A 56,196-nucleotide genomic window follows, 5' to 3' on the forward strand; every position below is an offset into this window, starting at 1 on the left:
CTCCTGGTCGGACGCCTACTACGTCGACTTCACGTTCTCCGGCGGGGACCGCCCGATCGTCCTGTCCTACTCCTCCTCCCCGGCCGCGACCCCCACCGAGGACGGCACGGGCTCGACCACGGCGGCGCTGCTCGACACCTGCGTCCGGCAGGTGGAGTACGCGGGCGTCGTGGCGGACGCGAGCAACCCCGAGGGTGCGCGCGCGGTGATCGACTGGTTGCTGTCCGCGGACGTCCAGGCCGCCATGCCCGAGTCGATGTACATGTACCCCGTCGACGACGAGGCCCCGCTGCCCGAGGCGTGGTCCGAGTTCGCACCGCCCGCCGAGGAGCCGATCGAGATGCCGGCCGGCGAGATCGACGCGAACCGCGAGGAGTGGCTGCGCACCTGGGACGAGGTGGTCGGCGGTTGACGGCCCGCCGCCTCGCGCGCGCTCTCGCGGTCGGGGTGCCGGTCGCGTTCCTCGCGATCTTCTTCGTCGCGCCCGTCGCGGCGCTGGTGGTCCACGGGCTGCTGCCGGGGGAGCGGATCCCCGGGATCCCCGCCGGCGACCCCGTGCTGGAGATCCTCGCGCGCAGGTCCACGCTCGACGCGCTCTGGCGCACCCTCGCGCAGGCGCTCGCCGCGACCGTCTGCGCGCTCGCGCTCGGGGTCCCGGGCGCGTACGTCCTGTACCGGACGTCGTTCCCCGGTCGCCGGATCCTGCGCGCGGTCGTCGCGGTGCCGTTCGTGCTGCCCACCGTGGTCGTCGGCGTCGCGTTCCGGGCGGTCCTCGCCCCGTCGGGCGTCCTGGGGTTCCTCGGGCTCGACCGGTCCCCGTGGGCGCTGCTCGCGGCGCTCGTGTTCTTCAACTACTCGGTCGTCGTCCGGGTGGTCGGGCCGGCGTGGGCCGCGCTGGACCCGCGGCCGGAGCAGGCGGCGCGCACGCTCGGCGCCTCCCCGTGGCGGGCGCTGCGCACGGTCACGCTGCCCGCCCTGACCCCGGCGATCACCTCCGCCGGTGCGCTCGTCGCCCTGTTCTGCGCGACCTCCTACGGGATCGTCCGCAGCCTCGGCCCGCTCGGCTGGTCGACCCTCGAGACCGAGATCTGGCGGCTGGGCACCCGCAACCTCGACCTGCGCGGGGCCGCGGTGCTCTCGATCGTGCAGATCGCCGTCGTCGTGGCGGCCACCCTGCTCGTCGCGCGGTCCCGGCGCCCGGCCGGCCGGGTGCGTCCCGTCGCGACCCCGCCGCTCGACCTCCGCTCGCCCGGCACCCTGGGCGCCGCCGCGCTGACGGCCGCCGTCGTCGCCGGTCTGCTGATCGCGCCGATGCTCGGCCTCGTCGAGCGCTCGCTGCGCGCGGCCGACGGCTCGTGGACGCTCGACCACTACCGCGCGCTCGCGGGCGACGGCGGCGGGGCGCTCCCGCGCTCCGTGCTCGACGCCGCGGAGCTCTCCCTGCGGTCGGCCGTCGACGCGACCCTTCTCGCGCTCGTGGTGGGCCTGCTCGCCGCCGTCGTCATCGCCGGCCGGCCTGGTGCGGGGGAGCTCGTGGCGCGCGGCGGGGCCGGGCCGGGCGCGCATGGGGCGGCCGCGGCGCGGGCCGGTGGTGCGGACCGGGGCCGGGGCGCAGGGCGTAGGCCCGCCGGAGCCGGTCGTGGCCGCGCCCTGCTCGACACCCTCGTGATGCTGCCGATCGGCGTGTCCGCGGTGACGGTGGGCTTCGGTCTCGTGCTCCTGTCGGGGTGGTTGCCGGTCGACCTGCGTGGCTCGCCGCTCGCCGTCCCGATCGCACAGGCCGTCGTGGCGGTGCCGCTCGTGGTCCGCACCGTGGTGCCGGTGCTCAGGTCGGTTCCCGCCCGGCAGCGGGAGGTCGCCGCGACGCTCGGGGCGTCCCCGCGGCGGGTGCTGCTCACCGTCGACGGTCCTGCGCTCCTGCGCGCCGGCGGGGTGGCGACCGGCTTCGCGTTCGCGGTGTCGATGGGAGAGTTCGGGGCGACGAGCTTCCTCGCGCGCTCCACCGACCCGACACTGCCGGTGGCGGTCGTGCGCCTGCTCGGGCGGCCCGGCATCGACAGCCAGGGCACGGCGATGGCGGCCGCCGTGCTGCTGGCCGCGCTCACGGCCACGGTCATGGCGCTCGCCGAGCGCGCACGTGCGGAAGGGGATGCGGGATGGTGAACGACAGGCACGCGACGGTCACGGCGGACGCCGCCGGTGGCCTCGTCGTCGACGGGGTCTCGGTCGTCTACCCGGACGGGCACCGAGCCGTCGACGCGGTGTCGCTCAGCCTCGCGCCGGGTGAGGTCCTCGCGGTCGTCGGCGCCTCCGGGTCGGGCAAGTCCTCGCTGCTGCGTGCCGTCGCCGGGCTCGAGCCCCTCGCGTCCGGGGCGGTGCGTCTCGACGGTGCCGACCTCGCCGGGGTGCCCGTGCACCGGCGCGGGGTGGGGCTGCTCTTCCAGGACGGGCAGCTGTTCGACCACCTCGACGTCGCGGGGAACGTCGCGTACGGGCTGCGCTCCTTCGCCCGGGCCGAGCGGCCCACCCGGGCCGAGCGCGAGCAGCGGGTGGCCGAGCTGCTCGAGCTCGTCGGCCTCGCGGACCTGGCCGGCCGCGCCGTGACCACGCTGTCGGGCGGGCAGGCGCAGCGCGTGGCGCTCGCCCGCGCCCTCGCCCCGCGACCGCGGGCGGTCCTGCTCGACGAGCCGCTCTCGGCACTCGACCGCGCGCTGCGGGAACGGCTCGCCGTCGACCTCTCGGCGATCCTGCGCGCGGCCGGCGCCACCGCGCTGCACGTCACGCACGACCTGGACGAGGCGGCCACCGTCGCCGACCGGATCGCGGTGCTGTCAGCCGGTCGGCTGCGCCAGGTGGCGACCCCGCGGCAGCTGTGGTCGGCCCCCGCCGACCGGGAGGTCGCCGAGCTGCTGGGACACGGGCCGGTGCTGCCGGCGTCCGCGCTCGGCCGCGGCGCGGACGGCGGGGACGGCGCGCACCGCGTCGTGGACGGCCCCGGCCGGGGCGAGGTCGCGCTGGCGCCCGGGGCTCTCGTCGTGCGTCCGGTCGGGAACGGGCCGGGCGGCCCGTCCGACGACGTCGCGGCCGTGCTGCCGGCCCGTGCCACGGGGGTGCGGCACGTGCGGGGCAGGACCTGGGTCGACGTCGTGCTCGACGTGGACGGCGGCGTGCGGGCGCGGGCCCTCGTCCGCGGGGAGCCGGGCCGGACCGCCGACGAGGACGCTCCCGACCTGTCCGACGTGCGCGAGGTCGCGGTGCTCTCGGCGGGGATCGTCCGGATCGGCGACCCCGAGTCGTCGGCGCGCTGGTGAGGCGCGTCAGGCCGCGCGAGTGAACCGCGTCCGGAGGGTCTGAACGCCGGGGCCCTCGAGCCGGTCGAGGAACTCGGGTCGGCCGGCCATCGCCATGACGAGCTCGAGGGTGCGGCCGGAGACCCTCGGCCCCTCCCCGTACCGGAAGACGCCGTCGGTGGCGACGAGCTCGAGATCCTCGACCGCCGAGCTGGAGTTGACCGCCCAGTCCTTGGCGGCATAGCTCAGCGCCACCTGCTCGACCGCGTCGTGGTCCGGTTCCGAGGAGATGCCGAGAGGTACGCGGACGTCCATGCCGTGCACCACCACCTCGCCGAGCCAGGCCCACGTGGTGCGGGTGGGCTCGATGCGGCTGGGGATCGTCGTGCGGAAGCGCCGCAGCGTCTCGGCGGGGGAGTCGCCCATGTGCTGGGCGAGGAGCCGGGCGTTGTGGACGTCGGTGCGGAAGCGCGAGCCGACCATGCTCCGCAGCCAGGCGATCTTCCCCGTGCTGCCGGCGGCGGTGAGATGGGCGAGCGTCTCCTCGACGGTCCAGGCGCTGCTCAGGGAGGTGGTGCGCCACTGCTCGTCGGTGAGTCCCTCGAGGTCCTCGGCCAGGCGCGTGCGCTCCGTCTTGATCGCCTGCCACAACCGGTCCCGGTCCCAGGTGTCCACGGCATCCTCCGCGTGTCGGGAAGGTCAGGTTCTCACAGCCCGTCCACGGGCGGGAGGGGCCAGGTCACACAGGTGGTCCGCAGGGACCGTAGGCGGGGCCGGACCCGGACGGCGGCCGCGGTACGCGGCCCTGGTCGCGCTGTGGGGCCTGGGCCGCGGTGCGCGGGCCGGGTCGCGGTGCGGTCAGGGCCCCGCGGGGGCCCGGCCGACCGAGGCGAAGCTCCCCACGAGGGTCTCGGCGTCGTCGGCGATGATCCCGTCGACCCCCTGGTCGAGCAGGCGACGCACGTCGTCCGGCGCGTCCACCGTCCAGGCGACCACCCGGAGCCGGAGGTCGTGCGCCATGCCGACCAGCCGGTCGGCGACCCGTGGGTTCGCCATGAGGGCGAGCCGGCCCAGGCGCCAGGCGGCGTGCGCGAAGTCGCCGTCGGCAGCGATCTCCCGCGGCGGGCGCACCCCGGACATCGCGCACAGGTAGAGCCGGAGCAGGGCCCGCCAGCCGAGCGCCGAGGCGACCCCCGTGCGGTCACGGATCTCGGCGAGCCAGCCGTCGAACCCGCCCGCGACGCAGACCCGGTCGGCCGCCCGGGTGCGGCGGACCGCGTCGACGAGCGGGCCGATGGCGGCCGCCTCCTTGACGTCGACGATGAAGCGCGAGTCCGGGAAGCGGGCGAGGAGGTCGTCGATGCGGGTGATCGGCTCGGCGCCGAGGACCCGGGCGGTCGCCAGCTCGACCCACGTGCGCGCCCCGACGGGTCCGACGAGGTCGGTGACGCGGTCGAGCGTGGCGTCGTGGAAGGCGACGGGCACCCCGTCCGCGGTCACGCGCACGTCGGTCTCGAGGTAGGTCAGTCCGGCGTCCGTGGCCCGGGCGAACGCGGCGACCGTGTTCTCCGGGGCGTTCGCCAGGCCGCCTCGGTGCGCGATCGCCCAGGGGCCGGTGCGCTGCCCGTACGGCACCGCGACGCGCGGGTACGGGGCGGGCAGTGGCTCGATGTCGAACATCGACCAGGCCGGGGACGGCGCGGAGGGGTGACCGGTCGTCGTGGCTCCCGGCAGGGGCGGGGCGCCCAGGTGTGCGGGCGACGTCGCCACGGGTACGGGTGCGGCGAGGTCGCTCGGCGGGAGGGTGGTGAACGACGTCCCGGGGTCCACGAGGATGGCCACGGCCCCATCCTGGGGCGGCCGGCGGCGCGATCCCCGCGACCTGGCTCACGATCACGAAGTGTTCACCGAGCCGCCGCCCGGGTGTCGTCGGGGGGTTGCCGCGACGTCGCTCGACCGGCCGGGCGCCGGGGTCCGGCCCCGCCGTCGTCAGGCGTGACCGAGCAGCGCGACGAGGAAGTCGGAGGACGGTCGCAGCGCGCGCAGGTCCCACGTCCCGAGCAGGAGGTCGGGCGTGAGGCCGGCGGACCGTGCGTCGGCGAGGAAGTCGTCGACCGGGTAGCCGCGGTCCGGCCCGAAGCCGACGGCGACGCGGCCGTCGGCGGCGAGGTGCCGGGCGAAGCCCGCCAGGGTGGGGCGCCTCTCGGCGTGGGAGAGGAAGGTGAGGACGTTCCCGGCGCAGACGACGGCGTCGAACGGCTCGTCTGTGCCCGTACGGGCGTCGAGCGCGCGATCGAGGTCGGCGATGTCGCCGACGAGCCACTGGGGACCGGGGTGGACGGCGCGGGCCTCCTCGACCAGCTCGGGGTCGAGGTCGACGCCGACGACGACGTGGCCCGCCGCCGCCAGCCGGCCCCCCACGCGGCCGGTGCCGGCACCGGCGTCGAGGATCCGTGCGCCGCGGGGGACCATCGCGTCGACGAGGCGGGCCTCGCCGCCGAGGTCCACCTCGTTGTCCGCCATGCGCCGGAACCGGTCGATGTACCAGCGCGAGTGGCCGGGATTCTCTGCGAGCATCGCGGTCCAGCCGTTGACGTCGTCCACGTCCCGACAGTAGCCGCGGGGTGCGCACCGGTGGCAACGGTGCGCGCGGGGAAGGGGTCACCCGTGGGCGACAATGGCCCGGACATGACGACTCCACCTGGCTCCGGCCCCGTCCCGGCTCCCGACTCCGAGCCGATGCCGCGGGAGATCTGGTTCCTCGTCGTCGCCTCGTTCATCGTGGCGATGGGCTACGGGCTGGTCGCGCCCGTGCTGCCGACGTACGCGCGGTCGTTCGGCGTGGGCGTGACGGCGGCGACCGTCGTCGTGTCCGCGTTCGCCTTCATGCGACTGGTGTTCGCCCCCGTCGGCGGGAGCCTCGTGGGTCGCCTCGGACCACGGGTCGTCTACGTGACGGGGCTCGTCGTCGTGGCGCTGTCGACCGGAGCGAGCGCGTTCGCCGGCGACTACTGGCAGCTCCTCACCTTCCGCGGGCTGGGTGGCATCGGCTCGACGATGTTCACCATCTCGGCGGCCTCCCTGGTCATCGCGCTCGCGCCGGTGGCGAAGCGGGGGCGGGCCTCGGCGCTGTTCGGCTCGGGCTTCCTGCTGGGCAACGTCCTCGGCCCCGTGCTGGGCGCCGCGTTGTCCGGGCTGGGCCTGCGGGCGCCGTTCATCATCTACGGGGTCGGGCTGCTCGTCGCCGCCGCCCTCGTCGCCGTGTTCGTCCGCCCCTCCCGGGCCGCGCGCGAGGCGGCGAAGGCGCGCGTGGACGCCCCGCCGACCCAGCCGCCGATGCGGGTGGCCGAGGCCATGCGGGACCCGGCCTACCGGGCGTCGCTCGTCTCCGGGTTCACGCACGGCTGGGCGAACATGGGCGTGCGGATGGCGATCATCCCGCTGTTCGTGGTCACCGTCGCCGGTGCGGGCGACTGGTCCCCGGGGGTTGCGCTGGCGAGCTACGCGATCGGCACGCTCGTCACCCTCAGGTGGAGCGGGCGGGCGATCGACCGCGTCGGACGCCGACCGCTGCTCATGGGAGGGCTGGCCTTCTCCGCCCTCACCGCCCTGCTGCTCGGACTCTCCTTCCACGTGGTGATGGTCCTCGTGCTGTGCGTGCTCGGCGGTGTGGCTGCGGCGGCCATCCAGCCGGCCCAGCAGGCGGTGCTCGCCGACGTGGTGGGACGCGAACGGAGCGGCGGCCCGGTGGTCGCGCGCAGCCAGATGGCGATGGACACCGGCACGATCCTCGGCCCGATCGTCTCTGGCGTGCTCGTGGACTCGGTCGGGTACGGCTGGGCGTTCGGCGTGGCCGGCGTGATCCTGCTGGTCGGACTCCTGCCGTGGCGGACCGCGCCGGAGACCCTGGAGCGCACGCGGCCCGACGCCCCCTGACGACGAGCGAGCGCGGTTCTGCCTGGCCTGGGCTGCTCAGCCCCACGAGTGAGCGGGGTTCTGCTCGACGAGTGAGCGCGGTTCGGTCCGGCCGGCCGCGTCCGCCCTGGCACGATGGCGATCGACCTGACCGAACGAGCCCGGGAGCAACGGTGACCGAGATCCAGCTGGGGGACGTCCGTGCGCACTGGTGGGGCGCCGATCCCGCCGATGCCCGGGTGGGCATCCTCGCGGTCCACGGCCGCGGACAGACCACCGACTACATGACGGCGGTGCTCGACCGCCTCCCGAGCGGGCTCCCACCCGTCGCGGCCCTCCTGCCGCAGGCGGCGGACAGCTCGTGGTACCCCGAGCGGTTCGTCGCACCGATCGAGCAGAACCAGCCCTGGCTCGACGACGCGCTGGCCACCGTGTCACGCGGGCTCGACGCGCTGTCCGGGGCGGGGCTGCCGCGGGAGCGTGTCGTGGTCCTGGGGTTCTCGCAGGGATCGTGCCTGCTGTCGACGTTCCTCCTGCAGGAGGCGGCCGCCGGTCTTGCGGGTGCGGCACTGTTCGCGGGCGGGTACGTGGGGCCGAGGGGGATGCCCGCGCCGACCGGCAACGCCTCGCTCGAGGGACTGCCCGTGCGGATGGCGCTCGCCGAGGCGGACGAGCTGGCACCGCTGTTCCGCACCGAGGAGACCGTGCAGGCACTCCGGGAGCGCGGCGCCGAGGTACGTCTGGACGTGCTCGACGGCGAGGAGCACGTCGTCGCCGACTCCCAGGTCGAGTCGCTCGCGGAGCTCGTGCGCAGCGCCGACGCGGGGTGATGCGCGGCGCCGGGCGCCGGGTTCGTCGCCGTCGGCTTGACCCGATCCGCCACGGTGGCCCGGGCGCCGAGCGGCGCGCGCAGAGCCCGACCTAGCGTCGACGTCGAGCGGCGCGGGTCCCGCCCCGGCGCCGTACGTCCCAGGCCGACGAGGAGCGAAGGAGCTTCCCATGCCGCACATCAATGGTTCCCATCACGTGACGTTGTCCGTCGGTGACGCGCAGGAGGACGTGGACTTCCACGTGAAGGTCCTCGGGATGCGTTTCATCAAGAAGACGGTCCTGTTCGACGGTGGCCTGCCGATCTATCACCTGTACTACTCCAACGCCGCGGGCGACCCGTCGGCGGTCATCACCACGTTCCCGTGGAAGCAGGCCGGCCTGGAGGGTCGGCGCGGGACGAACCAGGCGCGGGAGAACCAGCTGGCGGTGCCGGCGGGGTCGCTCAACTACTGGACCGACCGGCTGGGCTCGTTCGGTATCGAGACCCATGACCTCGAGGCGCTGGGTACGCGTCGCCTCGCCTTCAACCACCCGAGCGGCATCAACTACCAGCTCGTCGAGGTGGAGCACGACCCGCGGGTCGGGTACACCAAGGGCGGTGTCGGGGGTGAGCACGCGATCCACGGCATCTACGGCGTGGGGATCCACGTGCAGAACCCGGAGAACATGGTCGAGTTCCTCGACCAGTCCTTCTACAGCCGCGACGTGAAGGAGGAGGGTGACCGGTTCCAGCTCGCCGTCGGCAGTCCCGAGCACGGCAACAACGTCGAGCTGGTGGTCAACCGGACCGAGGAGCCGGGGACCTGGCGGTACGGGTCGGGTACGTTCCACCACTTCGCCTGGAACATGGACAACCTGGAGAACCAGGCCGAGGTGAAGTTCGACCTCGAGGGGATCGGCTACACGGACGTCTCCGACCTCAAGGACCGGACCTACTTCAAGTCCAACTACATGCGTACCCCGGGTGGTGCGCTGTTCGAGCTGGCCGTGACCCACGACGAGGGTGGCTGGACCTGTGACGAGTCGCCCGAGGAGCTGGGCAGCAAGTTCATGCTGCCCCCGCACTGGGAGGACAAGCGCGACGAGATCATGCAGAAGCTCGACCCGGTGACGATCCCGACGAACCCCACCGACGCGACCCGGCCGACCACGCTCTGAGTCGCTCGTCATGTGGCCCGCGCCGTCCGGTGTCGGCATCCGCGCCGGCACGGGGGCCGGCGGGTCAGCCCGCTGGTCCCCGTCCGGTCAGGGTCCGCGGCAGCGCGTACCCTCCGGACCGCGGCCGGTCCTCCCGCGGGGAGATGCCGAACCGGTCCTTGTAGACCCGGGACAGGTGGGCGGGTGAGCCGAGGCCCCAGCGGCGTCCGAGGTCGGCCGCCGAGACGTCGGCGAGTGCGGGGTCCTGCAGGTCCCGGCGGGCGCGGGCGAGGCGACGGTCGGTGACGAATCGCGGCGCGCTCGTGCCCTCGGAGGCGAGCACCCGGGACAGGTGCCGCTCGGAGATCCCGATGCCGGCGGCGACGCTGACCGCGCCGAGGTCCGGCTCGGCCAGGCTCCGGTCAACGAGGTGGCGGGCGAGCAGGAAGTAGCTGCGCAAGGAGGGCGCGGCCCCCGGTACGCACAGGCGCAGGGCTTCGAGCACGTCGGCCGGCCGCCACTCCCCGCCGGGGAGGAGCTCGGCGGGCGCGTCGTGCCAATGCGCGCCGCGCAGCATCGTCGAGGTCAGCGTGGCCACCCGCGGGTCGGCGACACCGCCCGGGCGGGGCTCGAGCACCCGGGAGACCGCCGTCGTGGCGGTGACGGCGGTGAGGAAGTCCTCGCGCGGGACCAGCCACATGAGCAGGTGCATGCCGCGGTCATACGCGCGCTGGAACGGGACGTCCGCGTCGAAGACCATGACCTCACCGGTGGCGACCGACCGGTGGGGACCCAGACCGTCGCCGTGCGCGGCCGGGCCCAGCTGCGCGGCGATCGCCACGGCACCGGTCGGCCAGTGCTCGACGTCGCCGGTCGACCGTCCGACCACGTGGCTGCGTGCCTGCACCTCCGCGACGACGGAGTCCTCGGCCCGGGTGGAGCGGATGCGCGCGTCGATCGGGCGGCGACCGGGCGTGCGCACGGAGATCTTGTGGAGGAGGTGGGCGCTCGCGGCCTCCCAGGACTCGTTGCGCACAGCCGGCGCGACGAGCGTGGTCGAGAACTCCCGGACCTCGGTCATGACGCGCTCCTTCGGGCGGTGCAGCGGTGCGGCGCCCTCGATGAGGATGCATGGGCGATCGGGGGGCGTCAAGGACGCGCGGTCCGTGTGCGCCGCCGATCGGGAGCCTGCCGCGTCCGTACCTCCGGCCGTCTTGTCTGGATCGGCCACGTCGGTCCGTTGGACGGACTTCCACGTGGTTCCGGCCTCACGTCGGGACGAGGATGAGGACCGGTCGGGGCCGCCGGGCCTCTCGGCGACCCGACGGGTCGGCGACGGCCCATGTCGACCGGTCGAGACCGTCGTCCACACGGAGGTGGAACAGATGACCAGCACGTCCAGCGTGTACGTCGCGCACGCCCAGCGCGTCGTCTCCGGCCCCGGTGCCGCGCGTACCGCGCTTGCCGGCGAGATCGAGGCGGTCGGGGGCGGGCCGGTGCTGCTCGTGGTCTCCGAGCGGGAGCTGGGCATCGCCGAGGCGCCGCTCGCCGCGCTCTCGGCGGCGGGCGTCGACGTCGCCGCGACGTTCCCCGACGTGCGCCCGCACGTCCCGGCCGACGCCGCGGAGGCCGCCCGCGCCGTCGCGCGCGACCACGGGGTTCGCACGGTCGTCGCCCTGGGCGGGGGCTCGACGACGGGGCTCGCCAAGGCGATCGCGCTGACCGACGACGTGCGGATCGTCGCGATCCCGACGACGTACGCGGGCTCCGAGGCGACGGTCGTCTGGGGGGTCACGGAGAACCAGCGCAAGACGAACGGGTCCGATCCGCGGGTCCTGCCGGCGTCGATCGTGTACGACCCGGAGCTGACCGTCACCCTTCCGGAGTCACTGTCGGTGACCTCCGGCCTCAACGCCATGGCTCACTGCGTCGACTCGCTCTGGGCGCCGTCGGAGTCCGCGGTCTCCACCGCCTACGCGACCGAGGGGATACGCGCCCTCGGACAGGGGCTCGCCCCCGTCGTGGCCGACGGCGCCGACCTCGCCGCGCGCGGTCGCCTCCAGGACGCCACCTACCTGGCCGCCGCTGCCTTCTCCGCGGCCGGCTCAGGGATGCACCACAAGATCTGCCACGTGCTCGGCGGCCGGTTCGACCTCGAGCACGCGGCCCTCCACACGGTGGTGCTGCCGCACGTGCTGGCATTCAACGCGCAGGCCGCACCTGACGCCGCGGCAAGGGTCGCGACCTCGCTCGCGGTCGCGGGGTACGGCGACGGGACCGACGCCGTCGGTGCGCTGCTGCACCTGTACGACGCGCTCGGCGCGCCGCGCGCCCTGGCCGACCTGGGGCTCCGGACGGAGGACCTCGACGAGGCCGCTGAGCTCGCACTGGAGAAGGTCCCCGCGTCCAACCCCCGCCAGGTCGGGACCGAGGATCTTCGCGCGCTCCTCGGACGCGCCCAGGCGGGCGAGGCCCCCCGCGGATGACCGCCGACGAGAGGTGCGCCCGACGCCGGGCCGGGGTCTCCGACCTGGCAGTGGCCCGACGCGGCCGCACCAGCACGGCGCCGGCGAGACGCGGTGCGACGGATCTGAACGATCAGCAGCCAGAGACACGGAGGTCATGACATGGCGAAGGTGGTCCCGGCCCCGGAGCCGGGTTCCGAGCAGGAGCACCGCGAGGCCCAGGTCCTCGAGGAGGTGCTCGCCAGCTTCGCGGGCACGCCCGACGCCCGCCTCCGCGAGGTGATGGAGAAGCTCGTCACGCACCTGCACGCGTTCATCCGCGACACACGCCTGACTCAGGACGAGTGGGACACCGCCATCGCGTTCCTGCGTGCGGCGGGCGACATCACCTCGGACGTGCGCCAGGAGTTCATCCTGCTCTCCGACGTGCTCGGCGCCTCGATGCTCACCGTGGCGGTCAACGAGCCGGCCCGTGGCGACGCGACGGAGGCCACGGTCTTCGGCCCGTTCTTCGTCGAGGACGCCCCGCACGTGGAGCTCGGCGGCGACATCGCCCAGGGTGCCGCGGGTACGCCCGCCTGGGTCTCGGGCACCGTGAAGGACGTCGACGGGAACCCGATCGCAGGCGCTCGCCTCGAGGTCTGGGAGGCCGACGACGACGGCTTCTACGACGTCCAGTACGAGGACGGACGCACCGAGGGCCGCGCCTACCTCATCTCCGGCGACGACGGCGACTTCCGGTTCTGGGGCGTACAGCCGACGCCCTACCCGATCCCGCACGACGGGCCGGTCGGCCAGCTCCTCGAGGCCACGCACCGCTCCCCGATGCGCGCCTCGCACCTGCACTTCATGGTCACCGCGCCCGGGTACCGGCGACTCGTCACGCACATCTTCGTGCGCGGGGACGAGCTGCTGACGTCCGACGCCGTGTTCGGCGTCAAGGAGTCGCTCATCAAGGACTGGATCCACCACGAACCCGGCAGCCCGACGCCGGACGGCCGTGAGATCGAAGGCCCGTGGACCTCCGCCGAGTTCGACATCGTCCTTGCGCACGCCGAGGACGGGGACGCGCAGGATCCGTCGGGCGCGGCCCCCAGCTCGTCGGCCCAGATGACGGGCCGGACCTGACCGGTCCGAGGTACGGCTGCGCGGTGCGGCAGAGAACGTGCCTACGGTCGGCCCATGGGTGCGGACGCGATCGCTGAGACGGGACGCGCCACCGAGGTGGTCGTCGTCGGTGCCGGGGCGGCGGGTTGTGCCGTCGCGGCGCGTCTCGCCGACGAGGGCCTGCGCGTGCTCCTGCTCGAGGCCGGCGCGCTCGGCGTGGACCCCATGATCAGCGTGCCGATGGGCTTCGTCCGCACGATGACCAGGCCGCCCCTGTCCTACCGGTACGACGTCGAGCCGGGGCCCGACGCACCGTCCGACGACGACCACTGCTCCGACATCACCTCCACCACCGACGACGACGGCACCAACGCGCACGGCTCCGCCGAGACCTGGTTGCGTGGTCGCGGTCCCGGCGGCTCGACGCTGATCAACGGCACGATGTATCTCCGCGGCGAGTCCCATCTCTACGAGGCGCTCGCGGCCGAGCTCGGACCGGCCTGGGCATGGCCCGAGTTCGAGGCGGCGTTCGCGCACGTCGAGCGCAGGCTTCCGGCGCCGGTGCCCGCCGCCGACCCCGGCGAGTCACCCGTCCTGCGTGCCCTCGCCGGCGGACTCGCGGCGACCGGTGCACCTTTCGTGCCGGACGTGCGCGTCGGGGGTGGCCCGCGTGCCGGCCGGACACCGGGCACGATCCGGTGGGGACGCCGCGTCACTGCCCTCGCGCTCCTGCGGCGTCACCTGCTCACCGGGCGCGTCCGGCTCGTCACCCGACGCCGCGCGGTCCGGGTCCTTCTGGAGGCGGGCCGTGCCGTCGGCGTCGTCGTGCGCACCCCGGACGGGCGGCATCTCGTGCACCGGGCCCGGGAGGTCGTCCTCGCGGCCGGCGCGCTCGAGTCGCCGCAGATCCTCGAGCGCTCCGGCATCGGAGACCCCGACCGACTGGCGAGCCTCGGCATCGCGCCGCGCGTGACCTCGCGCGCGGTCGGGGAGGGGCTGCGCGAGCAGCGCGGCGCCACGGTCAAGCTGCGCATACGCGACGGCCTCGGCATGAACGAGCGCCTGCGCGGACCCGGCCTGCGCGGCACGATCCTCCGGTACCTGCTCACCGGGACGGGACGCCTGGCAGTTGGCCCGTACGACCTCGTCGCATCCGTGGATTCGCGCGGTGGTCGGACGCCTGACCTGCAGCTTCTCCTCACCGAGGTCTCGACCGGTGACGACGGGCTGACGCCCGCCGAGCACGCCGGGCTCATGATCCAGGCTTTCCCGCTCGTGCCGCGCGCGACCGGTGCCGTACACGCCACCGGACCCGACCCGGACGCCCGACCCGACCTCAGGGGACCGCTCCTCGGCGACGTCCGTGACCGCGTCATGGCTGAACGCGCCCTCGCGGCGGCGCGAGCGGTGGCGGCGACGGACGAGGTCTCGCGCATCGCGATCGACGAGCTGGCCCCCGCGGACCTCGCGCCCGCGGGTGACGTCGCCGCGGCCGCGCGCTACGTGCGGGACACGGGCGGCGCGATCTTCCACTCCGTGGGCACTGCCGCTGCCGGCGGACCGGACGCGGTGCTCGACGAGCGGCTGCGCGTCCGTGGCGTCCCCGGTCTACGGGTCGCCGACCTCTCGGCGCTCCCGTTCCACACCTCGGGCGGGACCCAGGCCGTCGCCATGGCGCTCGGGCACCTCGCGGGGGGTTGGATCGCGAACGACGTCCGCCGTGGCCGCGCGCGCCCGGAGTGATCGGAACCCCGCGACGAATCCTGCGCCATCGGCGGCGCGACCTGGAGTGACTCCTGATCGGACCGGAACGCGCACGGCACTCCGCTACGCGACGCTCCGCGCGACGTCGTCGTAGGCGTCCAGCGCCAGCTCGACCAGGGCCGCGAGCATCTCGGTGCCGTGCTCGGCGGTGGCGTCCGCGGGATCCCCGAGGACACCGTTCGGGCTGAGCGCGCGCACCCCGCGGGCCCGCATCTCCTCGATGATCTCGCGGATCGGGGTCGTGTTCCCGGCCTCGGCCAGCTCCGTGCGCACGCGTTGGGGCGTCAGGTGCAGCAGCAGCGACGTCTCGGACCGTCCGGCGTGGGCATCCATGCCGGCCAGGCCGAGGTGGTGCCGGGCGAGCATGCGTCCCTCGGAGGCGCAGGTCTCGATCGCCGCACGGATCCCGGCCGCGTTCCCGCCGTGCCCGTTGATCGCGAGTACGGCGTCGAAGGTCGTTGCCGAGCCGCGGACGATCGCCACCAGCACGTCGCGCAGCGCCTCCGTACCGATCGAGATGGTGCCGGGGAAGTCGGCGTGCTCGTCGCTCGCCCCGTACGGCAGCGTCGGGGCGAGGACGGCGCCGGGCCGGGCCGCCACCACACCCTCGGCGACCGCCGTCGCCGTCGTGGCGTCGGTGTCCAACGGGAGGTGTGGCCCGTGCTGCTCGAGAGCGCCCACCGGGAGCACGAGGACGGTGGGCGTCCCGGACGTCCTGCCCTCGACCTCGGGCCACGTGGCGTCGGCGAGCCTCATCGGGGCCCCGAACCCGCGGCGCCCTGGTCCGTGGCTGCGGCGTCGGTGCGCGACGTCCCCGTCAGGCGTGCGGTGAGGCCCGCGGAGCGCTCGGCATCGAGGAGGTCGAGATGGTTGATCGCGCTGAACGCGGCGTCGATGCAGGTGGCGAGGTCGGCCGACCGGCGTGGGATCCACTGGCGGTAGGCGGCGATCGCCGCCGACAGCGCGACCTCGCCGAGGAGCTGGGGGCCGAACGCCGCGGCGTCTTCGCCGAGCCGTCGTCCGGCGAACTCCGCGATCGCCTTGCGCCAGCCCTCGAACTTCAGCAGGGAGCGCGCGATGAGGTCCGGTTCGGTGAGGATGAGCCGGAGCCGGGCCCGGTGCTGCGCCATGCCCTCGGGTGGGACCCGGTTGAAGTCGACGACGGCGATCCGCAGGGCCGCCATGATCGGCACGTCGTCGTCGATGTCGGCCAGGGCGGCGCGCAGACGTTCGACCTCGGCGTCGAAGTCGCCCCACACGACGTCGGCCTTCGTGTCGAAGTAGCGGAAGAACGTGCGTCGGGAGACGCCGCCCGCGGCCGCGACCTGCTCGACCGAGACGTTCGTGTAGCCGTGCTCGGTGAAGAGGTCGACCCCGATGGCGGCGAGCGCGTCGTGCGTCGTCGCGCGCGGCCGACCCGGCGACCGGTCCGAGCCGGGCGTGCCCCGGTCGGCGTCGTCCGGGTCCGTCTCCGCGACGGCGTCCGGCCGGCCTTCCCCGCTGTCATCGGTCCCACGGTCCGTCATCGGGCGTCCTTCCTCGGCGATCCGTTGCAGTGGCACCCAGTGTCATATACGCTCACGAGAGCACTGTGTGGGCCAGCCCACACAAGGGTCCGACGTCCTGATGACTGTTCGAGGAGGAACACATGACCCAGTCCATCACGACGTCGCCCTGAGCCCGCTCCCGGCCCGCGACCTTCCCCGCGCGGACCTGGATCGACCGATCGACGCGGGGACCCACCTCCCTGGGCCCCTGCGTCACCGCACACAGACGTGAGGAGACAGCACATGGCAGGACGGCTCGAGGGCAAGGTCGCGCTCGTCTCGGGAGGTGCGCGCGGGCAGGGACGCTCCCACGCGCTGCGCCTCGCCGAGGAGGGTGCCGACATCATCACGTTCGACGTCGTCGCACCGATCGACGGCGTCGAGTACCCGGCGCCCACCGCGGAGGACCTCGCGGAGACCGTGGCGCAGGTCGAGGCGCTCGACCGCCGGATCGTCGCCCGCACCGCGGACGTGCGCGACTGGGCGGCGGTCAAGACGGTCGTCGACGAGGGTGTCGCCGAGCTCGGCGGTCGGCTCGACGTCGTCTCCGCCAGCGCGGGCATCTTCACCTTCGGGACTCCCGCCGTCGAGGAGTCCGAGGAGTCCTGGGACACCATGCTCGACATCAACCTCAAGGGCGTGTGGCGCACGGTCAAGGCGGCCGCGCCGCACATGATCGAGGCCGGCAACGGCGGGTCCGTCGTGCTGACCAGCTCCACGGCGGGCCTCCAGGGGACCGCCAACGTGGGCTCCTACACGGCCGCCAAGCACGGCGTGGTCGGTCTCATGCGCACGCTCGCACTCGAGCTCGGCTCGCACAGGATCCGCGTCAACACGGTGCACCCGACCGCGGTCAGCACACCGATGGTGCTCAACGACGCGCTGTACCGGCTGTTCGCGCCGGACCTAAAGAACCCGACGGAGGACGTGTTCCGCGAGCGCATCGAGGTGCTGCACGCCCTCCCGGTCTCCGCCGTCGAGCCCGTGGACATCTCGAACGCCATCGTCTGGCTGTCCTCGGAAGAGGCCCGGTACGTCACCGGCACCGAGATCAAGGTCGACGCCGGCTTCACGCTCTGACCGACCCGACGACAGGTCACGACACGAGAGACCAACAACGATCACGACGAAGGAGTCAGGAATCATGGCGGGACGAGTAGAGGGCAAGGTCGCGTTCATCTCCGGTGCCGCGCGCGGGCAGGGGCGCAGCCATGCGCTGCGCCTGGCCGAGGAGGGCGCGGACATCATCGCGTTCGACATCTGCCGGGACGTGGAGACCAACGAGTACCCCGGGTCGACGCCCGAGGACCTCGCCGAGACCGTCCGGCTCGTCGAGGCCCTCGACCGCCGGATCGTCGCGCGCGAGGTCGACGTCCGTGACTATGCAGCGGTCCGGGCCGTCGCCGAGGAGGGGGTCGCCGAGCTGGGCCGCCTCGACATCGTCGCGGGCAACGCCGGCATCATTGGCGAGGTCAACCCGACGGAGGACCAGTCGGAGCACGGCTGGCAGACGATGATCGACGTCAACCTCACCGGTGTCCGGCACACCGCCAAGGCGGCGATCCCGCACATCAAGGCCGGCGGCAACGGCGGGTCGATCATCCTCACCAGCTCCACCGCGGGCATCAAGGGCTACGCGAACCTCTCCCACTACGTGGCCGCGAAGCACGGCGTCGTCGGCCTGATGAAGACTCTCGTGCTCGAGCTGGGGGGGGACAACATCCGGGTCAACACGGTCCACCCCACCCAGGTCGACACCGACATGATTCAGAACGAGTCGATGTACCGCCTGTTCGTCCCCGACAAGGAGAACCCCACCAGGGAGGACTTCGCCGAGGTCTCCCGGGCGATGCAGGCCCTGCCGATCCCGTGGGTCGACGCGCGGGACATCTCGAACGCCCTGCTCTTCCTCGCCTCCGACGAGGCGCGGTACATCACCGGTCAGCAGCTGAAGGTCGACGCCGGCCAGACCAGCCTCTGACCCCGTCCCCGATCCATTGCTGAACGCACGACGAAGGAGTCAGGAATCATGGCGGGACGAGTAGAGGGCAAGGTCGCGTTCATCTCCGGTGCCGCGCGCGGGCAGGGGCGTAGCCACGCGCTGCGCCTGGCCGAGGAGGGCGCGGACATCATCGCGTTCGACATCTGTAAGGACGTGGACTCGGTGCCGTTCCCGGGAGCGACGCGGGAGGATCTCGCGGAGACCGTGCGTCAGGTCGAGGCGCTCGACCGGCGCATCATCGCGCGTGAGGCGGACGTCCGGGACTACGACGCCGTGAAGGCGGTCGCCGACGAGGGCGTGGCTGAGCTCGGACGGATCGACATCGTCTCGGGCAACGCGGGGATCTCGGGCGAGCTGAACCCCGCCGCCGTGATGTCGGAGGTGGGGTGGCAGGAGATGATCGACATCAACCTCACCGGCGTGTGGCACACGGTCAAGGCGGCCATCCCCCACATCCAGGCCGGCGGCAACGGCGGGGCGATCGTCATCACCAGCTCCGTCGCAGGGCTCAAGGGGATGGGCAACATCGCGCACTACGTCTCGGCGAAGCACGGCGTCGTCGGACTCATGCGAGCGCTCGCTATCGAGCTCGCCCCGGACAACATCCGGGTCAACTCGATCCACCCCACACAGGTGGACACCCCGATGATCATGAACGACACGATCAAGGGACTGTTCACGGGTAACGAGAACGCCTCGGACGAGGAGTTCGCCGGTGTGTCGCAGGCGATGAACACCCTGCCGATCCCGTGGGTCGAGGCCCGGGACATCTCCAACGCCCTGCTGTTCCTCGCGTCCGACGAGGGCCGCTTCATCACCGGAGTACCGCTGCCCGTCGACGCCGGCGCGCTGCTCAAGTAGCTCGACCACCAGTACGAGAACCCACAGAAGGAGTCGCTCATCATGGCAGGACGAATGGAAGGCAAGGTCGTCTTCATCACCGGTGCCGCTCGGGGCCAGGGGCGTAGCCACGCGCTGCGGCTGGCCGAGGAGGGCGCCGACATCATCGCCGTCGACATCTGCGAGTCGGTGCCCGGCGTCGTCTACGACGGAGCGACCTCGGAGGACCTTGCTGAGACGGTGCGGCAGGTCGAGGCGTTCGACCGCCGGATCGTCGCGCGGGAGGCAGACGTGCGGGACGAGGACGCCCTCGCGTCCGCGGTGGCGGACGGCGTGGCCGAGCTCGGCCGTCTCGACGGCGCCGTGGCAAACGCGGGCATCGACATCATCAAGCACTGGCAGGACTTCACCAAGGAGGACTGGGACAACACGATCGGCACGAACCTCACGGGCGTGTGGAACACGGTCCGTGCGGTCGCGCCGGCGATCATCGACGGCGGCAACGGCGGGTCGATCGTGCTCATCTCCTCGGCCAACGGCATCAAGCCCGGACCGTTCAACGCCCCATACAACGCGGCGAAGTTCGGTGTCACGGCGCTGTCGAAGTCGTTCGCCATGGAGCTGGGCAAGCACCGCATCCGGGTCAACAGCATCCACCCTGGTGCCGTCGAGACGCACATGGGAACGGGCGCGGCGGGGAACATCGGGGAGCTCGACAAGGAGAACCCTGGACTGCTCCAGATGCTCAACGGGTGGTTCAACAACGACGACGGTAGCCTGAACTTCATGCAGCCGCGCGAGATCTCCAACGCGGTCCTGTACCTGCTGTCCGACGAGTCCCCCTTCACGACGGGCCTCGCGATGAACGTCGACGGTGGCATGGCGTCCTACTGACGGCCCCCGGCCCGGCGGCGCGACTCTCGGGTCGTGCCGCCGGGCCGGCCCGCCACATCTCGCGCTCGCGACGGGCGCGAACCCCATCCCGGCCGACCACCGACCGCACGCTCGACGACCACCACCAGTTCCCCCAGCGAACGGGGGTGCAAGCAGATCACCGACGAAGGCGAGAAATGGCCACGCAGTCCACCGGCACCCGAGACACCGGCTACGTCACGCGCATGCGCGAGCGGGTCGGTGAGCGCGTCGTCGGGCGCGAGCACGAGCTGGACCTCGTGCTCGCCGCCGTCGCCGCGGGTCGGGACATCCTCCTCGAGGGCCCGCCGGGGACCTCGAAGTCCACTCTCCTGCGCGCCATCGCGGAGGAGTGGGGAATCCCGTTCGTCCTGGTCGAGGGCAACGCCGACCTCACGCCGAGCAAGCTCATCGGCGGCCACGACCCGGCGCGCGTGCTGCGCGAGGGGTACAAGGACGAGAACTTCGTCGACGGTCCGCTCGTGCGGGCGATGCGCGAGGGCGGGTTCCTCTACATCGAGGAGTTCAACCGCGCTCCCGACGACACCCTCAACACCCTGCTGACCGCGATGGCCGAGCGCGACGTGACGGTGCCGCGCGTCGGCACGATCAGCGCGCTGCCGACGTTCCGGATCATCGCCTCGATGAACCCCTACGACAACGTCGGCACCACGCGGCTCTCGTCCTCGGTCCACGACCGGTTCAACCGGCTCGTCGTCGACTACCAGGACGACGCCGCCGAGCGCGAGATCGTCGCCCTGCGCACGGGACTCGCCTCGGACGTCCCCGACGACGACGGGCATCACCCCGACGACGCCGAGAACCACGCCGCCGTCCCCCCGGCGCTCGCCGAGGCGCTGGTCGCCGACGCCGTGGCCCTGACCCGCGCCACCCGCGACCACGAGGACACGCGCCAAGGGAGCTCGGTGCGCGGCGCGATCGACCTCGCGCTCGTCAGTGCCCAGCTCCTCGCGATGCGTGGCATCGACACCCCCGGCGAGGGGCGGATCACCACGGAGGACTCGCCGCGCCGCAGGTACGCGGAGTCGATGCGCGACGCCGCGCTGGTCGCCCTGTCCGGCCGGCTGCACGTCGATGCCGCCAGCGCGACCACGCCCGAGCGCGTCGTCCAGGAGATCTGGGAGGACCACTACCTCCTCCAGCCCGCGGCGGCTGCCGGTGGTTGAAGAGAGGTCGCGGCCGACTCCCCGGTCCGGCGCAGGTCGGACACGTCCAAGGGGCGTCGTCGTCGCCCGAAGGTCCTCGACGAGGAGCCGACCGTGTTCGAGCCGGCCACCGGCGAGGGCGGGGGACAGGTCCTCGTCGCCACCGGCGACGGCACCAAGGGGCCCGGCGCGCGCACCCGCGGGTCGGCCGCACCCGGCGAGACCGGGGAGGAGGGCGAGGTCGTCGACCTCGCCGATCTCGACGACGAGGCCGACGCCGACGCGCTGCGCCGCGCCCGCGAGATCGCCGCTGCCCTCGCGATCCCGCAGCCGCCCAGGCGCGAGTCCGCACGGCGCGGGCTCGGCGAGCTCGAGTCCCTGCCCTACGTGGGCGCCGCGGACGACATCGACCTCGAGGCGACCGTCGACAATCTCGTGGCCCATCCCGTGCCCGACCCGCGCGACGTCGTCGTGCGCGAACGTATCCGGCAGCGCCGCGCCGTGGTGCTCGTCGTCGACGTCTCCGGCTCGATGCGGGGCGAGCGCATCCGCTCGGCCGCCGCGGCCGTCGGCGCCCTCGTCGGCGAGCTCGTGCGGGACGACCTCGCCGTCGTCGCCTTCTGGTCCGACGCCGCGATCCTGTCCCCGATGGGGCGCACCGCCACGTCGGGCGAGATCCTCGAGCTGCTCGTGCGCATCCCCGCGCGCGGGCTCACCAACCTCGAGCTGCCGCTGCGGCTCGCCCGCGACGAGCTCGCGTCCGTACCCGGCTCCGAGGGCCGGGTCCTCCTGCTGTCGGACTGCGTGCACAACGCCGGACCCGACCCGCGCAGCGTCGCCGCGGCCCTCCCTCGCCTCGACGTCCTGCTCGACACCACCGGCGAGAAGGACGTCGACCTCGGGCGCGACCTCGCCCGGCTCGGCCGCGGGACGCTCGAGACCGTGCGCTCCCACCGCGACCTCCCGGCCGCGCTCTCCCGGATCCTCGCCTCGTGAGCGATCCGTGCCCACCGGACCAGGCCCGCGGCGCCTCGCCGTCGGGCACATCGGCGCGAACCTCGTGCCCTGAGAAGTAAGGACAGCAAGCCCATGGCCAACCCGTGGTTCGAAAGCGTCATCGAGGCGCAGCGCCGGGCGCGCAGGCGCCTCCCGAAGTCCGTCTACATGGCCCTCGTGGCCGGCTCCGAGCGGGGCACGACGGTGCGCGGCAACATCGACGCCTTCTCCGAGCTCGGCTTCGCCCCGAAGATCACGAGCAACCCGATGAACCAGGACACCTCGACGACGATCATGGGCGTCCCCGTCGACCTGCCCGTGATGATCTCGCCGACCGGCGTGCAGGCCGTCCACCCCGACGGCGAGCTCGCCGTGGCCCGTGCGGCCCACAACCGCGGGGGCGCGATGGGGCTCGGCGCCTACTCGTCGAAGCCGATGGAGGACGTGATGGCGGCCAACCCCGGCCGCACGTTCTTCCAGATGTACTGGTCGGGCGGCCGCGACCAGATGCTCGCCCTCGCCGAGCGGGCGCGGGCAGCGGGCGCCGTCGGCCTCATCGTCACCCTCGACTGGACCTCCGGCTACGGCCGCGACTGGGGCAGCCCCGAGATCCCCGAGCAGATGAACATCAAGACGATCCTCAAGTACATCCCCGAGATCGTCGCCGGAGGCAAGTTCGACTACGCGCTGGACTGGGCCAAGACCCTGCGCCCGCCGGAGCTGTCCGTGCCCAACGCCGTCCTCAAGGGCGAGCGTGCGCCGGGCTTCTTCGAGGCCATGGGCTGGTGGCGCCAGACCGAGATCCCCTCATGGGAGGACATCGCCTGGCTGCGCGAGCAGTGGGGCGGCCCCTTCATGGTCAAGGGCATCACCCGGGTCGACGACGCGAAGGCGGCCCGTGACGCCGGTGCCACCGCGATCTCCGTGTCCAACCACGGCGGCAACAACCTCGACACCACGCCGGCCGCCATCCGCCTCCTCCCGGCCATCGCCCAGGAGGTCGGCAGCGAGGTCGAGGTCCTCATGGACGGCGGCGTCCGCCGCGGTTCGGACGTCTACAAGGCGATCGCGCTCGGTGCGCACGCGGTGCTCATCGGCCGCGCCTACCTGTGGGGCATGAGCGCCAACGGGCAGGGCGGCGTGGAGAACGTCCTCGACATCATGCGCGACGGGCTGAAGGCCGCGATGATGGGCAACGGTCACGAGACGCTCGACCAGATCTCGGTGTCCGACCTCGTCATCCCGCCGCACTTCGCGATCACCGCCGGCGGCGAGGACGGCAACCTCTGGGGCGTCCCCGAGCTGCGCAGCGACGTGGCGATCGACCAGGAGCGCGCGGCGGAGCACCGGTAGTCGGTCCGGGAGCGGACCGGGACCTCCCGACCGCCGCGCGGGCTCGCTCCCGACGGCCACGCGCGCTCTCGGGGATCGCGCCCCCCGCTCCCGACGAGTGGGTGGCAGCCGACCCGGATTCAACCGTTTCTGAGTCGATCGCCACCCGCTCGTCAAGGCACCGGGAGTCCCGGCGCCTGGTCGAGGAGCTGGACCGCCGGATCCTCACCGTCCAGGCCGACGTCCGCGACGCCGCAGCACTCAAGGCGGCCGCGGCCCGCGCGGTCGCCGAGCTCGGCAGTCTCGACATCGTCGTGGCCAACGCCGGCATCTGCGAGCCCGCCAAGTGGGAGGACATCACCGCGGACTCGTGGAAGGACACGATCGACATCAACGTCACGGGCGTGTGGAACACGATCACGGCGGCAGCCCCGCACATGATCGAGGCCGGCAACGGTGGCGCCGTCGTCATCACCTCGAGCTACGCCGGCAAGAAGGTGCAGCCGATGATGATCCACTACACGACCTCCAAGCACGCCGTGGTCGGCATGACGCGCGGCTTCGCGGCCGAGCTGGGACTGCACAACATCCGCGTGAACTCCGTCCACCCGGGCGGCGTCGCGACCCCGATGGGCAGCCCCGGCGTCATGGCGGCGATCGAGTCCTCGACCAAGGAGAACCCCAAGGTCAACCAGATGGGCCAGCCGTTCATCGGACCCGGCTGGATGGAGCCCGAGGCGATCGCCGACGCCGTGGCGTTCCTCGTCTCGCCCGCGGCCGCCAACATCACCTCCGAGCACCTGAGCGTGGACCAGGGCATGCAGTACTTCTGACCGGTCCGGGTCACACCCGCGACCCCCACCCGGCACGACGACGGCGCCGGCACCTCCCGCAGGTGCCGACGCCGTCGTCGTGGATGGGCGCCGGTGACCGTCGTCCGGCGCGGTGACCGCGGCGCCGGGGGGTCGTAGCCCGGTGCGGTGAGAGACGGACGGTGAGCGGTCAGGGGCCGAGGAGTGCGATCGCCCCGTCGGTGGTATTCGCACGGCCCCAGTGCCGGCCGATCCGGGCCACGGCGGACTCGTGGGCGGCCTGGTCGTACGAGGCGCAGGCGTCGGTGACGAGAACGACCCGGAAGTCGCGCTCGACGGCGTCGCGCAGCGTCGTCTCGACGCAGATCTCGGTGGCGACCCCGCAGATCAGGAGGGTCTCGACGCCCCGGTCGCGCAGCGCCCGGTCGAGGCCCGGGGAGGTGAAGCCCGAGTAGCGGTGCTTGACGTGCACGAGCTCGCCGGGCGCCGCGGTGACCACGAACGGTTCGGCTCCCCACGTGCCGGTGCGGCAGTTGCGCGCAGGAGGAGGCGTCCCGGGCGGCAGGGAGTACCGCTCGTCCCACGCCGCGGAGTCGACGTGCTCGTCGTGGGCGGTGCGCACGTGGACCACCGGGGTCCCGACCGACCGGGCCGCGTCGACGAGGCGCCCGATGCTGGTCACCGCGGCTGGGACCGGTGCGACGTCGAGGCCGCGGCCGGCCATCGTGCCGTCCGGCGAGCAGAAGTCGTTCTGCACGTCGACCACCAGCACGGCCACGCCTGCCCCCGCCGTCACGGCCGTATGCCCCGGCGACCGCTGCCGGGAGCCTCCTTGCGGACGCCCCGGCGCCCGACCCGGCGCGCGGGCGTCGTCGTGCGGCACGGTGGGGGCGTCACTGCTCCCCGACGATCGACTCCACGTCGATCTCCTCGCTCACGTATCCCTCCGCGAGCATGCGCTCGGAGAGGAACTCCAGGGACTCCACGTCGATGTCGGTGTGGTACTCGGGCAGGATCATGGCGTCGGCGACCTCGGGGTCGAGGTCGGGCACCGCCGAGCGGAACGCGTCCGGATCGCTGTCGACAAGCTCGATCGTGGCCGCGAGGCCCGCCCGGAACGCGTCGATCACCTCGGGGTTCTCCGCGGCGTACTGGTCGGACGCCAGGAACGAGCCGACCTGCAGCCCCGGGTAGGCCTCGACGTACGGGTGGGACACGACGCGGTCCCCGGCCTCGAGGGCGAGCGTCCGGAAGGGCTCGATCACCCAGGCCGCCTCGACCTGACCGGAGTCGAGCGCAGGGAGCATGTCCGGGAAGCCGAGCTCGACGTACTCGATGGCGGACGGGTCCGCGCCGGCGTTCTCGACGCTCGCGGAGATGGTGATGTCCCCGATGTTCTGCAGCGTGTTGACGGCGACCTGACGGCCGGCGAGGTCCGCGGAGGTCTCGATGTCCGAGTCGGCCGGCACGACGACCGCAGAGAAGTCGGACTCGGGGTCCTCGGTCGCGAACGTCCCCGGCGCGATCATCGTGACCGGCAGACCCTGGTCCGCCGCGAGCAGCACGCTGACCGTGTTCGACCCGGCGATGTCCAGCGTCCCGCCCACGACACCCGGGATGGCGGCCGCACCGCCGGCGGAGGTGTCGACCCGGACGTCGAGGCCCTCGTCCTCGAAGAGCCCCTGGTCGACGCCGTACTCGAGGAACGCCGAGGGGATGCCGGCGGTCTCGCCGACGCGGACCTCGGTGAGACCGCCGTCGCCGCCGCCCCCACCGTCCCCGGTCTCGTCCGAGTCCCCGCCGCACGCGGCGAGCACGAGTGTCGTGGCGAGCGCGATGGTCGACACGATGACTGGACGCGAACGCTTCATGGGTCCTCCCGGGGCTGCGGACGCTGCGACGCGTCCGAGATCTGTGCGGGTCGGCCCTCGACCCGGCTGGAGGAGACGGTAGGCCCCGCTCGCCGCAGTGCGATGGGTGACGGAACCGATTCGACATGGTGGAATCCCTAGCGACGTCGGCGATGCAGTACCGGCATGCACCCCCGAACCGTTCGAGACTGCGGAATCGCGTCGCTGCGGCGGGGACGGTCCGGCCCGACCTCCCTAGCATCCCCGCAAGGACCGGCCACGGTCGACGCGGGCCGAGCAACCGGTGCCGCGAGGAACAGCCCAGGGGAGATCCACGCATGAAGGTCGTCATCGCAGGGGCCGGCATCGGCGGCCTGACCCTCGCCCTCTCGCTGCACGAGGCAGGCATCGACTGCGAGATCCACGAGACCGCCCCCGAGATCACCCCGATCGGCGCCGGCATCAACCTGCTCCCGCACGCGATCAAGGTGCTCGACGGCCTCGGCGTGCTGCCCGCGCTCGAGCGCGTGGCGGTCGAGACCCGTGAGGCCGCCTTCTTCAACCGGCACGGGCAGTTCGTCCACAGCGAGCCGTCCGGGCGGTTCGCCGGCTACGCCCATCCCCAGCTGTCCATCCACCGGGCCGACCTCCAGCTCACTCTGCTCTCCGCGGTGCGCGACCGCCTCGGGGAGGGGGCCGTGCACCTCGCCAGCCGCGCGACCGGGTTCACCGACGGTGACGGCTCGGCGGTCCTGCACACGATCGACGCCGCCGGACGCGAGGTCGACGTGGCGGGAGACGTCGTCGTGGGGGCGGACGGCGTGCACTCCGCGGTGCGCGCCCAGCTCTACCCGGACGAGGGTGCGCCGAGGTACTCGGGCGTGACGATGTGGCGCGGCGTCGTCGAGTGGGACGGGTTCCTCACGGGCGCGTCGATGACGCGGGTCGGATGGCTGACGAGCGGAAAGATGGTCATCTACCCCGTGCGACCCGCCACGGACGACGGGCGCCAGCTCGTCAACTGGGTGGCCGAGGTCGAGCGCCCCCGCCCCCAGCGCCGCGAGTGGAACCGGCCCGGCCGGCTGGAGGACTTCATCGACGTCTTCGAGGACTGGAGCTTCGACTGGCTCGACGTCGCCGGCATGATCCGCGCGACCGGGACCGTCCTCGAGTACCCGATGGTCGACCAGGACCCGCTGCCGCGCTGGTCGTTCGGACGAGTCACCCTGCTCGGCGACGCCGCACACCCCATGATCCCGCGCGGGTCCAACGGTGCCGGCCAGGCGATCCTCGACGGGCCGGTACTCGCCCGGTACCTGGTCGCGGGCCCTGATCCCGCCGCGGCGCTGACCGCCTACGACGACGAGCGCCGCCCGGCCACCTCCCAGGTGGTGCTCACCAACCGGACCAACCCGCCGGACACGATCCTGCGCGAGGTCTACGAGCGCACCGGGGACCAGCCGTTCGACCGCATCGAGGACGTCATCTCGGCCGAGGAGATGACCGCGATCAGCGACCGGTACAAGAAGGTCGCGGCGTACGACCGCGACCGGCTCGCCTCGTCGTAGGGAGCTCGTGGACGAAGCCCCTGCGTGCTGTGCCGCACGAACATGTATGCGATCGCTGTGGACCGGAGATGCGGCGGCACCTCACCGGAACTGACGTACGAGAGATCGATGGATGGAGCAGCAATGGACGCTGTGCAGGAGCGGTACGGGCCCATGGAGCACCAGGAGGTACCACGACGGGTGGTGGTCACAGGAGGTGGGAGGGGGATCGGAGCCGCGCTGGTCAGTGCGCTCGCGGAGTCCGGCGACCGAGTGGTAATCGCCGATCTGATCGACGACGGCGCGCAGCTCGCCGACGAGCTCACCACCGCGGGTCGAGACGTCTCGTTCATCCGGACCGACATCGGCGACGAGTCGTCGGTGGCGGCGCTCGCGGACCACTGCCGCAGCGCCCTGGGGGCGGTCGACGTGCTCGTCAACAACGCCGGCATCTACCAGTCGCTCGGGGCCAAGGTCCCGTTCGAGGAGATCTCGCCCGACGCGTTCCGGCGCGTGCTCGACGTCAACGTCACCGGGACCTGGCTTGTCACGCGCGCGATGCTTCCCCTCCTCGAGAACGGTAGCGATGCGCGGATCATCTGCACCGCGTCGTCGACGGTCCACATGGGTGTTCCGTACTTCGCGCACTATGTCGCGTCCAAGGGGGCCGTGATCGCGCTCGTCCGGGCGCTCGCGCCGGAACTGGGCAAGAAGGGCATCACGATCAACGCCGTCGCCCCCGGTCTCGTCGACACCGAGGCCACGCGGATCCTCAACGGCAAGGAGTACCTCCCGACGGCCGCCCAGCGCCGCGCGATCCCTCGCACGATGGTGGCCGACGACCTTGTCGGTGCCGTGCGTTTCCTCGGTGGACGCGACTCGGGATTCATCACCGGACAGACCCTCGTCGTCGACGGCGGCGTGGTCTTCCTATGAGCATGAGCGACGGAAGGACAGGCATGCACGACACGATCCTCGACAAGGCGACGGGCGCCACCCTCGGCGAGGTCACCCTCGACGACGCGGCATCAGCCGACCGGACGATCGCCACGGCGGACGCGGCGTTCCGGAGCGGACCGTGGCGCTACGACGCCAACCTCCGGCAGGTCGCGCTCGCCGGCTGGGCCGACGAGCTGGAGCGCCACGGCGACGAGCTGGCCGCGATCATCCGCGGCGAGACGGGCAAGGTCCGCCGCGAGTGCGATCGCGAGGTGGCGATGGCGATCGACGCCCTGCGCTTCAACTCGGGTGCTGCGCGTTCCGTCGCGGGCACGGCCCACGAGCTGCCGGACGGGAGTGCCGGTCACCTGGTCCGCGTGCCGGTCGGTCCCGCCGCGTTCGTCACTCCCTGGAACTGGCCACTCTTCCTCCTCCTGCGGGACATGGCTCCTGCCCTCGCGGCAGGAGTGACGGCCGTGATCAAGCCTGCCCCGCTCACTCCGCTGGCGACGGCCCGCGCGATCGAGCTGGCCGGCGGTCACGTGCCCGCGGGCGTCCTCAACATGGTCCGCGGTGGCGCCGACATCGGACAGCTGCTCAGCAGTGACGAACGCCTGAAGGTTGTCGCCTTCACCGGCTCCACGCAGGTCGGACGCGACGTGGCTCGTACGGTCTCCGGCCGCCTCGGCCGTCCGTTCCTCGAGCTCGGCGGCAAGGGCGTGAGCGTCCTCCACGACGATGCCGACCTCGACGCCGCGATCGACACGATCATGACGTTCGGGTTCATCACCGCCGGCCAGATGTGCATGGCGAACTCCCGCGTCCTCGCGCATCGCTCCGTGGCCGACGAGGTCCGCGACCGACTCGTGGACCGCGTGTCCCGACTGGTTGTCGGACATCCGGACGACCCCGCGGTCGACACAGGGGCGATCGTCTCCACCACCCAGGCGGAGAAGATTCGGGGTTACCTCGAGATCGCGAGGAACGACGGCACGCTCCTGGTCGGTGGCGAGCAGCCTGGCGGGCTCGACCTTCCAGGCGAGTTCATCACCCCGGCACTTGTGGCGGGCGACCAGATCGATACGCGCCTGCTCAAGGAGGAGATCTTCGGCCCCGTCGTCACGCTCGAGACCTTCGACTCCGACGCGGACGCGGTCCGGATGGCCAACGACACGGACTACGGCCTCGCGGCCGCGGTGTGGACGAACGACCTCCGGCGCGCGTGGCAGTCCGCGCGGGCCCTCGACTTCGGGACCGTCTGGCTCAACCGGTACAACCGCACGTTCTCGGAGGTCCCGTCCGGAGGGATGAAGGCCTCCGGAGTGGGCCGGACGCGTGGGTTCGACGGGATCCACGAGTTCATGGAGCTCAAGCACATCAACTTTGACGTCGGGCACCTCGCGGTGTGAGACGGCTGCCTCCCCCCTACGAAGAAAGGACGACAGGAATGCGGAAAAGATTCACGGTCGCATGCGCAGGAGCCCTCCTGGTGCTCACAGGCTGTAGCGGCAGCGACGATGGCGATACAAGTGCCGAGGGAGATGACTCCGGCAGTGGCTCAGGTCTGACCGAGGTGACCATCGGCGTCATGCCGATCCTCGACGTGGCCCCTCTCTACCTCGGTGTGGAGCAGGGCATCTACGAGGAGCACGGCATCGACCTCAGCTTCGAGAGCGCGCAGGGCGGCGCCGCGATCGTGCCGGCGGTCGTCTCCGGCGAGTACGACTTCGGCTTCTCGAACACCACCTCGCTCATGCTCGCGCAGACCACCGGGCTCGAGCTCGAGGTCGTGAGCCCGGGCGCCTCCTCGACCGGGAACCCGGAGGACGACTTCGGCGCCATCCTCGTCCCGGAGGACAGCGATCTCGAGTCGGTCGAGGACCTCGAGGGCCACAGCGTGGCGATCAACACGCTGAGCAACATCAACGACACGCTCATCCGTGACGCGGTCGACCGTGCCGGAGGGGACTCGTCCGCGGTGGAGTTCGTCGAGATCGGCCACGCTGACATGGTGGCCGCGCTGGAGAGCGGTCAGGTCGACGCCATCTGGGAGGTGGAACCCTTCCTCACGATCGGCCGCGACACCGGATTCCGTGACTTGTACAGCCTCTACGCGGAGGCGACGCCAGACCTGACTGTCGCCGTCTACTTCACCACGGCAGCGTTCGCCGAGGAGGACCCGGACACGGTCGACGCGTTCATCGAGGCGACCGCCGAGGCGCTTGACTACGCAACGGAGAACCCCGATGAAGCCCGGGGCGTGCTCACCGACTACACGGAGATCGATCCCGAGATCATCCCCGAGCTCACACTTCCGGCCTTCCCGACCGAAGTGAACCTCGAGTCCGTCGAGTTCGTCGCCGACGCCGGCGCGCACTACGGGGTGTTCGCCCGCGACGAGGTCGACCTCGAGGCACTGTTCCCGCGGGCCCAGTGACGTCGGGTCCGGCCGGGCCGCCTCGCGTCGCCCGGCCGGAGCCGCCGTCCGTGGGAAGGGGCGATACGTGGCGGATGATGCTCCGATGAGCGACCAGGCGGACGAGCGGCGGACCTCGGTCGACAACGCACTCAAGCTGCTCGATGAGCTCGTCCGCCGCGGGGAGATCCGGGTGCACGAGGCAGCCACCTTTCTCGGTGTCGCCCGATCAACCGCCCACCGTCTGCTGGCGGCGCTGGTCCGTCATGGTTTCGTGCGGCAGCGCACCGCAGGAGGCCCGTACGTGCCGATGGTCATCCTCGACCGGCCGGTGGTCCCGAAGGTCACGCACGAGCGCATGATCGCAGCGGCGGCCCCGGTTGTCCGCGCCCTCCGGGACGAGACGGAGGAGACTTCGCACCTCGCGCTGCTCCAGGGGAACAGCGTGCGTTTCGTCGTGGGGTACCAGGGGAGTCGCGACGACAGCACGCCGCTCCGCACCGGAATGGTTCTGCCGGCCCATGCGACAGCAGTCGGCAAGGTGATGCTGGCAGCGCTGCCTGCCGAATCGCTGCGGCACCTCTACCCACGTGGCGTCCAGGTACTCACGGACGCGACACTGCGGACGGAGGAGGAGATCGGGACCCACCTGCGTGACGTCGCCCGACGCGGCCACGCGACGAATATCGCGGAATCCGCGGAGGGGCTCACTGCCGTAGCCGTGATCGTTCGGGACGCCGAGGCAGCGCCGGCCGCGGCGATCGCCGTGGCCGGACCGGCGGAGCGGATGCCGGCTGTCCGGCTGCCGTACATCGTCAGCCGTATGCACCGAGCGGCGCTCGACATTCAGGCCGAGCTGCTCGGTCCGGCTCGTCCGTAGCGCGTCTTTGCCGCCGACAACTCATGATCTCTTGACCCAAGGGCCACCACGACACGGGACTTGACCTCCGATCGCCCGGCTCGGCAGCGCCTACTGCCGGGCGGGCGATGCTGATTCGAGGAATACTCGCGTGGTGGTTGTGATCTGGTCGAGCACCTTCGCCGCCGCCTCGACCACGGCATGCATCGACAAGAAGGCGTGCCCCAGCGTCGGCGCCGTGATGACCCGTGTCTCGTCGTCGTGGGCACGCAGCAGTTCGGCGAGCTCGGACGCCTCGTCCCGTAGAGGATCATGGCCGGCGATCACCACGCAGGTGCGTGGTAGGTGGCGCAGGTCCCCGCGGAGCGGCGAGACCCGGGGGTCCGCACGGTCAGCATCGGCCGGTAGGTAGCGCTCGACGTACCAGGCGAGATCAGGCGTCGAGAGCAGCAGCAGGGGGTCGTCGTGCCGCGCATGCGAGGGACGCCGTCGCCCGAGGTCGACGAGCGGGGTGACGAGCACCGCGCCGGCGAAGGAGCTCCGCTCGGTCGCGCCCATCGACTGCAGCGCGCCGAGCACAAGGTTCGCACCCGCGCTCTCGCCCATGACGACGACGGGGCAATCCGACCGTTGGATCTGATCGATCAACAGCTCTGTGGTGGCCGTGAGCGCAGCAGGGAAGGGCGACTCGGGGGCGAGTGGGTACTCGACGGACAGCACGTCGCACGATGAGTCGAGCGCGAGACGGCGGCACGTCGGGTCCGCGTGGGCGATTGACCCGAGGACCCAGCCTCCGCCGTGCAGGTAGATGACGGTGCCGAGGGAACGACCGGTCAATGTGTATCGGCGGAGCGGCAGGCCGCAGCTCTCGAGCGCGAGCACCGAGTCCTCGACGAGCAGGCGGGGATCCTCCGGCGCGTCCGGCGGCAGAGGCATCTGCGCCCGCGCCTGGTCCGTCGTCAGAACGGCGACCGAGCGCCGGCCCGCTGCGCGCGAGACACGTAGCGCTTTGTCCAGCAGAGGGTCGAGCGGCAACTCGGGGATGTCGGTCCCCGAGCCGTGATCAGTCGAACTCATAGTGCTCCGCATCGACCACGCGCGTCGCACGCCAGTAGTCGAGCGTGCGGTAGGGCCAGTTCTGGGTGACTCGTCCTCGTGCGTTCTTGTACCAGCTGGACACCTCGGATGCCCCCCATGCCATGAGCGCGTTCGCCCGGTCGAGCTCCTCGTTGTGTCGGAGGTACGGGCCCTCTCTTACTTCGACCGTGCGGTGATCCCCCTCGAGCAGGGCACGGGCCGCCTCCAGCACGACGTTCACCGCGAGCTCCGAGAACAGGAGGATCGAGCCGTTGACCACGAGGTTCGTGTTCGGGCCGTAGAGGCAGAAGAGGTTTGGAAAGCCCGGCACAGTGATGCCGTGAAAGGCGCGGGCGTCGCCGTCCCAGTACGCGTGCAGGTCGCGGCCGTCACGTCCGGTGACGGTGAGCGAACCGAGAAACTCGGACGCCTTGAACCCGGTGCCGTAGACAAGTACGTCGACCTCGTGCAGCACACCGTCGGACGTGCGTACGCCGTCGGGTTCAAGCCGTTCGATCGGGGCTGTGACCAGCTCGACGTGCGACTTCGAGAGCGTCTCGGCCCAGGCGCCGTCGTCCCGCAGCATGCGCTTGGCCCCGGGCGGGTACGACGGAGTCACGGCAGGCAGCAGGTCGGGCCGTGCACCGAACTGGTTTTCCAGGTAGCCCGTAAGCACCTCGCGGAGCTCGTTGTTCTTCGCGGAGACCGAATCGGTGCCCGTCCAGGTCGGGTCGACCTCGACGTACGGGCGGCGTCCTTCGACCGTCGTCCAGAACTGGAACAGCCGATACCACCGGTAGTAGTGCGGAACGTGACGCAGCAACCAGGTCATGCCCGGTGCGATGCGCTGACGGTAGTCGGGTGCCGGCAACAACCAGGGCGGTGTGCGCTGGAAGACAATGACGGCGGGGCTGCTCGACGCGAGCTCGGGGATCGCCTGGAACGCGCTGGCACCGGTGCCGATCACGCCGACGCGACGGCGACCGACATCGACGTCGTGCCGCCAGCGGGCCGTGTGCCAGCGCGGGCCCGAGAAGTTGTCCGACCCGGGGATGTCGGGGATGTTCGGCTGGTTGAGCTGGCCGGTGGCACTGACGACCAGGTCGGTCGTGAGCGTGCTCGTCCGGCCCGCCGAGTCGACCAGGCGGGCCGTCCATTTCTTGGTCGAGTCGTCGAAGTCAAGGGAGCTAACGGTCGTGTCGAACGTGATGAGCTCGCGAAGCCCACGACGATCCGCCACGTTTCGGAAGTACGAGTAGATAGCGGGCTGCGTCGAGTACTGCGTGGGCCAGAGCTGGGTCTGTGCGAACGTAAAGCTGTACCCGAAGTTGGTGGTGTCCAGCCGGCAACCGGGGTAGGTGTTCTCGTGCCAGCTCCCACCGACGTCCGAGTTCTTCTCGACGACGGTGACGTCGACTCCGGCCTGGTGCAACCTGTGGGCGCAGGAGAGTCCGGAGAGTCCGGCTCCGATCACGAGGGCGGAGAGGCGGCGCTCGCCGAAGTCGGACACCGTCCACGTCGGTGCGCCGGCGTCACCGGGATACGCGAACTCGTGGGCCAGCAGATCCGTGTAGTCGTCGTCAGCCGGGCCCGTGAGAAAGTCGAAGAGGTGCTGCGCCGTACCGGCATCGCGCATGTCGAGCGCGGAGCACGGGCCGTCGCGAAGCTGCCGCAGCGCGTCGAGCGCCAGACCGCGCAACGTGCGCTGCTCCGAGTCCGAGAGGCCCCCCTGCGCAGGCGGTATCGCCCCGGCCGTGTCTCCGGAGGGCCGAAGGTGGGGCGAGACGAGGTCGAGGCGACCGGTTGCCTGGGCCAGCGCTGCCATTAGTGGGAGCAGCTCCGCGTCGCGGACGGCGTCGCGGAGTTCGTCGTCGCTGGCCGCGATCGGTTCGACCGGCCGATCAATACGGACATCGTCGGCCGCCTCCGCCGCTGGGGCTGCCTGGTCCGTTCCCGCCAGTGGGTGCATCGTGTCCTCATCTTCGAGCTGATGTGCGCATAATGCACGAACTGCGCGCACTGTGCCCATAGTAGGGTCGGCGACCGTGGCGACGTCAAGAACTTCAGCGGCACGTGCGGTGGGTGGCTCGGTCGACGGACTGGTCGACCGGCGGTCCACCGTTCAGGCCGTGGACCGCGCGATGCTGGTTCTGGACGTGCTCTCGGCTAGCAGCGGTCCGCTCCCCGTCAAGGATGTGGCGGCGCGAGCCGACCTTGATCGCACGACCACGCACCGCCTCCTCAAGTCGCTTGCGGGACGTGATCTTGCCGAGCAGGGTGAGAACGGATGGCGCCTGGGTGTGGGGACGTTCCGGCTCGGTCGCATCTACCTCGACTCCCTGCCGTTTACGACCGTCGCTCCGGCCTATGCACTTGACCTGTTCCGCTCGCAGGTGCAGCACCGGCCGTGGTCGGTCGTGGTCTCGTTGCTCCTCGACGACGCCGCAGCCATCGTCGATCGATACTGGAGCGACACGGCGCCGCTGTCGACCGTTCTTGAGATCGGCGCGCTCCTGCCGCTGGATCGAAGCGCGACCGGGCTGGCGCTCCTGGCGACGATGTCGGACGACGAGGTTCGACGGCGGGTCGGCGCCCCGCGTGCGACCGAGCTCGAGGAGCTCATCGACGAGGCGCGTGCCGATGGCGGTCTCGCGTGTGTCCCTCATCTGCTTCACAACGACGTGCATGCCGTGGCGTGTGCGGTGCGTGGCCCGAGCGGGGCTCCGGTCGGTGCGATCAACGTCAATGGTGTGGACATCGAGGACCAGCTCCGACCGGACTCCGAGCTTGCTCGCGGCGTCAAGCGGGCCGCAGACAGGATCAGCGTGGTTCTTAGTTCGCGCTGACGCCCTTTCGAGGGGTGGGTCCGGCGGTGCGTGGACTGCCGAGTTTGGGGCGCATGAGCGCCGGTTGAGCCGATAGTGCCCGTGTCGCCTCGGTTCGTGATGGGTCGCCCGAACGATGCCGCCGATCCTTGACCGGGTGGTCGCGATGGTGTTTGACTCAAGCCGCGCGCGAAGTGCACACATAGTGCACTATGCGCACAATGCGTCGTTGAGACGACACAAGCGGACGAGGAGGACGCGATGATGCGTCGTGGAGCAGGTGGATGGTTGGTCGTTGCCATGGGGGCGTCGCTCACGTTGGCAGCATGCGGAAGTGAGGATGGGGAGGGGGCCGAGGCGTCGACCGAGGAGGGGTTGGTACCTGTGGCGATCGCTGAGACGCCCGGGATGCCTACCCATATCGTCGAGTTCGGCATCGAGCAGGGTTTCTTCGAGGATGCGGGCCTCGACGCCACGGTGACCAGCATTGCCGGCGGCTCACAGCAGGTGACCGCAGCGATGGCGGGTGAGGTCCAGTTCACCGGCGGAGACGTCGTCTCTATCAATACGTTTCTCGCGCAGGACATGCCCCTCGTCGTCGTCGGCCCTGGAACCGCGGCCAGCGAGGAACCCGAGGACGACTTCTCCGTCGTGGTCGTGCGGGACGACTCTCCGATCCAGGAGCCAGAAGATCTCGAAGGAGCTTCGCTCGCCACGAACGAGCTCGACAACATCACTGCACTCGGTGTGGTGGGGGCGCTCGACAACCTGAGGCTCGACACGGAGGCGCTGGAGTTCGTCGAGATCCCGTTCCCCGAGATGGTCGCCGGCGTGGAAAACGGGCACGTGGACGCCGCGACCCTGATCGAGCCGTTCGCGACGATCGCCATCTCCCAGGGCTACCGACCCGTACTGCATCCGTTCGCGAGCTGGGAGCCTGAGACGCAGATCGGCATCTCCCTGACGACCCAGGAGTATGCGAGCGAGAATCCAGAGGTCGTGGAGGCATTCCAGGCGGCGCGACTGGCGACAGCCCAGTACGTCACGGAGAATCCTGACGAGTTCCGATCGGCGCTCCTCGAGCTGGGCGAGTTCGACGAGCAGGTCGTCCAGGACATGAATCTGCCGCTCTACCGAGAGGAGCTCGACCGCGAATCGATCGAGCGAGCAGCGGCGCTCATGGTCGACCACGGCATCCTGGACGAGGTGCCGGACTACGAGGGACACATCGACGACGGGGCCTGACGGTTCCCGCGACCTATCGGGAGTGGTCCTTTCCCAAGGACTCGCAGCATCGTTCCTGCGTTCCCGCTCCCGCTCCCGCTACCGCCCCGGGACGAGACCCGCGCGGATGATCGCCTGCAGGTCGGTGTAGTCGACGTCGAGCTCGCCGCCGAGGACGGCCGCCCAGCTCGGCAGCAGCTCGGAGTGGTAGCTGTGGGCGGTCCCGCCCCGCAGCGTCACCGAGCTCGGCATGTCGACGGCCATCTGCCAGAACGTCACCCACGGGTACCAGTTGACGGCCTTCGACACCTGACGCCCGGCCTTCTCCCGGACCCACCGCGGGGCCCGCCACAGCAGGTCCGGGGACCAGAAGACGACCGGGTCGTTGGAGTGCTGCTGGAAGACGAACCGCGGCGACTCCCACGGGACGTACGGCTCGCCGAACGCGCCGTGCATGAGCTCGGACGGCCGGGACACGAACCGCACGTGCCGGCCGTGGTCGACGATCGGCAGGACCTCCGGCGAGCCGCGCCGCGAGGAGGCGACGAGCTCGCGCCACATCCGGGTGAACCGCGGCGTGCCGATCCACACGCCGCCGTCGGTGCGCTCGAGCATGTCCGCGGCCGAGGAGAACGCGGCGAGACCGCCGTCCGTGCCGAGCGACTCGCCCCCGACGTAGAGCTTCGGCTGCTTCTCGGGCGGAAGGGACCGCACCGCCCGCTCGACGGCCTCGAACAGGGCGATCCCGGCCCGCTGGGCGGTGTGACGGTCGCTGACCCACGCCAGCCCGCTCGGGAGGTAGGAGTACTGCATCGAGACGATGGCGCAGTCCCCGCCGGTGAGGTACTCGATCGACGAGCCGTTCCACTCCTGCACCCACCCGGAGCCGGTCCCGGTGAGCACGACGACGACGGATCGCTCGAGCCCGCCTGCCCGCACCAGCTCGCGGCACGCGGCCTCGGCGGTCTCCTCGATCTCGCGGTCCTCGAGGAACCCGGCGTACGCGCGGATCGGCTCGAGCGCGGGCGTGCCGGTGACCCGTTCGATGTCGGCGCGCCGCGGACCGTCGCTGACGAACACCTGCCCGTGGCGGCCGAGCGTGTCGAACGACTCCAGGGAGGCGGGCGAGCCCGAGCGCGCGGGCTCGGCCGGCTGCGACCGCCCCGGCGCACGGCGCGCGTTCTGGTCCTTCGCCTGCACGGCGAGGCGGCGCAGCGCCCGCCGGACGAGGAGGCGGTCCGAGGCGTAGACCACGGCGGTGGCCGCGATCCCGGTCGATAGCACGGGCACGAGCACCTTCGGGGCCACCCGGCGCACCACCGGCGAGATGGCGCGCGCGCCCGCAGTCGTCGCGCGCGCGGCAAGGAGCACGGCGCCGAACCCCGCGGTGCCGGCGACGAGCCCACCCGCGTGCCCGGCCGCCGTGACGGGCTCGGTGCCCGCGAGCTCGGCGATCTCGTTCTGGCGGCGCAGGGAGCGCAGGAACGCGGTCGCCGTCCCGACACCGAGGGCCGACTGCCACACGGCCTTCACCCGACGCTCGGTGCGCGGCGACATGTCCGAGCGGAGCTTCGCCAGCCGCCCCACCCCGCGGACCCCCGCGACCGTGCCCTCGCCCACGAGGTACCCGTAGGCCTGCGAGAGACCGACGTTGACCGCGGTCATCCACCACTGGCGCGGCAGGAGCGAGGGGCCCAGGGCGACCCAGGTGGCGATCTGCGCCCCGGAGGCCCCGGCGTTGTCGAGGGCCCTGAGGACCGGGCGGGTACGGCGCAGGGCGCCCCGAGCAATGGATCGCCTGGCCATGCGTCCCATCCTGACAAACCGGTGCGACGGCGTCGTCCGCCGTCCGGTGGAGATCGGCGCGGTGCGACGTGACCCAGGTCCCCCTCGATGTCCACCACCCGGGGGATATCCCCCGGTCGGGTCGTCCGCCAGCACCCTGCCCGGCCCGTCCCCGGGCGCAATAGCGTGACCGTCATGAACCCGACCTCCTCCACCGCACCGGGCGTCCCCGGACCGGCCGCCGCCGTCGGCCGTGCCTCGTTCGGCCGCGCCTCCCTCGGTCGCGCGGCCGGCCTGGCCGCCTCCGGTCTCGCCGACCTCGTGTTCTCCGGGATCGTCAGCCTCACGCTGGCGGTCACGGTCGTCACGCTCCTGGCCACGGGAGCGGGCCTGGCCGTCATCGGCGTCGGTCTGCTCCTCCTGGTGGGCACGCTCTACGTCATGCGCTGGGGCGTCGAGCTCCACCGGTGGAAGGCGCGCTCCCTGTACGGCGTCACCACCGCGCAGGGCTGGCGCAGCCCGCCGCCGCACGCCCGCACCCCGGGGTTCGGCAGCTACGTCGCCCGCCAGTGGGACCGGTTCAAGGACCCCGAGATGTGGCGCGGCATCGGCCGCATCGCCGCCGGCGCGATCCTCGGCATCGTGCTGCTGACCTTCGTCCTGTGGTGCGCCCAGCGGGTGGGCATCATGATCGCGGCGCTGGCCCGCGGGTACACGGGTGTCCCGCTCGGCCCGTGGGTCCTCGACACCTGGGCGATGGTCCTCGTGACCCTCCTGCTCGTCGTCCTCGGCGCCCTGACCTGCCTGCTCTACGCCCACCTGTCGCGCGCCATCGACGCCGAGCTGCTCGGTGCCGTCACCCGCGCCGAGTACAGCGAGCGGATCCACCGCCTCGAGGGAGCCCGGCACGGCGCGGTCTCCGCCGCCGAGGACCAGCGCTACCGCATCGAGCGCGACCTGCACGACGGCGTCCAGCCCCAGCTCGTCAACGTCGCGATGACGCTCGACATGGCGCGCCGGGCGTTCGCCACGAACCCGGACGAGGCCCAGGCCCTGCTCGACGAGGCGCACACCTCCTCGAAGGAGGCCATCACCTCGCTCCGGCAGACGGTGCGCGGCATCCACCCGGCCGTCCTCACCGACCGGGGGCTCGACGCCGCCCTCTCGGCGCTCGCCGCACGGTCCACGGTGCCGGTCGACCTCGCCGTCGACCTGAGCGAGCGGCCCGGGCCGGAGGCGGAGGCCACCGTGTACTTCGTCGTCGCCGAGGCCCTGGGCAACGTCGCCAAGCACTCCCACGCCTCGTCCGCCCGGGTGACCGTCCGCCCGATCGGCCCCGACGGCGACCACCTCCAGGTCGTCGTCTCCGACGACGGCGGTGGCGGGGCCACGCTCGAGGCCGGGGTGAGCCACACCGGGCTGCGCGGCATGCGGGACCGGCTCGCCGCCGTCGGCGGGTCGCTCACCCTGACCAGCCCGCACGGCGGCCCGACGACGATCGTGGGTGAGCTGCCGTGCGGATCGTGATCTGCGAGGACTCCGTCCTCCTGCGCGCCGGGCTGGAGCGGCTGCTCACGTCCGCCGGCCACGAGGTGGTCGCCGCACTGCCCGACGCCACCGGCCTGCTCGACGCGGTGCGTCCCGGCGTCGAGCTCGCCCTCCTCGACGTCCGGATGCCGCCCACGTTCACCGACGAGGGGGTGCGCGCCGCCCTCGAGCTGCGGCGCCGGGACCCGCACGTGTCCGTGCTGCTGCTCAGCCAGTACGTCGAGCACTCCTACGCGGCCGACCTCGTCGCCCAGCACCCGCACGGCCTGGGCTACCTGCTCAAGGACCGGGTGGCGGACGTCGGCGACTTCCTCGAGGACGTCGACCGCATCGCGGCCGGCGGCACCGTCCTCGACCCCGAGGTCGTCTCCCAGATCCTCGTCCGGACCCGAAGGAGCCAGCCCCTGTCCGACCTCACGCCCCGGGAGAAGCAGGTGCTGGCTCTCATGGCCGAGGGCCGGTCCAACGGTGCGATCGCCGCCGCCCTCAAGGTCTCGCCCGGATCGGTGGAGAAGCACGTCTCCGCGATCCTCCTCAAGCTCGACATCCCCAACACCCCCGACGAGAACCGCCGCGTCCTGGCGGTCCTGCGCTACCTGGAGTCCTGATGAGCACCGACGACACCACCCGCGAGACACCCGCCCGGGAGGCTCCCGTCCCGACGGCCTCCGCCGGCCCCGGCAACCCTGGCCGAACGATCCTCGTCGGCCTCTCGGCGCTGCTCGTCGGGCTCGCCGCCGTCCCGCCGGCGCTGGGCTACGTCCAGGGCCGGCCGGACGGCCGGCCCCTCGACGTCGACGGCACGACGGCGGCGACCACCATCGAGGTCGACACCGACCGGGCCGACGTCACGGTCGTGCCCACGGCCGGTGACGAGATCGAGTGGTCCGTCGTCGGGGGGCGCGGCACCACGTCCGCGGACCTCACCGAGAGCGGGGACACGGCCACGCTCGAGGTCGACGACGGGCGGGGCGGCTGGGCCAGGATCGGTCCCAGCTTCGACCTCGACTGGATGGGGCGGCGCTCGAGCGACACCGCCCTGGTGACGGTGGCGGTCCCCGAGGGCACCGACGTCGTCGTCAGCTCGGGCTTCGGGCGCGTCCAGGCCGAGGACGTGGCGCTCGGCGACCTGAGCGTGGAGTCGTCCTTCGGGAGCGTGCTGGCGTCCGGGTCCGCCGAGAACCTCGACCTGCGCCTCGACTACGGCGAGGTCACCGCCGTCGACCTGGCGGTCGCCGGGGCGATCGAGGTCTACGCCGACTTCGGCGACGTCGAGCTGCGCTCGCCCGAGGTCCCGACGTCGGTCGACGTCGAGGCCTCGTTCGGCGACGTCACCGTCGCCCTGCCGCCCGGGCCCTACTCGGTCTCGCACGGCTCGGACCTCGGCGACGTGCGGAACCTCCTCGAGCAGGCCGGCGACGGGCCGACCGTCCCGGTGCGCCTGCACACGAGCTTCGGATCTGTGACCGCCGAGACGTACTGAGGCGCGCGGCCGACGGCCGGCCGTGATCCGGGGCTCCGGGCCGCTTCGCCCGGGCCCCGGCACGTCCCCGACATGCCCCACGTCACACGCCTGTCATGCGCGCGTGGCAGTGTTCTCCCACCGCGGCGCCATGAGGGCGCCGCACCTGGCGGGGGGAGCAGGGCATGGACCGGATCGAGGTCGTCCTCGGTGACATCAGTGCGTTCGTGTGGGGGCCGTGGCTCCTCATCCCCCTCCTGGGGCTCACGGGCGTCATCCTCACCGTTCGCCTGCGCGGGATCCAGTTCCGCACCCTTGGTGCGGCGCTCCGCCTCGGCATCGGGCGTCGCAAGGACGCTGGCGCCGACGACGGGGACCTCTCGCAGTTCCAGGCGCTGACGACGGCGCTCGCCGCGACGGTCGGCACGGGCAACATCGTCGGCGTCGCCACGGCGATCGGCGTCGGTGGGCCCGGCGCACTGTTCTGGATGTGGGTGACCGGGCTGTTCGGCATGGCGTCGAAGTACACCGAGGCGTTCCTCGGCGTCCGGTTCCGCACCACCGACGCCGCCGGCGAGAAGTCGGGGGGCCCGCAGTACTACCTCGAGCGCGGGATCCGGGGCCCGCTGGGCAAGATCCTGGGCCTGTTCTTCACGATCGCGGCGGCCATCGCCGCGTTCGGCATCGGCAACATGACGCAGGGCAACTCGATCGCCGGAAACATCGAGGGGTCGTTCGGCGTGGACCGGTGGATCACCGGCATCGTGCTCACGGTCTTCGCGCTGGTGGTCCTCGTCGGTGGGATCAGGTCGATCGGCCGGGTGACCGCCGGGTTCGTACCGATCATGATCGCCTTCTACGTCCTCGGCGCCCTGTTCATCCTCGCGGTCAACATCGGCGACCTGCCTGCCGCTCTCGGCCTCGTGCTCAGCGACGCCTTCACCGGGACCGCCGCGACCGGCGGATTCGTCGGGTCGACGATCATGCTCGCCGTCCAGTTCGGCGTGGCCCGGGGCATCTTCTCCAACGAGTCCGGCATGGGGTCCGCCGCGATCGCCGCCGCGGCCGCGAAGACCACCCACCCGGTGCGTCAGGGGCTCGTCTCGATGACGCAGACCTTCATCGACACGATGATCGTCGTCACCTGCACGGGCCTGGTCATCGTCACCACCGGCGTGTGGGACGTCGGCGAGGACGGGGCCGCCACCATGACCGGGGAGGCGTTCAGCCACGGGCTGCCGGGCGACTGGGGGCACTACATCGTCACCATCGCGCTGGCGATGTTCGCGTTCTCCACCGTGCTCGGCTGGGCCTACTACGGCGAGCGGTGCATGGAGCGGCTGTTCGGCCGCAGGCTGGTCATGCCGTACCGGGTCGTGTTCTCGCTGGTCGTGTACGTGGGCTGCACGGTGCCGCTCGCCGCGGTGTGGAACTTCTCCGACGTCGCCAACGGCCTCATGGCGCTCCCGAACCTGGTCGGGCTGCTCATCCTGTCCGGCCTGGTGGCCCGGGAGACGCGGCACTACCTGCGTCACGACCCGCGGCTGACGGCCGGCAAGGCAGAGGTCGACGCGTTCATGGCGGGCCACCCCGGCGGCATCGACACCTACGAGTCGACCGGTCGCTAGGCGGCGCGGGCAGGAGGGGCGGGAGCGGGGATCGGGCCGGGAGCTCGGGCACGGAGCTCGTTCGGCCGGCCGTGCACGAGAACGGGGCCCGGGCAGCGCTGCTGCCCGGGCCCCGTCCGTGCGCCTGGTGCGGTCAGGCCCCCTGGACCTGGCCCGCGTTGTTCTCGAGGTGTGCGCGGACGAACCACTGGAACTTCTCGAGCTCCGCGGTCTGGCCGATGAGGATGTCCTCGGTCATCGGGTCGACGTCGCCGACGGCCTTGATGGCCTTGCGGTGGTCCTCGACGACGCCCGTGTAGACGTGGTCGAGCGCGGTGAGGTGCTCCTGCGTGCTCGCGCGGCCCACCGCGTAGTCGTCCCACGTGCGGTCCTTGACGAGCGCGCCGGGGGTGCCGATGGGCTCGGCGCCGAGGGTGGCGATGCGCTCGGCGAGCTCGTCCGCGTAGCCGCGCACGAGCTCGACCTGGGGGTCGAGCATCTCGTGGACCGCGATGAAGTTCGGGCCCACCACGTTCCAGTGCGTGTGCTTGAGCGTGAGGTGCAGGTCGTTGAGCGCGTGGAGCCGGTGCTGCAGCTCGTCCGCGACGGAGCGCCCCTCGGTGAGCGAGAGGCCCGGGACGGTGTAGCCGGAGTTCGTGGAGTCAGCCATGATCAACCCTTCCGCAGCGTGTGTCGCCGCTTGTCAGAGAGTCCCGCAGGGGGTCGCTTCGTGGGCGTCCGGCGGTGCGGGGTGAACGGTTCCCATGGTAGTCGGCACGGCGGTGCGGGGGCCACCGGAACCGCATGATTCCGCCGTTGGAAGGCTGTCTGACCAGACACGCAGGGAAGGCTCACCTAGCGGCGAGCACCGCCGTGAGACCGTTCAGACCGGTGTGTGCGGTCAGTGCGAAGTACACCGCGAGGACGGCTCCCACGGCCCCTACCGCGACGGCCCACGTGGGCGGTCGAAGGTCCGGTGCGGAGCTCTTGCGCAGCCTCAGGAGGACCGCGACGAACGCGAGCACGAGGACGGCGGCCGCGATCGCCTGGAAGACGTCGAAGCGGAAGAACTCCACCACCTCGCCGTTGACGGTGCGCATGTTCTGGATGTTGAAGCTGACGACGAGCGGGAGGACCGCGAAGATCGCCGTCACCCAGGTCGGCCCCGGGATCGTCCTGTGCCACGGCCGTCCAGAGGATGAGCCGGAGGCGGGGGCGGACGTGGGGGCGGGGGCCTCGTCGGTGGCGGCGGTCTGGATGTACGGGGGGAGCGAGGAGGACATGGCTGCATCGTGGCCGGTCAGGACCGGTGCGCGCTCGGCGCGAACAGGGGAGTGCTGACCGGGCAGAGGTGTCCGCCGTCGTCGTCGGGGACACTGGTCCTCTCGCGGGAGCCGCCCGCGAGGGGAGGCCGGCCCGCATCCGGAGCGACCGGGGCCCGGCCCCGGGGAGAAGAGGCAGCTGCCCGTGGACGTCGTCATCGTTCCCACGCCCGCCGAGGTCGGCGAGCGCGCCGCCGAGGTCACCGCGCGACTGCTGCGCGCCGCCGGCTCCGAGGCCGTCCTCGGGGTCGCCACGGGCTCGAGCCCGCTCGGCCTGTACGCGGGCCTCGCCGAGCGCGTCCGCGCCGGTGAGCTCGACCTGTCCCGCGCGTCCGCCTTCGCCCTCGACGAGTACGTGGGCCTGCCCGACGGTCACCCGGAGTCCTACCGCGAGGTCGTCCGCCGCACCGTGACCGAGCCGCTCGGGATGGACCCGGCCCGCGTCCACGTGCCCGACGGGCAGGCTGCCGACCTGGACGCCGCCTGCGTGCGGTACGAACGTACGATCGCGGAGTCCGGGGGAGTCGACGTCCAGATCGTCGGCGTCGGTGTCAACGGGCACATCGGGTTCAACGAGCCGGCGACCTCGCTGGCCTCGCGCACCCGCGTCGAGCTGCTCACCGACGACACCCGGCGCGCCAACTCCCGGTTCTTCGCGTCGATCGACGAGGTGCCGAGGCGGGCGGTCACGCAGGGTCTGGGGACCATCCTCGACGCCCGTCACGTCGTCCTCGTGGCGACCGGCAGCGCGAAGGCGGACGCCGTGACCGCCGTCGTCGAGGGGCCGGTCGGTGCGCGCCGGCCGGGCTCGGTGCTGCAGCTGCATCCCGAGGTGACCGTCGTCGTCGACGAGGAGGCCGCCGCCGGCCTCGAGCTCGCCGACTACTACTGCCAGATGACCGACGCGCGGGAGGCGCTGCTCGGCGACTGACCGCGCCCGGCGCACGGGTGCGGAAACGGCTCGGCGCCGCCCTCCGGAAGCTTCCGGAGGGCGGCGCCGAACGGGCGTGCGGGGGCGTGAGGGGGTGTCAGGCTCCGACGTTCGCGCCGCGGATCGCGGCGAGCGCGGAGGTCATCTGCTCGACCGAGGCGAGCAGCGCGTCGATCTCCCCGTCGCGGCGGGCGTCGGGCTGGACCCCGTTCTCCCCGAACTCGGTGAACAGGCTGAGCGAGACCTGGCCGCGCACGGCCACCATCTGCGCGTTGGCGACGATCTGGCGCCACTGCTCGACGGCGCGGACGCCGCCGTCGGCGCCGTAGGAGACGAGGCCGACCGCCTTGTGCGCCCACTCCGGGGCGATCGTGTCGAACGCGTTCTTGAACGCACCGGGCACGCCGTGGTTGTACTCGGGCGAGACGAAGATGAACCCGTCGTAGCCGTCGATCTCGGTGCTCCACGCGCGGGCCTCGGCGGTGCCGTACTCGCGGTTGGCGGCGCCCGGGACGACCGGGTCGGTGAGGATCGGCAGGTCGAACGCCTTGAGGTCGACGATCTCGTAGTCGACGCCGTCGCGCTGCTGGGCGTGGCTGTACACCCACTCGGCGACGGCCTGGCCGGCGCGACCCTCGCGAACCGAACCGATGATGATGCCGATCTTCATGTGCGCTCTCCGTAACGATGTCGGGGTCGTGCTGCGGTCGCCGGCGTCAACGGGAGCGCGCCTAGTTCCATTCCTATGCATGCGGTGGGGCGGGTCACGTCTCAACTCCCCGTCCCCGACGCCGGGTGCGGGGGGCTGTCCTGGCACGATGCTCCTGGCCGGCGGCGGACGCCTCCGCCCGGTGCCACAGCACCGTCGCACCGTCCGGTGCCTCGTCCTGCCATCCAGCGGAGCCCAGTCATGCCCACGACGACGCACGTCCCCGAGCGCCTGGAGCAGCACGACCGTGCCGGGTGGCGCGTCCGCCTCGGCGAGCTCGTGACGTCGCCCGGTGTCCAGCGGATCGTCGTCGTGCTCATCATCGTCAACGCGGTCACGCTCGGCCTCGAGACGTCCGCGACGGTCATGGACCGCGCGGGCGGCCTGGTCCTCGCAGTCGACTCGCTGTGCCTGCTCGTGTTCACGGTCGAGATCGCGGCGAAGCTCGTGGCCTTCGGCGGCCGCTTCTTCAAGGACGGCTGGAACGTCTTCGACCTGCTCGTCGTCGGGATCGCGCTCGTGCCCGGGTCGGGACCGCTGGCGGTGCTCCGCTCGCTGCGCGTGCTGCGGGTCCTCCGACTGGTCTCGGTGCTGCCGCGGCTGCGGTTCATCGTCGAGGCGCTCATGCACTCGCTGCCCGGCATCGGCTCGATCGCCGTGCTGCTGGCGATCATCTTCTACGTCTCGGCCGTGATGGCGACCTCGCTGTTCGGGACCGGGCACCCCGAGTACTTCGGCGAGCTCGGCGACTCGCTGCTCACGCTGTTCCAGATCATGACCCTCGACAGCTGGGCCGGGGCGGTCGTGCGGCCGATCATGGAGACGCAGCCCTGGGCGTGGATCTTCTTCGTCGTCTTCATCCTCGTCTCGGCGTTCACCATGCTCAACCTGTTCATCGCCGTCATCGTCGACACGATGCAGTCGATCGGGCACGGGCGCGGACAGGTGGAGGACGCGGACGAGGTGGCCGACGACGAGGCGGAGCACCCGGGCGACGACGAGGAACGGCAGCGGGGCGACGACGTGGCTCGGCACCCGGCCGACGACGAGGAACGGGCGCAGCTCGCCGAGGTGCTCGCCGAGCTGCGGGCCCTGCGCGCCCAGGTCGACGCGCTGCCCGGGCAGCGCGTCGACGCGGAGTCCTGAGCCCGGCGGACGACGTCGGGCCCGAGCGCCGGCCGGACCTCGGCGGTGCTGCCGGGTACCCGGCGGTGCTGCCCGGAACCCGGGCGTGCCGCCCGGTCGACCGCTACGGTGTGAGGACTCCTCCCGCACAGAAGCGAGGTCGACATGTCGCACGACATCGAGGTCACCGTCACCGTCGACGCCCCCCGGCCGGAGGTCTGGCGCGCGTTCACGGTCGACGTCGGGATGCGTCCGTGGTGGTGGGCCGAGGCCGGGGACGTCACCTTCGAGCTGCCCGAACGCGTGGACGGCCGGTACCGGATCGCGTCGCGTTCGCTGGACCTCGCCGTCAGCGGGTGGTTGCTCGAGAGCGACCCGCCCGCGCGCCAGGTCCTTACCTGGCTGCGCGAGGGCGAGGCGCCGCCGGCCGACCCGGAGTTCGACCATGTGACGATCACGCTCGAGCCCGACGGCTTCGGGACCGCTGTCACCGTCCGGCACACGACGCACCTGGGCGACCCGGCCGAGCTCGAGCGCGCCTGGCAGGGGCTCCTCGGCTCGCTCGTGCGCCTCTACGACAACACGCACTGAGCAGGCCGACGGGCAACCACCGTCCTGTCCGAAAACCGCCGGTGGTGAGCGTCGTCGTCGTGCATGCTTGACCGCGTGAGCACCGCGATCGACGACGCCGCCGCCTACGCGGCGTGCTCGGCGCGCGACCCGCGCTGGGACGGCCGCGTCTACCTGGGCGTGACCTCGACGGGCGTGTACTGCCGCCCCTCCTGCCCGGCGCGGATGCCACGGCGGGAGAACTGCCGCTTCTTCCGCACGGCGGCGTCGGCCGCGACCGCCGGGTTCCGCGCGTGCCGCCGTTGCCGGCCCGACACTCTGCCCGGGCGCCGCGCGCCGGGGGAGTCGCCGGAGCTCGTCGAACGCGCACTGGCGATGATCGCCGGCGGCGTCGTCGACGAGGTAGGTGTGCCGGGCCTGGCGGCGCGTCTGGGTCTCCAGGAGCGGCGCCTGCACCGGATGCTGACGGCCGAGCTCGGTGCGGGTGCGCTCGCCCTCGCGCGGACGCGGCGTGCCCAGACGGCTCGCACGCTGCTCGAGCAGACCGAGCTGCCCGTCACCGACGTCGCGTTCGCGGCCGGCTTCGCCTCTGTGCGTCAGTTCAACGAGGTGGTCCGCGCCGAGCTCGGCGCCTCGCCCACCCAGGTGCGGGTCCGGGCGCCACGATCTCCCGGGGCGCATGGGCGGGGCGTGCCCAGGGGGGCGTCCTGGGGTGCGGACGGTTCGGGCGAACGGGTCGCCGACGGCGCGGCCACGCTCACGCTCCGCCTGAGGGTCCGGCCGCCGTTCGACGGGCCGCGCCTGGCCGCGTCGATCGCCCAGCACGCCGTCGACGGTGTGGAGACCGTGACAGACGTCGAGGCGACCGCGACGCTGCACGCGGCGGGCGGGCCGGCGCGCGTCAGCGTGGAGCTGTCGGACCTCTCCGGCGGTGGTCCGAAGCCGTGGGACGGCGACCGTGCGCACGTGGCGATGCGCGCCGACCTGACGGACCTCGCGGACCTGCCGGCCGTCGTCGCTCGTGTACGCCGGTGGCTGGACCTCGATGCCGAGCCGGTCGCCGTGGCCGACCACCTGGGGTCGGACCCGCTGATCGCGCCGCTGGTGGCCGCCCGTCCGGGGCTGCGCGTGCAGGGCAGCGTCGACGCGTTCCGCACGCTGATCGTGGCGATCCTCGGCCAGCAGGTCTCCCTCGCGGCGACCCGCACCTTTGCCGGACGACTCGTCGGGGCGCTGGGCGAGGCGGCGCCATGGCGCGGCTCGGTGTTGACGGGTGCGAGCGTCCTCGGAGAGACGACGGGCGGCTCTCCCGTGGCCCCCGACGACGCCCGGGCGGCCGGACCGTCTCCGGCCGCCGCGTCCGGGGCCGTTGCGTCCCCGGCTGATGCACGTCCGGCCGGGCCGGCTTCGACCGATGTGTCCCCGGCTCTCCTGTTTCCGACTCCGGAGGCACTCGCTGCGGCCGGCCCGGAAGCGATCCGCCAGGCCGTGCGCATCCCCGCAGCCCGTGCCCGCACCGTGCACCGCGCAGCCGAGCTGGTCGCGGGTGGGCTCGACCTCGGACCAGGAACGGACCGCGAGGACGTGCGCGCCGCTCTGCTGGACGTCTCCGGCATCGGGCCGTGGACCGTCGACCTCCTCGAGCTGCGCGGCCTCGGCGACACCGACGCGCTCCCGCCCGGCGACCTCGTGCTGCGCCGCGCGCTCGGGCGCCTGCTCGGCACGACGCCCGACCCGTCTGCCGTCACGGCGCGGGCCGAGAGCTGGCGTCCGTGGCGCGCCTACGCCACCACGCACCTGTGGACCGACGAGATGGAGAGACCATGAGTGAACAGCTGCACGTCCTCACCGTGCCGAGCCCGGCCGGAGACCTCACCGTCGTCGTCGAGCCGGATACCGGCGTCCTGCGGGGCACCTCGTTCTGGGGCGCCGACGACATCCTCGGCAGGCTCGGCCTGGGGCCGGACGAGGTCGTCGGGGGCACGGGTGAGCCGGCGCCACGCACGCCCGCGACCGACCGGGTGGTCGAGACCTTCGCCCGGTACGCCGCCGGTGAGATCGACGCGCTCGACGCCCTCGAGGTGTCCCAGCCGGGCGGACCGTTCACCCAGCGCGCGTGGGCGGCGATGCGCGAGGTGCACGGCGTGGCTACGTACGCCGAGATCGCCGAGACGGCCGGCAGCGCGACGGCGTACCGCGCCGCGGGCAGCGCGTGTGCGCGGAACCTCGTCCCGGTCGTCGTGCCGTGCCACCGGATCCTCACGTCCGACCGCAGGGTCGGCGGCTACTACTTCGGCGGCGAGACCAAGACGGCGCTCCTCGAGCACGAAGGCTCCCTCGGGAGCGTCCACCGCTGACGGGTGAGCGTGGTCCGGTAGGAACGAACCGCGCTCACTCGTGGGGCAGAACGGCCCTCACTCGTGGGGCAGAACCGCGCTCACGCCGGACCGGGTACGACCTGGTTGGACCGAACTCCGCTCACTCGTCGGGGATGGCGGGGGCCCGGCTCGGTCTGGTCGGTGAGTCAGCGGGGTCACCATCGAGGCAGTCCCCCCGGGGGCACTGACTCGACGGTTACCCGATTGACTGGGCAACGGCGCGACACCGCGACACGGCGCAACCGCTCCCCAACCGGCAGAACAGGCCTCACTCGTCACGCGCGACGGACAGAACCGCGCTCAGTCGTCATGCGGTGGGGGTGGGGAGGCCGGCGGCCTCGGGACCCTCCTCGATCACGGTGCGAAGCATCGACTCGAGCTCGGCGCGGGTGGCGTCGGCCTCGGCGCGGTCGATCTTCCCGTCGACCACAGCCGCGTCCAGCTGCTCGTCCACGGGCTCCAGGCCCAGCTGTACGAGGTCCTCGGGGTCCACGCCCTGCTCGGTGGCGAGCTCGCCGATCGTCGCCCCGTTCGAGAGCTCGCCGAGCAGCTCGAACGGTGAGAGGTCGAGGAGTTCGAGGCCCTCGAGCGCGGCGTCGATCATGGGCTGCATCGCGTCGGTGAGCGCCTCGACGTCGGCGCTGTCCGCGAGGTCCTCGGGCAGCTGCGCGGCAAGGTCGTCCGGGAGCTGCTCGGCCAGGTCCTCAGGAAGCCGCTCGGCGAGGTCCTCGGGCAGCTGCTCTGCCAGGTCGTCGGGGAGGTGGTCGAGGAGGTCGTCGGGCAGAGCGGGCAGTCCGCCGGGCGGGGCCGTCCCATCGCTCTCTCCTGGGCCGTCGCCCGATCCGTCGTCGGAGTCCTCGTCCCCGGCACCGCCGGCGTTACCGGCAACCGCCGGCCCGGCCGGAGTGTCCTGCGCGCCGTCGTCCGTGCCCATGGTGGCCGCGACAGCCACGCCGCCGACCCCGACGAGACCGAGCCCGGCAACCGCCGCGACGGTGATGACCTTGTTCCTCATGCTGCTCCCTCGTCGTCGTGCCGGGCCCGCCCTGGGGGCGCCGCCCGGCCGATCCTCCGTCTCGACGGTACGCGGGGCGCCGCGGACCGGCAACGAGTTCCGGCCCCGGCACACGACGCGACGCACCGCCCGCCTCACTCCCGCCGGGCACTCCGCTTCCCTCGCCCTGCGCATCGCCCGTCCTGCTCACCGTTCCGTGCACCACTGCCCGTGCGGGATCCTCCGCAGTGGCGTCCCGCCGACCTAGACTTGGCCCTCGCGCGCCAGGACGCGGCAGCAGGGGCGGACCGCTCGCCCCGGGACCACGAGGGAACGGTGTGACCAGCTCGACGCCGGACGAGACCACCAGTCGGAGCCCCGACGAGCCGTCCGACGTCTCGTCGGACGACTCGCTCGACGACGACGTCATCGCGCTCTCCGGGGCCGACGACGCCGATCGTGGCCGACGTGGGCGCCGCCGTGGTGGCGGTCGGAAGGCCCTCATCGCCTCGCTCGTCATCGTGCTCATCCTCGTGGGCGGCGTGTACGGCGCGCTGCGGTACATCCAGCACCGCATCGACTCGCAGGTGGAGCGCATCCCGGACGTCTTCGAGTCCGTGACCGACCGACCGACGCACGCCGAGCCCGAGGAGGGCGACGGCACCCCGGTCAACTTCCTCGTCCTCGGCTCCGACTCGCGCATCTCGGCGGGCGACGCGTCCGAGTGGCAGGCCGGCGCGCAGCGGACCGACGCGATCATGATCGTCCACCTGTCCGGGGACCGGCGCTCCGCCGTCGTCATGTCGATCCCGCGCGACTCGTGGGTGCCGATTCCTGGTTACGGCGACAACAAGGTCAACGCCGCGTTCTCCTTCGGCGGGCCCTCGCTCATGGTGCAGACCGTCGAGGACCTGACGAACATCCCGATCGACCACTTCGCGGTCACCGACTTCGAGTCGTTCGCGACCCTCACCGACGAGCTCGGCGGCGTCGAGATCCACCTTCCGAACGGCATGCAGGGCACCACCCGGGACGGCCGCACGGTCGACCTGCCGCCCGGCACCCACCTGCTCGACGGCGAGGAGGCGCTCATGTACGCCCGTGACCGTTCGATCCCCGGCGGCGACCTCGGCCGTGTGCAGCGCCAGCAGAACTGGATGCGGGCCATGATGTCCGCCGTATTCCGGGAGAACCTCCTGCGCCGCCCGACCGCGCTGTACGACTTCGCCCAGGTCGTGGCCGGGACCGTGGCGGTGGACGAGCACCTGTCGGTGAGCCAGATGACCACGCTCGGACTCTCGATGCGCGACGTCAGGCCCGACGACGTCACCTTCCTCACCGCGCCGGTGGCCGGCACGGGGTGGAGCCCCGACGGGCGGCAGTCGATCGTCGAGCTGGACATGGCGGCCTTCGACGAGCTCAACGCGGCGATCGCCGAGGACCGCGCGGCGGAGTACCTCGACGAGAACCCCGACGTCGCCGAGCGACTCCAGGAAGAGGTCCGGTAGGGACCCCGCCGGGTCGGCCGGCACCGGCCCCGCCGGGACCGGACCACCGACCACCGGGCCACCGGCCACCGGGCCACCGGCCACCGGGTCAGCGACCACCGGACCACCGACCACCGGGTCAGCGACCACCGGGTCGGCCGACCGGTGGCGCGGCATCCTCCGTGGCGCCGTCGGCCACGAGGGCGTCGACGTGGTCGGCGATCTCGTCGACCCGAGCCTCGGCCTCGTCCTGGCTGAGGGTCCCGTCGGCGACCTCGTCGTCGAGCAGGGTCTCGATGTCGACCAGCAGCGCGTCGACGAGCTCGCTGCCGGCGACGCCCTCATCATGGGCGATCTCGCCCAGCGTGGCGCCGCCCGCGAGGCGGGCCTCGAGGTCGGCGGGGTCGAGTCCGAGCGTGGTCGCAGCGGTGTCGAGCATCGGGACGGTGCCCGCGGCCTGCGGGGTGCTCCGGGTCGGTGTCGCGTTCACGTGCATGTCGTTCTCCTTGCGAGCCGGGTGCGAGGGGCCCGGTTCGAGCCCCGTACGAGAGAATCTCGCTCATCGACCTGGGAGGGGCCTTGCGGGGCGCTGTGCGCGTCCTGCCGGAGTGGTGGGAGTCCGCTGGACGCGGGCACGGGACAACTCAGCGGGCAGAAGTCCGCTCACTCGTGGGACGGCCGCGGCCAGGTCAGGCTGTGCCGAGGACCTTGTCGGCGATGGCGTCGATCGCCTCGGCCACGGCATCGATCGCCGCTCGGTACTGCTCGGGGCTGCCGCGGTAGGGGTCGGGCACGTCGTCGAGCTCGCGGGCGACCTGCACGCGGTGACGGGAGGCGAGGTCGACGAGCGCCTTGAACCGGGCGGCGGGCGAGGCACCCTCGCCGGCGCGCCCCACGAGGTCGTCCTCGTCCACGTCCTGGGCGAGGCGGGCGAGCTCGCGCAGCGTGAACGACCGGCGCACGAGCGCAGGCGCGGCATCGACGACCGCGGTGCGGTGCTCGCGTGTGGCGGTGAGCACGACGTCGCTCGACGTCGCGATCCGCTCCGTCAGGGCCCGCGCGGCGAAGTCGCCGGTGTCGGTGCCGCGGGCGCTGAGCAGCTCGACCACGGGAGCGTCGATCGGGGCGCCGACGACCGCCTGCACGCCGGCGCTCCTCACCGCGACGCCGGAGCCTGCCCCGAGCCGCTGGCGCAGCAGCCGTTCGGCGGCGGGGGAGCGGCAGATGTTGCCGGTGCAGACCGTGAGGACCTGCAGCTCGGCGGTGTCGCCGCCGGGGCGCGTGGCAGTCATGTCCGCTCCGTCAGGAGGCGGCGCGGGTGCGCCGGTTGCGGCGAGGGGCGGACGTGGCGCGGCGCGGGGCTCCCGCGCGCGTGATCGGCTCGGGGCGGGGCGCGTCGTCCTCGGTCAGCGGCTTGTAACCGCCGTACGCGTAGGAGTACCGGCTGTTGGAGCGCGCCACCCGGTTGAGGACGATGCCGAGCACGTGGGTCTCGACCGCCTCGAGCGACTCGAGCGAGTCGGCGAGCTGGCCCTTGTGGATCTGGTCGGCGCCGGCCACGACCAGGGTCCCGCCGGTCATGCCGCTGAGCACCGTGGCATCGGTGACGGGCAGGATCGGCGGGCTGTCGAGCAGCACCGCGTCGTAGGACTCCGTGGCCTCGGCCAGGAGCGCACGCATCGACTGCGAGCCCAGCAGCTCGCTCGGGTTCGGCGGGATCTGACCGGTCGGCAGGATGTCGAGGGACGAGCTCTGCCACGGCTGCACGACGTCCTCGAGCGACGCGCGGCCGATGAGGACGGTCGTCAGCCCGACACCGCCCTCGAGGCCGAGGTACTCGGCGACCGACGGACGCCGCAGGTCGGCGTCGATGAGGAGCACGCGGGCGCCCGTGTCCGCGAGCGAGGCGGCGAGGTTGATCGCCGTCGTCGACTTGCCCTCGCCCGGCAGGGAGGAGGTGACGACGATCGAGCTCGGCCCGTCGCCCAGGTCGACGAACTGGAGGTTGGTGCGCAGCCGGCGGACGGCCTCCGCCGACGGCCCGTGCGGCTCGTCGTGGACGAAGACCCGGTCGCGCTCGGCGTTGTCCTTGACCGCGACGGCGGCGATGACGGGCACCTCGGTGAGGGCCGCGATGTCCTCCTCGGTGTGCACGCGGGTGTCCGCGAGGTGCCGGACGAAGGCGGCGCCCATGCCGAGGAGCAGGCCGAGCACGAGGCCGAGCGCGCCGTTGCGCACGACGTCGGGCGACGACGGCGAGCCCGGGACCTGGGCGGGCGTCATGACGGTGGCCTGGACCGGCGCGGTCTCCCCGCCGTCGGGCGAGGACAGGGCCGCGGAGGTGCTGGCGAGCTGGCCCGCGACCGCGTTGGAGATGCGCGCGGCGTCGTCGGGGCTGGTCGAGGTCGTCGAGACCTCGAGGATGACCGTGTCCTGGGGCACGCTGACGGTGACCATCCCGGCGAGCTCGCCGGCGGACATGTCCAGGCCGAGCTCCTCGATGACGGGCTCGAGGACGAGCGGCGAGGTGGCCACCTCGGCGAAGGACGTCATCTGCCGCTGGGCGAACGTCGAGCCCTGCGCGAGGTCGGAGACGGAGTCGCCGCCCTGCACGGCGAAGAACACCTCGGAGCTCGTCGTGTAGCGCGGTGTGGCCAGCAGGCTGGCGGCGAGCGAGGCGGCGAGGCACAGGAGGGTGACGACCAGGACGATCGGCCACCGTCGGCGTAGGACGGCGACGTAGTCGGTCAGCTCCACAGGTCCACCATTCGTCTCGTTGCGCGCACCGGCGTCCCCGCGCAGACCTGAGGGGGTCATGGGAAGTGTGATGCACAAGTTGTGGGGGGAGTTGCGAGAGTACTACGGCGCGGCGGTGGTCCTGGGCCGTTTCCTCGGGCGATCCGGTCACTGCGGCGGCGCAATCGGCCGGCCGGGGGCTTCGCAGCAGGTCATGGGTTTGATAACTTCGTGAGGTGGTTCCTGGGATGAGAACTGCGGTCGTCGTCGAGGACGACGCCGACATCAGGTTCCTGTTGGAGACCACCCTTCGGCAGGCGGGGTTCGAGGTGCACCCCGCGGCGACCGGCGTCGAGGGTGTGGAGGCGGTGCGCCGCCACGATCCGCTCGTCACCACCCTCGACATCTCGCTGCCGGACATCGACGGCTTCGAGGTCGCCCGCCAGATCCGCACGTTCTCCTCGACCTACGTCCTCATGCTCACCGGCCGCTCCGACGAGATCGACACCCTGCTCGGGCTCGAGGCCGGCGCCGACGACTACGTCACCAAGCCGTTCCGGCCGCGTGAGGTCCGCGCCCGCATCGAGGCGATGCTGCGCCGGCCCCGCGCGGTCGCCGGTCCGGTGGGCTCGTCGTCGGCGGCGTCCGCCGGCTCGGCACCCGTCGCCGTGTCCGGCGAACCTGCCGCA

At 72.3% G+C, this 56,196-nt stretch carries 53 protein-coding genes (2 of these 53 only partly in view); 35 read left to right on the plus strand and 18 right to left on the minus strand.

The genetic code is table 11. From position 1 onward, the window contains the following. The 3 genes in view from ACZLKG_RS01700 to ACZLKG_RS01710 are tightly spaced (each overlapping or abutting the next) and all read left to right on the plus strand, a layout consistent with a single transcriptional unit that may run on beyond the window. A protein-coding gene (locus ACZLKG_RS01700) for a thiamine ABC transporter substrate-binding protein (RefSeq protein WP_463647706.1) crosses the window boundary here: on the plus strand, positions 1-412 show its end. It extends 791 nt beyond the left edge of the window; the window shows 412 of its 1,203 coding nt (coding positions 792-1,203); its start codon lies off the left edge, out of view; the stop codon is at positions 410-412. After that, the gene (locus tag ACZLKG_RS01705; protein WP_463647707.1) at positions 409-2,163 is read left to right on the plus strand and encodes an ABC transporter permease; all 1,755 of its coding nucleotides are present in this window, start codon (positions 409-411) and stop codon (positions 2,161-2,163) included. The genes ACZLKG_RS01700 and ACZLKG_RS01705 overlap by 4 nt, the downstream gene beginning before the upstream one ends. Next, positions 2,157-3,311 carry an ABC transporter ATP-binding protein gene (locus tag ACZLKG_RS01710; RefSeq protein ID WP_463647708.1) on the plus strand — a complete coding sequence of 385 codons (1,155 nt, stop codon included), beginning with the start codon at positions 2,157-2,159 and terminating at the stop codon, positions 3,309-3,311. Before ACZLKG_RS01705 ends, ACZLKG_RS01710 begins: the two co-directional genes overlap by 7 nt. 6 nt (positions 3,312-3,317) lie before the next feature. On the opposite strand, the gene ACZLKG_RS01715 is transcribed toward ACZLKG_RS01710, so the two are convergent. The 3 genes from ACZLKG_RS01715 to ACZLKG_RS01725 form a co-directional block, all read right to left on the minus strand. Then, a complete protein-coding gene (locus ACZLKG_RS01715; RefSeq protein WP_425707474.1) occupies positions 3,318-3,965 on the minus strand; it encodes a maleylpyruvate isomerase family mycothiol-dependent enzyme in 648 nt (215 codons plus the stop codon). Positions 3,966-4,148: 183 nt separating this feature from the next. Then, positions 4,149-5,132, minus strand: a complete 984-nt coding sequence (locus tag ACZLKG_RS01720; protein ID WP_463647709.1) for a glycerophosphodiester phosphodiesterase family protein — start codon at positions 5,130-5,132, stop codon at positions 4,149-4,151. Positions 5,133-5,279: 147 nt separating this feature from the next. Continuing rightward, positions 5,280-5,867, minus strand: coding sequence for a class I SAM-dependent methyltransferase (locus ACZLKG_RS01725; RefSeq protein WP_463648068.1), 588 nt, complete (start codon positions 5,865-5,867; stop codon positions 5,280-5,282). Between the two features lie 111 nt (positions 5,868-5,978). Between ACZLKG_RS01725 and ACZLKG_RS01730 the strand changes: the two genes are divergently transcribed. From ACZLKG_RS01730 to ACZLKG_RS01740, 3 genes are all read left to right on the plus strand, one after another. Further along, entirely contained in the window at positions 5,979-7,226 is a 1,248-nt protein-coding gene (locus tag ACZLKG_RS01730) for an MFS transporter (RefSeq protein ID WP_463647710.1), read from the plus strand. Positions 7,227-7,378: 152 nt separating this feature from the next. Next, a complete protein-coding gene (locus ACZLKG_RS01735; RefSeq protein WP_463647711.1) occupies positions 7,379-8,035 on the plus strand; it encodes an alpha/beta hydrolase in 657 nt (218 codons plus the stop codon). 169 nt (positions 8,036-8,204) lie between these two features. Continuing rightward, entirely contained in the window at positions 8,205-9,194 is a 990-nt protein-coding gene (locus ACZLKG_RS01740; protein ID WP_463647712.1) for a VOC family protein, read from the plus strand. A 64-nt stretch (positions 9,195-9,258) separates the two neighbouring features. Here the strand turns inward: ACZLKG_RS01740 and ACZLKG_RS01745 are convergent, their stop codons facing one another. Next, on the minus strand, positions 9,259-10,254 hold the full coding sequence (locus tag ACZLKG_RS01745; protein ID WP_463647713.1) for a helix-turn-helix domain-containing protein: 996 nt from the start codon (positions 10,252-10,254) through the stop codon (positions 9,259-9,261). A 304-nt stretch (positions 10,255-10,558) separates the two neighbouring features. Between ACZLKG_RS01745 and ACZLKG_RS01750 the strand changes: the two genes are divergently transcribed. From ACZLKG_RS01750 to ACZLKG_RS01760, 3 genes are all read left to right on the plus strand, one after another. Next, complete coding sequence (locus tag ACZLKG_RS01750) at positions 10,559-11,659, plus strand: maleylacetate reductase (protein ID WP_425707481.1); 1,101 nt, start codon at positions 10,559-10,561, stop codon at positions 11,657-11,659. Between the two features lie 141 nt (positions 11,660-11,800). Beyond that, positions 11,801-12,766 (plus strand): dioxygenase family protein, encoded by a 966-nt coding sequence (locus tag ACZLKG_RS01755; RefSeq protein WP_425707482.1) that lies wholly within the window; start codon positions 11,801-11,803, stop codon positions 12,764-12,766. A gap of 54 nt (positions 12,767-12,820) precedes the next feature. Continuing rightward, positions 12,821-14,488, plus strand: a complete 1,668-nt coding sequence (locus ACZLKG_RS01760) for a GMC family oxidoreductase (RefSeq protein WP_463647714.1) — start codon at positions 12,821-12,823, stop codon at positions 14,486-14,488. Between the two features lie 84 nt (positions 14,489-14,572). Here ACZLKG_RS01760 and mftE read toward each other — a convergent pair whose 3' ends face one another. After that, positions 14,573-15,265: a mycofactocin biosynthesis peptidyl-dipeptidase MftE gene (gene mftE, locus ACZLKG_RS01765; RefSeq protein WP_463647715.1), complete on the minus strand. Its 693-nt coding sequence runs from the start codon at positions 15,263-15,265 to the stop codon at positions 14,573-14,575. Then, positions 15,262-16,035: a mycofactocin system transcriptional regulator gene (mftR, locus tag ACZLKG_RS01770; protein WP_463647716.1), complete on the minus strand. Its 774-nt coding sequence runs from the start codon at positions 16,033-16,035 to the stop codon at positions 15,262-15,264. The genes mftE and mftR overlap by 4 nt, the downstream gene beginning before the upstream one ends. A 264-nt stretch (positions 16,036-16,299) precedes the next feature. Here mftR and ACZLKG_RS01775 point away from each other — a divergent pair, with 264 nt between their 5' ends. The 8 genes from ACZLKG_RS01775 to ACZLKG_RS01810 all read left to right on the plus strand — a co-directional run bounded on the left by ACZLKG_RS01775 (position 16,300) and on the right by ACZLKG_RS01810 (position 24,137). Beyond that, complete coding sequence (locus tag ACZLKG_RS01775; RefSeq protein WP_463647717.1) at positions 16,300-17,136, plus strand: mycofactocin-coupled SDR family oxidoreductase; 837 nt, start codon at positions 16,300-16,302, stop codon at positions 17,134-17,136. A gap of 64 nt (positions 17,137-17,200) precedes the next feature. After that, positions 17,201-18,037, plus strand: a complete 837-nt coding sequence (locus tag ACZLKG_RS01780) for a mycofactocin-coupled SDR family oxidoreductase (RefSeq protein ID WP_463647718.1) — start codon at positions 17,201-17,203, stop codon at positions 18,035-18,037. 48 nt (positions 18,038-18,085) lie between these two features. Beyond that, positions 18,086-18,919, plus strand: coding sequence for a mycofactocin-coupled SDR family oxidoreductase (locus ACZLKG_RS01785; protein ID WP_463647719.1), 834 nt, complete (start codon positions 18,086-18,088; stop codon positions 18,917-18,919). Between the two features lie 42 nt (positions 18,920-18,961). After that, positions 18,962-19,792, plus strand: a complete 831-nt coding sequence (locus ACZLKG_RS01790) for a mycofactocin-coupled SDR family oxidoreductase (RefSeq protein ID WP_463647720.1) — start codon at positions 18,962-18,964, stop codon at positions 19,790-19,792. A 176-nt stretch (positions 19,793-19,968) separates the two neighbouring features. Continuing rightward, positions 19,969-20,997: an AAA family ATPase gene (locus tag ACZLKG_RS01795; protein ID WP_463647721.1), complete on the plus strand. Its 1,029-nt coding sequence runs from the start codon at positions 19,969-19,971 to the stop codon at positions 20,995-20,997. 93 nt (positions 20,998-21,090) lie between these two features. Continuing rightward, on the plus strand, positions 21,091-21,972 hold the full coding sequence (locus ACZLKG_RS01800; protein WP_425707491.1) for a vWA domain-containing protein: 882 nt from the start codon (positions 21,091-21,093) through the stop codon (positions 21,970-21,972). A 93-nt stretch (positions 21,973-22,065) separates the two neighbouring features. After that, positions 22,066-23,325: a pre-mycofactocin synthase MftD gene (mftD, locus tag ACZLKG_RS01805; protein WP_463647722.1), complete on the plus strand. Its 1,260-nt coding sequence runs from the start codon at positions 22,066-22,068 to the stop codon at positions 23,323-23,325. Between the two features lie 101 nt (positions 23,326-23,426). After that, positions 23,427-24,137 carry an SDR family oxidoreductase gene (locus ACZLKG_RS01810; RefSeq protein ID WP_463647723.1) on the plus strand — a complete coding sequence of 237 codons (711 nt, stop codon included), beginning with the start codon at positions 23,427-23,429 and terminating at the stop codon, positions 24,135-24,137. Positions 24,138-24,306: 169 nt separating this feature from the next. On the opposite strand, the gene ACZLKG_RS01815 is transcribed toward ACZLKG_RS01810, so the two are convergent. After that, a complete protein-coding gene (locus tag ACZLKG_RS01815; protein WP_463647724.1) occupies positions 24,307-24,912 on the minus strand; it encodes a cysteine hydrolase family protein in 606 nt (201 codons plus the stop codon). Between the two features lie 97 nt (positions 24,913-25,009). Continuing rightward, positions 25,010-25,987 carry an ABC transporter substrate-binding protein gene (locus ACZLKG_RS01820; RefSeq protein WP_463647725.1) on the minus strand — a complete coding sequence of 326 codons (978 nt, stop codon included), beginning with the start codon at positions 25,985-25,987 and terminating at the stop codon, positions 25,010-25,012. Positions 25,988-26,304: 317 nt separating this feature from the next. Between ACZLKG_RS01820 and ACZLKG_RS01825 the strand changes: the two genes are divergently transcribed. From ACZLKG_RS01825 to ACZLKG_RS01845, 5 genes are all read left to right on the plus strand, one after another. After that, positions 26,305-27,534 carry a flavin-dependent oxidoreductase gene (locus ACZLKG_RS01825; protein WP_463647726.1) on the plus strand — a complete coding sequence of 410 codons (1,230 nt, stop codon included), beginning with the start codon at positions 26,305-26,307 and terminating at the stop codon, positions 27,532-27,534. A gap of 123 nt (positions 27,535-27,657) precedes the next feature. Further along, positions 27,658-28,449: an SDR family NAD(P)-dependent oxidoreductase gene (locus ACZLKG_RS01830; RefSeq protein WP_463647727.1), complete on the plus strand. Its 792-nt coding sequence runs from the start codon at positions 27,658-27,660 to the stop codon at positions 28,447-28,449. Positions 28,450-28,472: 23 nt separating this feature from the next. Continuing rightward, on the plus strand, positions 28,473-29,861 hold the full coding sequence (locus ACZLKG_RS01835) for an aldehyde dehydrogenase family protein (protein WP_463647728.1): 1,389 nt from the start codon (positions 28,473-28,475) through the stop codon (positions 29,859-29,861). A gap of 38 nt (positions 29,862-29,899) precedes the next feature. Further along, on the plus strand, positions 29,900-30,889 hold the full coding sequence (locus ACZLKG_RS01840) for an ABC transporter substrate-binding protein (protein ID WP_425707499.1): 990 nt from the start codon (positions 29,900-29,902) through the stop codon (positions 30,887-30,889). An 85-nt stretch (positions 30,890-30,974) separates the two neighbouring features. After that, the gene (locus ACZLKG_RS01845) at positions 30,975-31,748 is read left to right on the plus strand and encodes an IclR family transcriptional regulator (protein ID WP_425707500.1); all 774 of its coding nucleotides are present in this window, start codon (positions 30,975-30,977) and stop codon (positions 31,746-31,748) included. Positions 31,749-31,838: 90 nt separating this feature from the next. Here ACZLKG_RS01845 and ACZLKG_RS01850 read toward each other — a convergent pair whose 3' ends face one another. Further along, positions 31,839-32,804, minus strand: coding sequence for an alpha/beta hydrolase (locus ACZLKG_RS01850; RefSeq protein WP_463647729.1), 966 nt, complete (start codon positions 32,802-32,804; stop codon positions 31,839-31,841). Further along, positions 32,791-34,503, minus strand: a complete 1,713-nt coding sequence (locus tag ACZLKG_RS01855) for a flavin-containing monooxygenase (RefSeq protein WP_425707502.1) — start codon at positions 34,501-34,503, stop codon at positions 32,791-32,793. The genes ACZLKG_RS01850 and ACZLKG_RS01855 overlap by 14 nt, the downstream gene beginning before the upstream one ends. Positions 34,504-34,933: 430 nt before the next feature. On the opposite strand from ACZLKG_RS01855, the gene ACZLKG_RS01860 reads away from it, so the two are divergent. Together ACZLKG_RS01860 and ACZLKG_RS01865 are read left to right on the plus strand one after the other, a co-directional pair. Then, positions 34,934-35,650: an IclR family transcriptional regulator gene (locus ACZLKG_RS01860; protein WP_425707503.1), complete on the plus strand. Its 717-nt coding sequence runs from the start codon at positions 34,934-34,936 to the stop codon at positions 35,648-35,650. A gap of 267 nt (positions 35,651-35,917) precedes the next feature. After that, on the plus strand, positions 35,918-36,874 hold the full coding sequence (locus ACZLKG_RS01865) for an ABC transporter substrate-binding protein (RefSeq protein WP_425707504.1): 957 nt from the start codon (positions 35,918-35,920) through the stop codon (positions 36,872-36,874). Between the two features lie 78 nt (positions 36,875-36,952). Here the strand turns inward: ACZLKG_RS01865 and ACZLKG_RS01870 are convergent, their stop codons facing one another. Next, the gene (locus ACZLKG_RS01870; protein WP_463647730.1) at positions 36,953-38,659 is read right to left on the minus strand and encodes an alpha/beta-hydrolase family protein; all 1,707 of its coding nucleotides are present in this window, start codon (positions 38,657-38,659) and stop codon (positions 36,953-36,955) included. Between the two features lie 174 nt (positions 38,660-38,833). Between ACZLKG_RS01870 and ACZLKG_RS01875 the strand changes: the two genes are divergently transcribed. The 4 genes from ACZLKG_RS01875 to ACZLKG_RS01890 all read left to right on the plus strand — a co-directional run bounded on the left by ACZLKG_RS01875 (position 38,834) and on the right by ACZLKG_RS01890 (position 43,276). Next, entirely contained in the window at positions 38,834-40,165 is a 1,332-nt protein-coding gene (locus ACZLKG_RS01875) for a sensor histidine kinase (RefSeq protein ID WP_463647731.1), read from the plus strand. Then, the gene (locus ACZLKG_RS01880) at positions 40,153-40,794 is read left to right on the plus strand and encodes a response regulator transcription factor (protein WP_463647732.1); all 642 of its coding nucleotides are present in this window, start codon (positions 40,153-40,155) and stop codon (positions 40,792-40,794) included. Before ACZLKG_RS01875 ends, ACZLKG_RS01880 begins: the two co-directional genes overlap by 13 nt. Continuing rightward, positions 40,794-41,669, plus strand: coding sequence for a DUF4097 family beta strand repeat-containing protein (locus ACZLKG_RS01885; RefSeq protein ID WP_463647733.1), 876 nt, complete (start codon positions 40,794-40,796; stop codon positions 41,667-41,669). The genes ACZLKG_RS01880 and ACZLKG_RS01885 overlap by 1 nt, the downstream gene beginning before the upstream one ends. Before the next feature lie 164 nt (positions 41,670-41,833). After that, complete coding sequence (locus ACZLKG_RS01890) at positions 41,834-43,276, plus strand: alanine/glycine:cation symporter family protein (RefSeq protein ID WP_425707509.1); 1,443 nt, start codon at positions 41,834-41,836, stop codon at positions 43,274-43,276. Positions 43,277-43,409: 133 nt separating this feature from the next. On the opposite strand, the gene ACZLKG_RS01895 is transcribed toward ACZLKG_RS01890, so the two are convergent. Both ACZLKG_RS01895 and ACZLKG_RS01900 read right to left on the minus strand, forming a co-directional pair. Next, on the minus strand, positions 43,410-43,925 hold the full coding sequence (locus ACZLKG_RS01895; RefSeq protein WP_463647734.1) for a Dps family protein: 516 nt from the start codon (positions 43,923-43,925) through the stop codon (positions 43,410-43,412). Between the two features lie 181 nt (positions 43,926-44,106). Next, positions 44,107-44,538 (minus strand): hypothetical protein, encoded by a 432-nt coding sequence (locus ACZLKG_RS01900; RefSeq protein WP_463647735.1) that lies wholly within the window; start codon positions 44,536-44,538, stop codon positions 44,107-44,109. 184 nt (positions 44,539-44,722) lie between these two features. Here ACZLKG_RS01900 and nagB point away from each other — a divergent pair, with 184 nt between their 5' ends. Beyond that, positions 44,723-45,508, plus strand: coding sequence for a glucosamine-6-phosphate deaminase (gene nagB, locus ACZLKG_RS01905; protein ID WP_463647736.1), 786 nt, complete (start codon positions 44,723-44,725; stop codon positions 45,506-45,508). 97 nt (positions 45,509-45,605) lie between these two features. Here nagB and ACZLKG_RS01910 read toward each other — a convergent pair whose 3' ends face one another. Beyond that, entirely contained in the window at positions 45,606-46,178 is a 573-nt protein-coding gene (locus tag ACZLKG_RS01910) for an NADPH-dependent FMN reductase (protein WP_463647737.1), read from the minus strand. 240 nt (positions 46,179-46,418) lie between these two features. On the opposite strand from ACZLKG_RS01910, the gene ACZLKG_RS01915 reads away from it, so the two are divergent. The 4 genes from ACZLKG_RS01915 to ACZLKG_RS01930 all read left to right on the plus strand — a co-directional run bounded on the left by ACZLKG_RS01915 (position 46,419) and on the right by ACZLKG_RS01930 (position 50,269). Then, complete coding sequence (locus ACZLKG_RS01915; protein WP_463647738.1) at positions 46,419-47,363, plus strand: ion transporter; 945 nt, start codon at positions 46,419-46,421, stop codon at positions 47,361-47,363. A gap of 144 nt (positions 47,364-47,507) precedes the next feature. Then, complete coding sequence (locus ACZLKG_RS01920; RefSeq protein ID WP_463647739.1) at positions 47,508-47,933, plus strand: SRPBCC family protein; 426 nt, start codon at positions 47,508-47,510, stop codon at positions 47,931-47,933. Positions 47,934-48,008: 75 nt separating this feature from the next. Then, positions 48,009-49,739 carry a DNA-3-methyladenine glycosylase 2 family protein gene (locus ACZLKG_RS01925; RefSeq protein ID WP_463647740.1) on the plus strand — a complete coding sequence of 577 codons (1,731 nt, stop codon included), beginning with the start codon at positions 48,009-48,011 and terminating at the stop codon, positions 49,737-49,739. Further along, positions 49,736-50,269 (plus strand): methylated-DNA--[protein]-cysteine S-methyltransferase, encoded by a 534-nt coding sequence (locus tag ACZLKG_RS01930; protein ID WP_463647741.1) that lies wholly within the window; start codon positions 49,736-49,738, stop codon positions 50,267-50,269. The genes ACZLKG_RS01925 and ACZLKG_RS01930 overlap by 4 nt, the downstream gene beginning before the upstream one ends. Positions 50,270-50,597: 328 nt before the next feature. On the opposite strand, the gene ACZLKG_RS01935 is transcribed toward ACZLKG_RS01930, so the two are convergent. After that, entirely contained in the window at positions 50,598-51,305 is a 708-nt protein-coding gene (locus ACZLKG_RS01935) for a hypothetical protein (protein WP_463647742.1), read from the minus strand. A 317-nt stretch (positions 51,306-51,622) separates the two neighbouring features. On the opposite strand from ACZLKG_RS01935, the gene ACZLKG_RS01940 reads away from it, so the two are divergent. Further along, entirely contained in the window at positions 51,623-52,792 is a 1,170-nt protein-coding gene (locus ACZLKG_RS01940; RefSeq protein ID WP_463647743.1) for an LCP family protein, read from the plus strand. Between the two features lie 118 nt (positions 52,793-52,910). On the opposite strand, the gene ACZLKG_RS01945 is transcribed toward ACZLKG_RS01940, so the two are convergent. From ACZLKG_RS01945 to ACZLKG_RS01955, 3 genes are all read right to left on the minus strand, one after another. Continuing rightward, the gene (locus tag ACZLKG_RS01945) at positions 52,911-53,267 is read right to left on the minus strand and encodes a hypothetical protein (protein ID WP_463647744.1); all 357 of its coding nucleotides are present in this window, start codon (positions 53,265-53,267) and stop codon (positions 52,911-52,913) included. A 193-nt stretch (positions 53,268-53,460) separates the two neighbouring features. After that, positions 53,461-54,063 (minus strand): arsenate reductase/protein-tyrosine-phosphatase family protein, encoded by a 603-nt coding sequence (locus ACZLKG_RS01950; protein WP_463647745.1) that lies wholly within the window; start codon positions 54,061-54,063, stop codon positions 53,461-53,463. Positions 54,064-54,073: 10 nt separating this feature from the next. Next, complete coding sequence (locus ACZLKG_RS01955; RefSeq protein ID WP_463647746.1) at positions 54,074-55,588, minus strand: tyrosine-protein kinase domain-containing protein; 1,515 nt, start codon at positions 55,586-55,588, stop codon at positions 54,074-54,076. A 167-nt stretch (positions 55,589-55,755) separates the two neighbouring features. Between ACZLKG_RS01955 and ACZLKG_RS01960 the strand changes: the two genes are divergently transcribed. After that, a protein-coding gene (locus ACZLKG_RS01960) for a response regulator transcription factor (protein ID WP_463647747.1) crosses the window boundary here: on the plus strand, positions 55,756-56,196 show its 5' portion. 486 nt of this gene lie beyond the right edge of the window; the window shows 441 of its 927 coding nt (coding positions 1-441); the start codon lies at positions 55,756-55,758; its stop codon lies beyond the right edge, outside the window.

It is taken from the genome of Georgenia sp. Z2081 (assembly GCF_055326445.1).

Excerpts from the sequence above, each read along its gene's own strand:
- ACZLKG_RS01710 (WP_463647708.1), top strand. The coding sequence starts at position 2,157 with ATGGTGAACGACAGGCACGCGACGGTCACGGCGGACGCCGCCGGTGGC.
- ACZLKG_RS01725 (WP_463648068.1), bottom strand. The coding sequence starts at position 5,867 with ATGCTCGCAGAGAATCCCGGCCACTCGCGCTGGTACATCGACCGGTTC.
- ACZLKG_RS01730 (WP_463647710.1), top strand. The coding sequence starts at position 5,979 with ATGACGACTCCACCTGGCTCCGGCCCCGTCCCGGCTCCCGACTCCGAG.
- ACZLKG_RS01740 (WP_463647712.1), top strand. The coding sequence starts at position 8,205 with ATGCCGCACATCAATGGTTCCCATCACGTGACGTTGTCCGTCGGTGAC.
- ACZLKG_RS01745 (WP_463647713.1), bottom strand. The coding sequence starts at position 10,254 with ATGACCGAGGTCCGGGAGTTCTCGACCACGCTCGTCGCGCCGGCTGTG.
- ACZLKG_RS01750 (WP_425707481.1), top strand. The coding sequence starts at position 10,559 with ATGACCAGCACGTCCAGCGTGTACGTCGCGCACGCCCAGCGCGTCGTC.
- ACZLKG_RS01755 (WP_425707482.1), top strand. The coding sequence starts at position 11,801 with ATGGCGAAGGTGGTCCCGGCCCCGGAGCCGGGTTCCGAGCAGGAGCAC.
- ACZLKG_RS01760 (WP_463647714.1), top strand. The coding sequence starts at position 12,821 with ATGGGTGCGGACGCGATCGCTGAGACGGGACGCGCCACCGAGGTGGTC.
- mftE (WP_463647715.1), bottom strand. The coding sequence starts at position 15,265 with ATGAGGCTCGCCGACGCCACGTGGCCCGAGGTCGAGGGCAGGACGTCC.
- mftR (WP_463647716.1), bottom strand. The coding sequence starts at position 16,035 with ATGACGGACCGTGGGACCGATGACAGCGGGGAAGGCCGGCCGGACGCC.
- ACZLKG_RS01775 (WP_463647717.1), top strand. The coding sequence starts at position 16,300 with ATGGCAGGACGGCTCGAGGGCAAGGTCGCGCTCGTCTCGGGAGGTGCG.
- ACZLKG_RS01780 (WP_463647718.1), top strand. The coding sequence starts at position 17,201 with ATGGCGGGACGAGTAGAGGGCAAGGTCGCGTTCATCTCCGGTGCCGCG.
- ACZLKG_RS01785 (WP_463647719.1), top strand. The coding sequence starts at position 18,086 with ATGGCGGGACGAGTAGAGGGCAAGGTCGCGTTCATCTCCGGTGCCGCG.
- ACZLKG_RS01790 (WP_463647720.1), top strand. The coding sequence starts at position 18,962 with ATGGCAGGACGAATGGAAGGCAAGGTCGTCTTCATCACCGGTGCCGCT.
- ACZLKG_RS01795 (WP_463647721.1), top strand. The coding sequence starts at position 19,969 with ATGGCCACGCAGTCCACCGGCACCCGAGACACCGGCTACGTCACGCGC.
- mftD (WP_463647722.1), top strand. The coding sequence starts at position 22,066 with ATGGCCAACCCGTGGTTCGAAAGCGTCATCGAGGCGCAGCGCCGGGCG.
- ACZLKG_RS01820 (WP_463647725.1), bottom strand. The coding sequence starts at position 25,987 with ATGAAGCGTTCGCGTCCAGTCATCGTGTCGACCATCGCGCTCGCCACG.
- ACZLKG_RS01825 (WP_463647726.1), top strand. The coding sequence starts at position 26,305 with ATGAAGGTCGTCATCGCAGGGGCCGGCATCGGCGGCCTGACCCTCGCC.
- ACZLKG_RS01830 (WP_463647727.1), top strand. The coding sequence starts at position 27,658 with ATGGACGCTGTGCAGGAGCGGTACGGGCCCATGGAGCACCAGGAGGTA.
- ACZLKG_RS01835 (WP_463647728.1), top strand. The coding sequence starts at position 28,473 with ATGCACGACACGATCCTCGACAAGGCGACGGGCGCCACCCTCGGCGAG.
- ACZLKG_RS01840 (WP_425707499.1), top strand. The coding sequence starts at position 29,900 with ATGCGGAAAAGATTCACGGTCGCATGCGCAGGAGCCCTCCTGGTGCTC.
- ACZLKG_RS01845 (WP_425707500.1), top strand. The coding sequence starts at position 30,975 with ATGAGCGACCAGGCGGACGAGCGGCGGACCTCGGTCGACAACGCACTC.
- ACZLKG_RS01850 (WP_463647729.1), bottom strand. The coding sequence starts at position 32,804 with ATGAGTTCGACTGATCACGGCTCGGGGACCGACATCCCCGAGTTGCCG.
- ACZLKG_RS01870 (WP_463647730.1), bottom strand. The coding sequence starts at position 38,659 with ATGGCCAGGCGATCCATTGCTCGGGGCGCCCTGCGCCGTACCCGCCCG.
- ACZLKG_RS01875 (WP_463647731.1), top strand. The coding sequence starts at position 38,834 with ATGAACCCGACCTCCTCCACCGCACCGGGCGTCCCCGGACCGGCCGCC.
- ACZLKG_RS01885 (WP_463647733.1), top strand. The coding sequence starts at position 40,794 with ATGAGCACCGACGACACCACCCGCGAGACACCCGCCCGGGAGGCTCCC.
- ACZLKG_RS01890 (WP_425707509.1), top strand. The coding sequence starts at position 41,834 with ATGGACCGGATCGAGGTCGTCCTCGGTGACATCAGTGCGTTCGTGTGG.
- ACZLKG_RS01895 (WP_463647734.1), bottom strand. The coding sequence starts at position 43,925 with ATGGCTGACTCCACGAACTCCGGCTACACCGTCCCGGGCCTCTCGCTC.
- ACZLKG_RS01900 (WP_463647735.1), bottom strand. The coding sequence starts at position 44,538 with ATGTCCTCCTCGCTCCCCCCGTACATCCAGACCGCCGCCACCGACGAG.
- ACZLKG_RS01910 (WP_463647737.1), bottom strand. The coding sequence starts at position 46,178 with ATGAAGATCGGCATCATCATCGGTTCGGTTCGCGAGGGTCGCGCCGGC.
- ACZLKG_RS01915 (WP_463647738.1), top strand. The coding sequence starts at position 46,419 with ATGCCCACGACGACGCACGTCCCCGAGCGCCTGGAGCAGCACGACCGT.
- ACZLKG_RS01920 (WP_463647739.1), top strand. The coding sequence starts at position 47,508 with ATGTCGCACGACATCGAGGTCACCGTCACCGTCGACGCCCCCCGGCCG.
- ACZLKG_RS01930 (WP_463647741.1), top strand. The coding sequence starts at position 49,736 with ATGAGTGAACAGCTGCACGTCCTCACCGTGCCGAGCCCGGCCGGAGAC.
- ACZLKG_RS01935 (WP_463647742.1), bottom strand. The coding sequence starts at position 51,305 with ATGAGGAACAAGGTCATCACCGTCGCGGCGGTTGCCGGGCTCGGTCTC.
- ACZLKG_RS01945 (WP_463647744.1), bottom strand. The coding sequence starts at position 53,267 with ATGCACGTGAACGCGACACCGACCCGGAGCACCCCGCAGGCCGCGGGC.
- ACZLKG_RS01950 (WP_463647745.1), bottom strand. The coding sequence starts at position 54,063 with ATGACTGCCACGCGCCCCGGCGGCGACACCGCCGAGCTGCAGGTCCTC.
- ACZLKG_RS01955 (WP_463647746.1), bottom strand. The coding sequence starts at position 55,588 with ATGACCCCCTCAGGTCTGCGCGGGGACGCCGGTGCGCGCAACGAGACG.